Genomic DNA, 57,671 nt, shown 5'->3' with positions numbered 1-57,671 from the left:
CCAGCCAGCTGAGGATGACGTAGTAAATATAACGGCGGTATTGACTGATATAGTGCCAGCGCTTGCGATTCACATAAATAGTAGCGATGATACCTAAGATACAGAGAATCGCAGCCACAGTCCCATTGAAAATTTCCGCAATCAAGATCAACAATAGGTCTACGACAAAATAGCCCAGGAACATTTTGAGCAGATAAGCCAGAGCCCGCGTCTTATAGAGCAGGTAAATCATGATGACCAGAAGAGCCAGCGTGACCAGCGTATTGAGGCCGCTGAAAAAGGTCAGGACATCCATGGTCCGCCGTACCCCAGCAGGACCACCGAACAAGCCGATCATAGCCAGTCCCCGCAGGGCAATTTCAAATAAAACGCCCAGGACCGTCGTCACGACGCCAACATACATCATGGCGATAATAGCCGTGTACTTCTTATGCTCCGTCGGGAACCACTTGCCAAAATAGCCTAAAGAATCCATAGAAACACCTCCATAAAGATAAGGTAATTATAATTTTATGTTACACCTATTTGGCAAAAAGGAAAAGGACTTGTCGCATGTGCGACAAGCCCCTTTTCGAGTATTAAGTTTTCAGTTTGTAGTTTTTAGTTAAGGCTTTTAAATTTAAAACCATCTGCTAACGGCTAACAGCTAGCCGCTGACTGCTAAAAAAGGCGCTGTCTTCATGCGACAGTACCTTTTAGTGATTAATGGCTATTATATTTTGTCATGTCCAGTGTCCCCAGCTGTTTATCGATCATGATGGAGTTGGTGACGGAACCAGAAACGTTGACCATGGTCCGCATCATGTCGATGAGGGGATCGATGGCCAGTATCGGGCCGATGAGGCTGAACGACGAGGCCATGCCGACGCCGGACAGGCTGACTGAAGCGGCCATGGTCGCCGTACCGGGAATCCCGGCAATGCCCAGTGAGCCGATGGTGACGACGATGACGGTCATGACCAGCATGGTAATATCCAGCGGCGTCCCGGTCAGATGGCAGACGTAGACGATGAGCATAGCCGGGAAGACGCCGGCACAGCCCTGCATGCCGGCTGTCGTGCCAAAGCCGGCAACAAAGCTCGCCGTTCCCTGATTGACGCCGAGGCGGGTAACCAGGGTTTCAATGGTGACCGGCAGGCAGCCGGCGCTGGACCGGGACGTAAAGGCCAGGATGAGCAGGGCCACGCTTTTCTTCAAGTAGTGAATGGGATTGACACCATGCAGCATGACGGCCAGGATCTGAATGATGAACTGGACGATAAGGGCGACATACAGGGCGATGATGAAGATGCCCACGTCGAGGATGCTTGCCAGGCCTTTCTGGGCAATAGTGTTAGCCAGTAAGGCGATGACCGCCCAGGGCATGTAGTCCAAGATGAGCAGGGCCATGTTCATCATGGTCTTGTGCAGGCCATCGATGAGTTTATGCAAAAAGGCTTCCATATCGGGCTTATCTGCTTTGATCCACCAGATGGCCCGGCCAAAGACGGCACCGAAGATGACCATGCCGATGACGTTGTTCTTGACCATGGAATCGACGAGGTTTCCCGGAATGAGAGCCCGCAGGGTCGAAGCCACGCTGACGACATCCTTCGGTTTGGCCCTGGCAGCTTCACTGCTGATGGCACTGCCCGAACCGACATCGAAAAGGATACCGAAGACGATGCCGATGACGGCGGCAATAGCCGTCATGACCAAGGTCACCAGCAATGTCCGCTTGACCAGGCGGCTCATGGTCTTGCCAGAATCCATATTGATGACGACGTGGGCAATAGAAATGATGACCAGCGGAATGACGATCATCTTGATGAGGTCGATATAGCCATTGCCAAAGAGCTGGAACCAGTTCGTCGTTTCCTTGATGAAGACGACTTTCGTCGGATCATCAGGGAAGCCAGCCATCAGCTGCATGACCAGGCCCAATAAAGCGCCGGCCACCATGCCGACGCAGACGACGAGCGAGAAGCCCATCTTGCACTTATGATAGAGATAATGAATAAGTCCGAAGAGAACAGCCAGGACAGCTAAGAATAAGACTGTCCGCCAATCGCTGATCATCAGGAAGGACGTAAAAAATTGACTTTCCATACTGAATTCCCCCTAGTAATCAATAACCAATATACATTGATTTTCTTATTATACTAAATTGGTAGTCTTTTGCAAAGGACTTTTCTGCTGTTTTATTGATGAAAAAATAGGCTGTCGTATTAAGACAGCCTATTTTTTGAGTGTTAAGTTTGTAGTTTGCAGTGAATGGTTTTAAATTTAAAGCCATCTTCTACAAACTACAAACTCCGTACTACAAACGATAAAGAGAAAGGGACCATGCATGATGGCAGAAACATTCGTGCAACAGCTCCTACGAGCCACAAGCCACTAACCCTAATACCATTCGTTAATCCAGTTCTTTTCGGTCGGGAAGAGATCCTGCAGGGTTTGCAGAGCCTTTTCGTTTCCCTGGAGTTTTTCGTTGAAGGCCAGGTCGTTTACATCCATGACTCCGAAAGCCAGCAGGGCCAGGGTGCCGATGGGCATGGTGACGTCCGGTTGTTTATTTTCTTCTTGGGTTACTTTGGGTTTACCATTGTTTACAGTCAGGGTAAAGGTCCCGCAGTTCCAATCTGCCAGGGGATCTTCTGTATGGAAGGTGACGGTCCCGTCAGCTCGATAAGGCAGCTGTTCCAGCGCCCCTTTGACGTCGACGATACGGCCTGTCATGAAGGGCATCGTTTCATGGCCCTGTTTCCCGTCGGGATAGAAGCGGTAGGACTGGTCATGGATGCCTTCATTCCACTGAAAGGCGTCGCCCTGGGAACGGTGGTTGTACATGTAGCCTAAGAGGCCGCGCTTGCCTTTGCGGCAGGTGTAAACGAATTCACCGCTGATGATGGTCGGTTCTCCCAGCTGATAGAAGGCATAGCCAATGGGTTCATCGCCATCGAAGCAGACGGCGATATTGCCTTCGGCCAACTGGGCTTCGATATGGCTCCGCCAGCTCGCTTCATCGCGCAGGGCATAGCCTGACAGGCCTTTCGTATAACCTTCATAAATGGCAGCCAGGTAAGGCCACTGGTCCGGGCTGTTGACAAAGGCATAGCGCACGGTCCGGTCCGTCAGCGGCCGCAGGGCTTCCAGATTCATCGTCTCTTTCCACTGATGGCAGTAGAGTTCATAACCATAGGGCTGGTAAAAACCGGCCTTGCTGGGCATGAGGATGTGGATATAATGACCGCGGCGCTTCATTTCTTTTAGGGCTGCCGTCAGCAGTTTCCCACCGACGCCGCTGCGCCGAGCTGCCGGGTGCGTCGCCAAACCGACGATATACGACGTGTCTACGGCTTTGCCGCGCAGACAGAGGGTGTACGGGTTGAGATGGGTCAGGCAGGCCATATCGTCGCCCTCAAAGCCCATGAGGACGTTTTCAGGCTGATAGAAATGGTTGAAGTACCACTGGAAAAAAGGATCTTCCCGATGTTCAAAACAGTAGTCCCAAAGGCTTTCGACGAGGCCCCGGTCCGATTCAGCCGCTAAGCGGAAGTGCATAGAAAAGCCCCCTTATTTCTGACGCAGTGTGACGTCGTATTTTTCGACGAAGTGATCCGGATTGTACGATTCCTTGGAATGGCGCAGGCCGGGAATCCCCATATCTTCTTCACGGTTGATATACGTCGTATGCGGCCAGGCATGGACGACGAATTCATGATTGATGACCTGATAGAGGCCGCGGATCGTCGGATCGCTCTTTTCAAAGTGGATGATGGCCGTATCATCGTTGAGCATCTCACCGATAGAGAAAGCGACGATCTTATTGTACATGCGGATGGCACCGCCCGTCGGCTGGAGGACTTCCCAGTTATTGAAGACCGTTTCGATGGCATGGCGTTCGCCCAAGAGTTCATCATCTTCGTCACCGGCTTCGTGCTGGTCGTACCAGGATTTTTCCGCAGCCAGACATTCATCGAAGATGTCTTCCGTAATGGGGACGTATTCCCAGTTGCCGAAATACTGATTGCGGAAGTGATTGAGATTGTTTTTCTTCTGGCGGTATTTCTTGCCCGATAAGTTGATCAGGCTCTGGGTCAGATAGACGTATTCATAATTGTCCCGGTCCGGCGTGAAGTCATAACAGTCTTCACAGAGGGCCTTGATACGTTCGACAGCTTCTGGTGTAACGCCTTTCATCAAGAAAGGATAGCCATGTTCATCGAACCATTCGTGCATGCGCAGGACGCCTTTGACGAAACTGCCGTCTTTGCGGGCGAAGGGCGGGATCCAGAACTGTTTCTTGCCGCGGCCTGAGCGGATATAGAGGACATTGTCTTCTTCGGCCCACTGGATTTCATAGGGCTTCTGCCAGGCAAAGAGCGTCATGAAGGTAGCGTCGGCCTGTTCATATCTTTTCTGATGAAAATAGTCATCTATAAGTGGTTTATCTTCTAAGCGAAAGTCTCTGAATTCAATAATGGTAATCTCCCCCTAAAATATTTACACCTTAGATACATAAGGATTGTCTTGGATATAAAAACGCCAGGGAAAATATTTCCCATGTACGGCGTAATCAATATGGATACGCGGCGAAACGGCCACTGTAAACGGGACCTCTTCTTCGGGATGGGAAATATACAGGCAGGAAGACGTCAAATCTAAAGCGTTTTCCTCGCGCGTAATGGCCATGGCCTGACAGAGCTTGCCCGGTCCATTGGTCAGGTTCCTGCCGGCTTTCCTGGCCTTCCGCCGTGCGGCCATGAGGTCTGTCCCGCAGATGGGTTCGATGGCCCGTATGAGCACGGCCTGGCCTTCGCCTTCGGGACCGGCGACGACATTGAAGCAGCAGTACATGCCGTAAATCAAGTAAACATAGCTGATACCGCCGGCATGGAACATCGGTGCCGTCCGCTTGGTCAGGCCGCGGAAGCTGTGGGCCCCATCGTCGGGAAAGCCGTCATAAGAACCGCCATAGGCTTCGGTCTCGACGATACGGCCGCTGCAGATGCCCTGTGGCGTTTCATGGATGACATACTGGCCCAGCAGGCGTGGGGCCAGCAGGCTGGCATCGACACAAAACTCGTCAGCTCTCCATCTGCGGCCTATCATTCTTTCTTGCGGTAGCCTAAGGAATGGGAAATTTCATAGGCATACTGACTCATAGTAAACAACATCTTCTGGCGGATGGAATCATAAAAGCGCATAGACGGCCCGGCAATGGTCAACGAGGCGATGACCTGGCCTTCAAAATTGAAGATAGGCACAGACAGGGCGAACAGTCCATGCTCGCTTTCATCCTGGGTAATGGCATAGCCGTTATGACGGATCGTAGCAAACTCTTCTTCAGAAATATTGCCGTATTTTTCGATATAGCGCTGGCGTTCGTCATCGCTCGTCCAGGCCAGCAGCACCCGGCCGGCAGCACCCTTATAGAGGGGCAGCGATTCGCCGATGGGAATGACCCGGCGCAGGGAATGGGTACTTTCGACGTGGTCCAGGCAGATGCGGCAGTCGCCTTCGGCAATGTAAATACTGACCGTTTCGTTAAACAACTGCTGTAAACGCCGTAAATACGGCTTGGCCAGGGTGATGACGTTTTCCGTCCAATGAGACGAATAGCCCAGCGCCAGGGCCCGCGGCCCCAGGCGGTACTGCTTGGACGTATCGTTGCGGGTCAGATACTGGCGCCGTTCCAATGTGTTTACAATGCGGAAAGCCGTCGACGTATTCAGATGGGTATGCTCAGCGATTTCCTTCAAGGTCATGCCCGTATTACATTCGACGAAGAGGTCGAGGACGTCGAGGCTCTTTTCCAAGGATTTCAATAAACTGCTGTGATGCTCTTCTTTTACCAATGGCTCTCACCCTTCCTTGGAATTACGATTTAACTTTCATGCCGATTTCCAGCGAATCCGGCGGGTCAGCGACGACGATATCCCCCTCGTCGAGACCATCGAGGATGACGACGCGGCCGTCTTCTTCATCGCCAGTCAGGACAGAACGGGCATCAGCCAGGCCGCTGTCATTGACAATGTAAACGAAGTCACCGCTGTCCTTTGTGCGGACTGCCGTCTTGGGGACGGTAATCTGGGAGACTTCTTTCGGCGTGGCAATGCGGACGTGATAGAATTCACCGGGAACGAACAGGCTCTTGGCGTTATTGAATGTGACCTTGGCCATATAAGAGCCAGTGGACGGATCTTTTTCCGTTGCCAGATAGGTCAGTTCCCCCGTCTCGGTTTCGCCCGAAGCGGCGATGATGGATACTTGCAGGCTGCCGTCTTTTTTGGCATCCTGTAAAGCCTGGATATACATTTCAGGGATGGCAAAGGTAGCAACCAAAGGAGACATCTGCTGAATCGTAGCCAGGACATTGCCGGCAACGGCAACGGACGGATTATCGGCTACAGCCGTGACCCGGCCGTCAAGAGGCGAATAAATCGTCGTATTCCCCATCATATCGCGGGCAGCCTGGACGGCCTGCTGCAGCTGGGCGATCTTTTCGTGGTCCACAGCCGGAGCTTCCTGGACCTGGACGGTCTGCGTCGTTTCACCTTGAGAAGATCCAGAAGAACTGCCGGAATCAGCCATCATCTGGTTGTATTCAACTTTCGATAAGGCCCCCATATTATACCAGGCCTTCAATTCAGCACGGTGACCGCTGTTGTCGCCGCCACCACCGCCGCCACTGCTGGCAGCCGGTACGGTAACGGTCTTGTACGTCGGCGTCGATGCCGAAGAAGCAGCTACCAGTTCCGCTTCGGCCTGATTGACACTCTGCTGATACGGTGCCGAATCGACTTGGACGACGACTTCACCGGCTTTGACTTCCTGGCCTACGGCCAGCGGTGTCGATACGAGTTTCCCCGATAACTTCGGCACGATATTGGTCATATGTAAGGCCGTAATGTTGGCATCCAGGGTCAGGGCCACAGGGTGGTCCGACTTGGAAACCGTTTCAGTTTTGGTAGACACGCTGTTGCCGCAGCCCGAAAGGACTGATACAGCCAAGGCAGCCGTACAGGCCAGGACGGCCCATTTCTTTAATTTCACGATATCCCCTCTTCACGCAGGTTAAAAAAACGTGTAATACAAGGTAACCAGTATGACCCCGGGCAGGCCGAACAGGCCGATGATGAGGCCTGTACCGACCGTAATCGGAACGTGCTGGAAACCAAAAAGATAGCCAAAATGGTTGACGCCGTACAGGACGATGAGCCCGACGACGACGTTGACCACTAAATGGCGCATAGGCGCCAAGATGAGCTTATGCACTAAGAACAGGACGAAAATGCCTGCGGCTATCCATAAATATTCCATAATCCCCTCACATTTCCTGCCGATTGGCAACAGCACCAGCCAGGGTTGCTTCATCAGCATACTCAATGTCGCCGCCCATGGGAAGGCCGCGGGCAATGCGGGTCACTCGGATGCCGGCCGTCTTGATGAGGCGGGCCAGATATAAAGCCGTAGCTTCGCCTTCCACGTCGGGATCCGTCGCCAGGATGACTTCCTTGACCGTCGTATTGCCCAGGCGCTGCAGGAGCTCGCGGATGCGCAGGTCTTCGACATTGACGCCATCCAGGGGTGACAAGGCACCGTGCAGGACGTGGTACAGTCCATGATAATCGCCGCTGCGTTCAATGGCCTGGACATCCTGCGGCGTTTCGACGACGCAGATGGTCGAGCGGTCGCGGCTGATGTCACTGCAAATCGGGCACGGGTCCTGGGACGACAAGTTGAAGCAGACCGAGCAAAAATGCATATTCTGCTTGGCATCGCGGATGGCATCGACGAATTCATCGACACGGCTGTTGGGCTGTTGAACGATATAATAGGCCAGCTTGCGGGCCGTCTTGACGCCGATGCCGGGAAGGCGGCGGAACTGCTCGGTCAGCTTATCTAATGGCGTATCCATTAAAACATGCCCGGCAGGTGCATCCCGCCCGTGATTTTGCTCATTTCCTGAGCCATCATGTCGTCGACTTTCTTGTTGGCTTCATTGACGGCTGCGACCATGAGGTCTTCCAGCATTTCTGCATCTTCCGGGTCGATGATGCTCGGGTCGATGTGGACGCTTTCGACATTCTTTTCACCATTCATGACGATAGTCAGGACGCCGCCGCCGACGGTAGCTTCGACGGTGCGCTTCTTCAAATCATCCTGGAGTTTCTTCATTTCCTTCTGCATTTTCTGTACTTTCTTCATCATACCTTGCATATTTCCACCAAACATGTGCGTTTCCTCCTAATTTTCGTGTAAACTTATTTTTTATTTTCTATATATATATTACAGTCTCCTACGTTTTTAAGCAATGGTTCCAGGGCGGCTCTTTCCGCTTCATCCATATCGTCTAACGAAGCCGGCTGCCACGCCGTTTCATCGCCTGGCCCTCTGGCTTCCTGAGCCGGCGCAGGAGCTGGAATATCTTCGGTTTGTACTGGAGCTTTTTCTACGGCCTTTACGGGGGGCAATTCACTCTTTTTTTTTTCGTATCCCGAAAGTTCCGCATCACCTTCCAAAAAGCCCTGCATGTGGTACGTGCCGCCCAGTATCTGAGATAAAGCGGCATCGGTGAATTTGAAGTAATCTTCCCGATTGGCCCGTTTCACCATGAAGGCCGTCTTAAAGGCGACGATGACCTGGCCTTCGCCGATGTAAACGACGCGGCCATTGCGGATACAGGACAAGACGGCTTTCTTCTTTTCCTTGTCGAGAATGGCACACATCTTTTTCCAGACGTCCTGGTAGGCTGCCGACTCGACGGGGGGCCGTGCTGCCTGAACAGGCGGCGTTGCCGGCGCTTTGTTGTCGGCCGGAGCCGCGGTCTTTACGACAGGTGCCGCCGGGGCTGGAACTGCGGGCTCAACGGGGCGCACCGGCTGAGGGACTGGCGCTGCCGCTTCCCGGGCTGCCGGACGGACGGCCGGAGCCGGTTCGGGAGGGGTAAACTCATCTTCCGGGAAGGGGACCGCTTCTTCCGGACCATAAGCCCCGCTGTAATCGTCTTCTTCCGGTACGGGGATGACGTCCGGCTTTGTGGCAGCCGCCGTCTTGGCTTTTCTCCCCGAAGCCTGGGGAGCCACAGCCGATATACTGACGGCAGGCGGCTGGGTCAGCTGCCGCGCTGCCATGAGCAGGCCCATTTCCACGGCAATGCGCGGAACCGGCGACGTCTTGGCCGTCAATAAGGCCTGCTGCAAAATCGCCAGGACCTGAAAAACACTATCTGCCGTCCATTCGCCGGCCTGCCTGCGAAGTTCATCGAGGCAGTCATCATAAGCTGAAAGAGTATCCAACGAAGGCGCAGCCTGACAGAGCATGACAGCCCGCAGATGGGCCAGCAATTCCGTCAGGATGACCCGCGGCTCCTTGCCCATGTGGATGACGTCATCGACAGCCTTGATGATGACATCGCCTTTCCCATCGAAAATAGCCTGGGTCAGGGAAAACAGCCAGTCTTTGCCGATGAGGCCGAGTAAATCGCGGACGACGCCTTCGTCGATAGTGCCGCTCGTGTTGCTGACGCACTGGTCGAGCATACTCAGGGCATCGCGCATGCCGCCGTCGGCCTGGACGGCCAGGATATGAGCCGCACCCTTGGTCAGGTCGATCTGTTCCTGACCGGCCACGTATAGCAGGCGCTTGGCAATATCGTCGCTGGTAATGCGCCGGAACTCATAACGCTGACACCGCGACAGGATGGTCATGGGAATCCGTTCCGGTTCGGTCGTCGCCAGGATGAAGATGACATGGGCCGGCGGTTCTTCCAAGGTCTTCAGCAGGGCATTGAAAGCTTCGGTCGTCAGCATGTGCACTTCATCGATGATATAAATTTTCTTATGCCCTTCGGCAGGCATGAATTTAATCGTTTCCCGCAGGGTCCGGATATCCTCGATGCTGCGGTTGGAAGCGGCGTCGATTTCGACGACATCCAGGGATTCGCCGCTCATGATGTGGCGGCAGACTTCACATTCGTTGCACGGGTGGGACGTCGGCCCGTGGACACAGTTCATGGCCCGGGCAAAAATTTTAGCCGTGCTCGTCTTGCCCGTCCCGCGGGGGCCGGAGAATAAGTAAGCATGGGCTACTTTGTCCGTATCTATCGCTTTTTGCAGGGTTTCCGTAATGTGGGACTGGCCGACGACATCTTCAAAATTCCTGGGCCTCCACTTACGGTATAACGCAATATATGCCATGAGTCCTTTTCCTTCCGTATACGAAAAAAAGCAGCTAACCGCTGCTTTTACCAACTGAAAAGTACTCGTGTATGATAACCCGCCAGGTTTCCTCGTGGCACATGGAAATGTCTACTTATTGCTGCTTCCTCTCGGACCTGACAAGGTTCATAGATTCCCATTGCACAAGCCCCGGCGGATTACCACGCACCAGTACTCTTATTAAGTTAGCTATATTATTATAGCGTGAAAAACGAAGTTTGGCAAGGAAAATTTCCCTTTTTGAGAGAATTTAGTGGTTAGGGGCTAGGAGCTAGGGGGGTAGTGGTTAGTAGTTAGTGGTTAGTAGTTAGTGGTTCGTGGTTAGTGGCTTGTAGGGGGCTCCACGTGCGAACCCCTACAGAAAAAAAGGACCCCTCGCACGAAAGCTTCTACCATCATGCGAGGGGCTTTTTTGGTCAAAAACAACCTCTCAGACCGCCTTCGGCGGCCAGCTCCCCTATAAGGGGAGCCGCTAGCCACGAACAACTAGCCACGAGCCACTATCTTAGTGATTCTGCCAGATATCTACGCGGCGGTTGTCAGCGCGGCCCTGGTCGGTGTCGTTGGTGCTGACGGGATCTGTCTTGCCTTTGTAGTCGAGCTGCATCTGTGTTGCCGGGATGCCCTGGCTTTCAGCATAGGCTGCAACGTTGTCTACGCGGCGTTTCGAGAGGTCATCGTTGTAAGCATCGCTGCCTTTAGCATCGGTGTTGCCGACGAGTTTGAACGTATCGTTCGTGTTTGCTTTAGCAACCTGGACGAAGTGGTCCATCTTAGCGCGTTCGGAAGGAAGCGGCTGGTCTTCGTCGAAGCCGAAGTGAACGCTTTCAACGTAGTAGTCGTTCTTCTGGACCGGCGTTTCAACGACCGGTGCCGGAGTCGGTTCCGGCGTGTAAACCGGTTCCGGAGCCGGAGCTTCTTTGTGGCCGCCGCCGAAGCGATAGGAGAGGCCAGCGATGAAGCCTTTGTAGGAGATGTTAGCGTCGTCTTTCAATGCACCGAGGGTGTTGTCGCCTTCATCAGCCAATTTGGTGTTCAAGTAACGATAGCCAGCGCTGATGTCGAGGTCCGGTGTGATGCTGTAGCCGAGGCCAGCTTCCCACATGGTCGTCTTCTTGGTACCGACAGCGCCTTTAGCGTAGAAGTCGAGGTTCTTAGCCAGCGGAGCTTTGGCGATCAAGCCGATCTGAGCGACGTTGTTGGTGTCGTTAGCATCGCCACCGAGATCGTTTTTAATGCGGTTCCAGCCGGCGTAAGCGGCGAAGTTCTTGTTGATGGAGTAAACGAGGTTTACTTCGTGTTCATCGCCATCGGTCTTGTAAGACTTGTTGTTGTCGCTCTTCGTCTTCAAGCCGTAGTAGTTATACTGCAAAGCCCATTTGTCGGAAAGGCCGTAGCCGAGGCCGCCCTGGAAGTCCCATTTGGAATCAGTGTCTTCCTGACCACCTTTCCATTCGTCTTTGGCCCAGTTGCTGGAATCAACCGAAGCTTTCGGGTTCCAAGCGCCTAAATCGAGCTGCCACTGTCCCTGGTTCCACTGCGTCTGCGGCGTAGCGAAAGCAAAGGAAGTAGCGCAGGCTGCCATGACTGCAGCCAGTACTAAAGATTTCTTTTTCATCATAATCCCAGCTTCCTATTGATATTTAATAGTGCCACCTATGACATTATTATGTTCTAGTATACCATATCTTTGTCACAAGTGCGTCACACTATTTCATGATTTTTAGTCATATCAGGACTATTCCCCATACTTTTATGATTATTCCCGGCCGACGTAAGAAATGATGGCGTCCAGGATATGCGGCAATTTCCGGCTCACACTGTCGATATGGACGCGTTCCGTCCCTTCGTGCAGGTCCTTACCCCATGGGCCCAGGAGGAGGAAGGGAATCTGTAATTTTTTCAGACTGTCCAAGTCGAAGGGATAGGCCTTGCCCCAGAGGAGCAGGTTCTTTTCGACCATACTTTCATCGAAATCGGGGTCGACGCAGCAGTAGCTGCAATCGGAAACACCGTTGAAATAGCGGTCGAAGCGGACATCCATCAGAGTCGGGATTTTTTCCAGCAGGTCCGTAAAGGCCGGCGTCGGGAACGACAGGCTGTCAGCCGCCGGATAACAGGGCGGCGCAAAGGCGACGACGGCCATGGGCGCCGTCATGCCTGTGAAATCGAGGATCTGCTCCAAGAGATGTATCGTCTCTTCGACATAAGTACTGCTGCCTTCCTGCAAGGCGACGAAAGAAGCCTGTTTGGCCGCTTCATAGAAGACGTCGAAACCGGGATAAGCCGAAGCCTGCTGCAAGAGCTCATCGGCACTGCAGACGGAAACAGGCAAATCACTGCCCATGGTCTGCTGCAGGTCGTGGACAGCCCGCCGCGTTTCTTCCAGCAGGACGTACATGACGTCATCGGGCGTCTTGTCGTAAGTCAGCAGATTCAGGGCCGCTGCCACCCGCTGAGGCAGGGTCACGTCATAGCGTTCCTTGCGGTCCCGCAGATAGACCCAGGCAGGCGGCGGCGTCTGTTCGCCATCACAGCAGTCAGTCAGGTCCGGACTGCCTTCCGTCGCCGCGATGAGGTGGGCCAGGATGCCCACGGGATTGATGCCCTTATCATAGCAGCCGATGTGGACAGGCTTGCCCTGGACCAGGACGACAGGCTGTATCTTGCCGACCGAACCGGTATAGGCGACGAGCTTGCCCTGCTCCTTATGGTTCGGTTCGCTGTCGATGAGGATGTCATAGGTCAAATCATAAGAAGAACGCAGTTCATTGAGCAAGGTAATGGCCGTCCGCATGCCGGCCGAATACGTTTCTTCATCGGGCAGGGATAAGTAAATCAAGCTGGCCTGTCCCGGCTGGAAGGCATAGTCCTCAAAGACGGCTAGTTGCGCGGCCGCACCGCCCTTCATGTCACAGGCACCGCGGCCAAAGAGCCATTCGCCGCTTTCCCAGTCACGGCGCACTTCCTCACTGAGCGGCGCCCGTTCCAGCGCCTTGTAGAGCCCTTGCGGGTCAAAAGCCTGGTCCCGCAGATAGCCATAGGACTCGACATCGACGACATCGTGATGATTCATGAAAATGACCGTATGGGCCGTACTGCCGCGGACGAGGCCGTAGACGACAGACCGCTGGCAGTTATCGTCGGGCACATGGATGAGGCCGCTGACGACGCCGTCGAGGTGAGAGAAGAACTGCTGCAGATAGCCTTCCATCTGCCTTTCCTTGAGCGTGTTCGTTTCACTGTCAATATGAATCATATCCTGTAAAATTTCCATAATCCGCGCTGCTCGTGCCATAGAGACACCCCCTTATTTAAATATCCATTTTTTACGCGATACATAATTCCAAACGGTGACGATGGCACTAGCCATGATTTTCGACACCATCGGATTCAGGCCTAAAATAGCCGGCGATGTGAACAGCCACATGAGCAGGAGATTCCAGCCCAGGCCAATGGCACTGACCAGGAAGACCAGGGACACTTCCGTCCCGCGATGATAGCGGCTGCCGCTGTCGAAGACGAAGCGGTTGCAGAGGATGTAGTGATACAGCGTCGACGTGGCAAAGGCCAGGGTCGTCGCCGCCAGAACAGTCTGGGTCTGCATGGAAAAGACAGCACTGGCTGACAACAGCCTGAAGAAAATATAAAAGAGCGTCCATTCCAATAAAGCCGCTGAGCCGCCGACGAGGAGATACATGAAGATCTTCATGTACTCGTTGTTGGTATAATCAAAGCCAAAAATCTGCTTTCGTTTCATGGTGTTCCTTCCTTTTCTGTTTTCGTATCCATTATACGGCACTTGCCAGGGAATTACCACACACTGCCGCTTTTTCTTGCATTTTCTAAAAAGACAATAGATATATATACGAAAATATGATAAAATATATAGTAATTGGTAATACGAAATATTTTTAGAAGGAAGGCAGATATCCTGTGGATTACACGAGATGCATCAATTTTTTGCTAACCATTTCACAACACGAAGTCTTTTTGATTTTCTCCGAGAACTTGTCGGAATTCGGCATCACGCCCGGCCAGTACGGCGTCTTAGCCTGTCTCTGGAAACATGAAACACTGACGCCGAAGGAAATCGCCAACATCCTGCGCGTCGAAAACTCCACCATTTCCGGCGTCCTCGACCGCATGCAGAAACGCGGCCTCATCGACCGCATCCTCGACCCCAACAACCGCCGCAGCATCCGCGTCAAACCGACGGCTGCCGGCATGGCCATCAAAGAACCGGTCCAGAAACGCATCGAAGAACTGAATGACATGGTCTTCAAAGAATTCACACCCCAAGAACGGGAAGAAGTGTTGAACCTGCTCACCCGTATCGGCAAAGTCTGTGCCGATGATTTGAAAGAAGGGAAATGAAAAAGGGGCTGTCGCACGTGCGACAGCCCCTTTTGAGTTTTAAGTTTGTAGTTTGTAGTTTTTAGTGAAGGTTTTTAAATTTAAAGTCCCTATCTACAAACTCTATACTAAAAACTATAAAGCAAAAGGGACCGCGCATGATGACATATACCTTCATGCGCTAGTCCCACCAAATTATACAATACCAGTTAACATGTAGAAGAATACGCCGAAGAAGGCGACGACTACTTTCAAGAGGGTAATGGCGAACATATCCTTATAGGCTTCGCGATGAGTCAGGCCGCAGATAGCCAGGGTCGTGATGACAGCTCCGTTATGGGGCAGGCTGTCCATACCGCCGGAAGCCATGGCCGCGATACGGTGGACGACTTCAGCCGGGATGCCGACGGCAGCCGTTTCAGCCAGGAAGTGCTGGCCAAAGATATCGAGGGCGATACTCAGACCACCGGAAGCGGAACCGGTGATACCAGCCAGGATGTTGACCATCAAGGCGACGTTGAACAGCGGCATGCCCTGACCGATACCGAGGAGGGCATCAGCGACTTCCAGGAAGCCCGGCAAGGACGAAATGACGTTGCCGTAGCCAACTTCCGATGCCGTGTTCATGATAGCCAGCAGAGAACCTAAAGCGCCGGCATTGAGAGCGGCTTTGACGCTGGTGTTCTTGGACATGAACTTGCGGCCCGTTGCAGCGGCGATGATGATAGCCGCCAAGAGGCCGAGGACCAGGGCCCAGATAGCGACGACGTTGTGGACGCCTTTGGCCAGGAGAGGCACATTCATGGCGCGGAACGGTTCCAGTAAGGCATCATCCCACTGGAAAATCATGGAGAAGTAGAAGTTCAAGACCAGGACGACGATGAGCGGGATGATGGACAACTGCCAGGGCGGAAGAGAAGCTTCCGGATCGATGACCGTTTCATTGAGGGTATGGTTGCCATAGCCTTCGCCGGAACGGGCCATCTGTTTGCGGCGGAATTCAAGATAAATGAAGCAGAGGATAATCAGCAAGGTACCGCAAATCAAGCCTAAGATAGGAGCGGCAAAAGTCGTAGTTCCCAGATAAATCGTCGGGATGATGTTCTGGATCTGCGGCGAACCAGGATAGCAGTCCATGGTAGCCGTGAAGACACCGGCGACGAAGCAGGCCGGAATCAGGCGTTTAGGAATATCGGCTTCGCGGAACAGTGCAGCAGCGAAGGGATAGACGGCGAAAGCACAGACGAACATGGAAATACCACCATAACAGAGGATCATGCAGGCGAAGACGACGGCGAAGACAGCCTTATCTTTCCCGATGATCTTGATGGTTTCCATGGCAATACTGCGGGCCATGCCCGTTTCTTCCATGACCTTGCCGAAGACGGCACCGAGGAGGAAGACCGGGAAGAAGGACTTAATGTAGGTAACGGCCTTAGCCATGAACAGTTCCGTATACCCCGGTAAAATCGGCAGCCCCGAAAAGCTGGCGGCAAAGAGGGCGAAAATCGGTGCGAAGAGAATGACCGAGAATCCGCGATAAGCAAATGTTACGAGCAAAAATAAACTTAGGACGATTGCAACAATATCCATATACGTGTTCTCCTTTTCTTTTGGTTTCCGAATGACTCATTTCGTATCTTCATCATACGTGAGAACCAATGAGAATAAAAGACAACGCCCTAAGACAACCTTTGCGCTTTTTGCCCGTTTTGGAAATTCCATGAATGCAAAAGGACTTGCCGCACATGCGACAAGTCCCTTTTGAGTGGTTAGTGGCTAGTTGTTAGTGGCTAGCGGATGGTTAAAAATTTAAAAACTGGGATTATTTCAGTTTAGCAGCGACGTCTTTGGTGATGTCCTGGGACTGGCCGATGACGACGGAGCCCGAGAGGACGACGTAGTCCAGGCCTTTTTCTTTCTGGACGGCCTGGGTCTTAGCGAGGATATCCTTTTCCAAGGGCGAGAACAGGGCAATGCGCTGCTGGTTCAGTTTCGTATTGTATTTCTGTACCAGTGCCTGCTGCGCGTTTTTATCGCTGGTCTTTTTCAATTCTTTCTGGAAATCCTGCTGAGCCGATTTGACATCGGACTGCCAAGTAGCCATGGTCTTCGCGTACTGCGGATGCTGCTGCAAGAGGGCACCGGCATTGATCGTGCCCAGGCCCGATGCGAAAGAAGCGCCGGCAGCGCTGAAGGTCAGCATAGCTGCGGCTACGGTGGTCATCATCATTTTACGTAATTTCATAGTGGTTTTCCTCCTAATTATTCTTCTACGCCTGTCAGTTCCAGACATTCCTTGCGGACGCCGTCTTCACAAGAGCGCATGGCTAAAATCGTCTTTTCAAAGAGGTCGTTCAGGTCCCATCCCAGGGTTTCTGCCCCCTGCTTGATGACGTCCCGTGAACAGCCGGCAGCGAAGCGCTTGTCTTTGAATTTCTTCTTGAGACTCTTCACTTCCATGTCTTTCGTGCTCTTAGACGGACGCATTTTGGCAGCCGCCCAGATGAGCCCGGTCAATTCGTCGGCAGCATAGAGGACTTTTTCCATCAAGTGCTCCGGTGCGACATCGACACAGATGCCATAGCCATGGCAGACGACGGCATGGATAAAGGCATCGTCGGCGTCGATTTCAGCCAGTAATTCCGGTGCCTTTTTACAGTGCTGATCCGGATATTTTTCAAAATCCACATCGTGGAGCAGGCCGACGAGTCCCCAGAAATCGACGTCATCGCCATAGCCCAGTTCCTGGGCATACCAGCGCATGACGCCTTCGACGGTCAGGGCATGCATGATGTGAAAAGGCTCCTGATTATATTTCTGCAATAAAGCCAATGCTTGTGAGCGTTCCATGTCTTTATCTCCCCCTAGCAAATCTCGATTTACCCCATTATAGCATAAAAAACGGGCCTGACTAGTCTTTTTTCACGAAAGCGCCTGTATCGGTCATCAACGAGGCCAGGCGGTTCATGCGGAAGTCTTCGACGACCTGGATGAAAGGCCGGTAATGGATGGGATTTTCGGCAAACCCGAAGAGATGGGACGGGCAGTCGCAATCGGTACAGCCAAAGCCCTCGATATGCCAGTCTGCCACGACATCGACGGCCCGGGCCAGGTCGTGCTCCAGGTCATCCGCCGTCCGGACGGGCAGGGCGGCGACGACGTCGGCTTCCTGGCGCAGGTAGTCGATGTGCCAGTGCATCTTCTTGCGCTTGCGGCTGTGACGGGCCAGACGGGCAGCCAGGTTCTTCCGGGCCGACCCGGTATAGACGTAATAGCCGGCAGGAAAAGGGAACTCCCCTTTCGAACCGATGGCGATATCCTTCGCATCTGCCAGGTGAAGGATGAATAAATAATCACCGCTGTCATGGTTTTCCCGTTCCAGGATGGCCTGGGGATAGGTCAGGACGCCGGCTACGCCGGGCCTTGAAAACGAGCCATCCCAGTGCAGGGCTAGGGCCTTCCAGTCCAAGTGCGGCGCCGCTTCATAAAAGGCCTGGGCAAAGGCCGGATCCGTATGGTAGTCCGGCAGGAACCAGCGGGCCCGATTCCAGTGGACCAGGAACAAGACGCCCGTGTGGATGCCCTGGCGGCTCATGGCAGCTAATTCCAAGATATGTTTGCGGCCCCGTTCGGTGACGGCATCGGGAAACATGGCGCCGTCGCGGCTAAAGAGGGTACACGATTTGACTTCGACGAAAAAGCGCTCTTCGCCCCGGCCCAGGAGCAGGTCGAAACGGCTGTCGCCGACGGTGATTTCCCGGCGGATGAGGTCCCAGTCTTCCCAGCCCGGGATGAGGTGTTCCTGGACCAGCCAGGCTGCCGTATCATTATTGTACTGTGTATCGAGCAGGATAGGCACGCCATCGCGCTCGATACCGACGACATCGTAAGCCGTCCGGCGCTTGGGATTGGCTGCCGGCCGGACATAGACCGTCACGCCGGGAAAGAGCAGTTCCCACATGCGCCCGGGATTGGGCATATGACAAGTCACGACATCGCCATCGAGAGAAACATGGGCGATGAAGCGGTTCGGCCTGTCGACAAAGGCCCCTTTGCGAATAGAAAACATTTCCATAGGATACTCCTGTCTGTGAAAAAGGGCTTGTCGCACGGCGACAAGCCCTTTTTAGTGGTTAGGGTTTCGTATTTTACAGTGTAGGGGTCGCCACGTGGGCGCCCCGTCATGGAATCGGGATGATTCTCCACGTGCGAGCCCCTACGGGCGGCAAACGGCGGCCTGCGAATGCATGTATGACATTATCGCCATCATTCCGGGCGGGCCACCCCACGTGGGCGCCCCTACGCTTCCAGCCATTCGCCGGTGAAGGTGACGGCTGCCGGGCCGGTCATGTAGACGTTGCCGTCTTGTTCGTTGTATTCGATGTGCAGCGTGCCCAGGTAGAGCTGGACGTCGACGCTGCGGCCGGTGAAGCCGTTCAGGAAGGAGCCGACGGCGCAGGCGCAGGAGCCGGTACCGCAGGCCAGGGTGGCGCCGGCACCGCGTTCCCACGTGTGGACTTTGATGGTGTGGTCGTCGATGACCTGGACAAAGTTCATGTTGGTCTTGCGCGGGAAAGCCTTATAGGTTTCAAATTTCGGGCCTAATTCGTGGAGATCGACGGCGTCGACGTCTTTGACATAGGTCATGGTATGGGGGACGCCCATGAGCAGGCTGGTGATGTTATAGGTCTTACCGTCGATTTCGATGGGTTCATCGATGACCGGGCCGGACGGGCCTTCCATGGGGATCTGGGCGCGGTCCGTGAAGGGCTTGCCCATGTTGATGGTGACCAGGCTGACCTTGCCGTCGTCGCCGACCGTGACTTTCGGCTTCATGATGCCTGCCAGGGTTTCAACGGCGAATTCTTTCTTGTCGATGATGCCGTTGTCGTAGACGTATTTGGCAAAGCAGCGGATGCCGTTGCCGCACATTTCCGCTTCACTGCCATCGGCATTGATGATGCGCATGCGGACGTCGGCTTTATCGCTCGGCACGATGACGATGATGCCATCGGCACCGATGCCCGTATGGGGAGCGCACATCTTGACGGCCAGCTGGGAAAAATCCTTGTCCGCGCCGTTTTTATCTTCCAAAAAGACGAAGTCATTGCCTAAGCCGTGCATTTTTACGAATTTCATAGTTAAACCCTCCGTGAAAAAATATCTATACTACTATCATTGCTTACTTGAATCCTTACAGTTGTTATTATACAATAGCGGAAAGTGGCAAATATATGTAGATAATGCTCTTTATATTGCAAATCCTGCTATAAGATAAGGTGTGAGGTGACACAGGTATGGCGCAAAAGACGGGTTATTTAGCGGAAAAATTAAAACTCTTCCATCTATCGGATAAGCGGCAGTGGACCTGCCCCTATCATTACCACGACTTCGACAAGATCACCCTCTTTTTCCGGGGCCACGTATCGTATGACGTCGAAGGGACGGCCTATGACTTGCAGCCTTTCGACATCGTCGTCATCCCGGCCGGCCGCATCCACCGCCCTATCATCTATGGCGATGATGTCTACGAACGCATCATCGCTTATATTTCCCCGGCTTATCTGCAAGGCTATGAACGCCGCGGCTGCCCGGCCGGCCAGATATTCACGGCGCCCAAGGCTCCCGTCCTGCGCCAGCCCCAGGAAGCGGACAACTTGTACAATGTATCGTGCCGCCTGCGCCGGGCCTGGTCGGACACGGGACCGGAAAGCCCGCTCTTACAGGAAACGCTGTTTACGGAGTTCATGATCCACCTGACCCGGGCCCTGCAGAAAGACAAGCTCCGTATCGTCCAAAAGGGCCATCAGAACGAGAAGATACGCCGCATCCTGGCTTACATCGAAGCCAACCTGAGCGGCGACCTGTCCATTCCCAGCCTGGCCGCCGCCTTTTTCATGAGCCCGGACTACTTGATGCACCTCTTCAAGGCCGAAACGGGCATGACCGCCGCCCGCTACATTACGACGAAACGGCTGCAAAAAGCCCGCCACCTCATGCAGGAGGGGCGGGCTTTGACGGAAATCTGCTATGACTGCGGATTCACGACGTATTCAACATTCTACAGGGCCTGGAAAAACCACTATCACACGTCACCGAAAGAAGGCATCCGCGCCTTCCCCGATACTTTCGACGAATAATCAGCGGTTCCGGTTGTAATTGATGAGGCAGCCGGCTTTGACGATTTTCTTTTCATCGTCCGTCATGGGCGCGATATACAGCGACAATTCACGCAGGTCCTTGCCGACGACATAGGCCTTGATGGCTTTCATGTCGCCGTCGAGGGCTTTTTTGACGTCCGGCACGTAGATGTAATCACCGATTTCAAAGTCCGGTTGGCCTTCCATCTGGAAAGGCAGCATGCCCCAGTTGATGACATTGGAACGATAGCGCTTGGTCGCGTATTCCTGGCAGATATTGGCCAGGCCGCCGAGGACGCGCTGGCAGCTGGCAGCCTGTTCGCGGGCCGAGCCGTCGCCGGGCTTGATGCAGTAGATCATGCTGCCGATTTCCACGTCTTTCATGGAAACGTCGCCAAAGTGAGCGCGCAGGACGGCAAAGACGTCTTTCAGAGCCGGGTCGACGCCAGCCGGGCAGTCGCCGGCCAGGCGGGCCCGTTCGACTTTGTCTACGGCTTTGGCCCGGCCTACGTATTCCGGATCGCGGCGGGACAAGGTGAATTCAGCCAGGCCCAGGGGATTGGAGCGGTACGACGACGTTTCGCCAGACGGGATGAGTTCGTCTGTCGTCGTGACCGGGTCCATGATCTTCGAGCAGACCTTGAGCAAAACCGAATCGGCCAGAGGTTCCATATCCGGCCAATCCTTGATGTTCGGACCATAGACCAGGGAAGCGCCTTCGTCGGCCTGGCCGAAGCCCTGATAGACGCGGGTAGCGTAGGGCTGGTCGTCGTAATCATAGGGCGTTTCGACATAGTCGTCCATATAGCCTTCGGCCGACGTCAGGACGCCGCCGTTGGCTGCTGTCGCAGCGATGGAACGGGCATCCATGAGGGCTACCGAAGCGAACTGGCCATTGCCCGGCTTCGAGCCTTCGCGGTTCGGGAAGTTACGCGTCGTATGGCGGATGCTGAAGGCGTTGTTGGCCGGCGTGTCACCGGCACCGAAGCAGGGACCGCAGAAAGCCGTCTTGAAGATGGCGCCCGCTTCCAGGAGCGATGCCACGGCGCCCTTGCGGACCAGGTCGAGATAGACCGGCTGCGACGACGGATAGACGTCGAGGGTGAAGTTGCCGTTGCCGCAGGAAGCCTGCTTGAGTATATGGGCAGCGGCCATGACGTTGCCGTAGTTGCCGCCAGCACAGCCGGCGATGACGCCCTGCTGGACCTGGAGCTTGCCGTTTTTGATTTTATCGGTCAGGCTGTATTTCAAATCCTTGTTGCTCATGCGGCCGTTGATGGCTTCTTCCGTTTCATGGAGGATATCTTCCAGGTTGGCATTGAGTTCATCAATGGTAAAGGCGTTGCTGGGATGCATGGGCATGGCAATCATCGGCTTGATGGTGCTCAGGTCGATGTAGATTATGCCGTCGTAATAGGCCACATCGGCGGGATTCAATTCTTTATAAGCATCGCCGCGGCCATGCTGGGTCAAATAGGCCTTGGTGTCGTCATCGGTCCGCCATACCGACGACAGGCACGTCGTTTCCGTCGTCATGACGTCGACGCTGTTGCGGTAGTCCGTCGTCATGGAAGCGACGCCGGGGCCGACGAATTCCATGACCTTGTTCTTGACGTAGCCGTTCTTGAAGACGGCACCGACGATGGCGATGGCAATGTCATGCGGGCCGACGGCCGGACTCGGCTTGCCCGTCAGGTAGACGCCGACGACGCCGGGATAGGCGATATCATAAGTATCGCACAAGAGCTGTTTGACCAGTTCGCCGCCGCCTTCGCCGACGGCCATAGTCCCTAAGGCACCATAGCGGGTATGACTGTCAGAGCCGATGATCATGCGGCCGCAGCCGGCCATCTTTTCACGCATGTACTGATGGATGACGGCGACGTGGGGCGGTACGAAGATGCCGCCGTATTTCTTGGCTGCCGACAAGCCGAAGACGTGGTCGTCTTCATTGATGGTGCCGCCGACGGCGCAGAGCGAATTATGACAGTTCGTCAGCACGTAGGGAAGGGGGAATTTTTCCATTCCCGATGCCTTAGCCGTCTGGATGATGCCGACAAAGGTAATGTCATGGGAAGCCATGGCGTCGAACTTGATTTTCAAGTGTTCCATGGAACCCGACGTATTATGATTTTTTAAGATAGAATAGGCGATGGTCCCTTTCCGCCCTTCTTCCTTAGAAACGGTCCTGCCTGTGAGCTGTCTGAGTTTGGCCGCATCCTGTTCCGGCACGATGTCCGTCCCGTTGACGAGATATGCGCCTCCATCATATAACTGAATCATTCCAAGCCCTCCTTTGTCACCGCCAGCCTGGGCGATGGCTTTTCTCATCGTGAAAATATCGCAATTCAATTTCACAATATAAAATTTTAAGCATTTCAATAAATATTATATCATAATTAAAACGGCCGTGGCTACCCTTAAAACGTTTTACACTTTACGCGATTTTTATTTTACTTTCTCCATAATTATGCTATAATAACTTATACTTTGCAGGAATATACTAGAAATTATTCCCAAAATAAAATTTATGAATATTCGCGTATAACCGATACTTTATAAGTTATTCTCCCATATTCATACTTGCAGGAAAGAGAGGAATCACATTGGACAAAAATATTTACTTAGCCCAGTTTTACGGCAAGTCACAAAACTACACACAGATTCCCCGCGAATGGTTCTCCAAGTACGGCGTAAAGCGCGGCCTGCGCAATGAAGACCACACTGGCGTCCTCGTCGGCCTGACCCGCATTGCCGATGTCGTCGGCTACCAGCGTGACGAAAAAGGCCAAAAAGTCGATTGCGACGGCGTCTTGTACTATCGCGGCATCGACATTCGCGAGCTGGCCAAAGTCGAAAATTATCAAGGTTACTTATATGAAGAAGCCAGCTTTCTCCTCCTCTTCGGCTACTTGCCGACAGAAGATGAACTGAATGCCTTCTGCAAGGTCTTACAAAACGGCTACGATCTGCCCGATGATTTTCTGGAAATGAACCTCCTGCGTCTGCCCGGCAAGAACTTGATGAACAAATTGCAGCACGCCCTGCTGACGCTCTACAATTACGACCCCGACCCGGACAATACCGACGTCTACCAGACCCTGCGCAAGGGCCTGAACATCATGAGCAAGCTGCCGTCCATCGCCGTCTATGCCTATATGTCCAAGGTCCATTATTATAACCGTAAGAGCCTGGTCATCCACTATCCCCGCAAGGACTATTCGACGGCAGAGAATATCCTGTCCATGCTGCGGCCGGACAGCAAATTCACGCCCAAAGAAGCCCAGCTCCTGGACCTGCTCTTATTCCTCCATGCCGACCACGGCGGCGGCACGAACTCGACGTTCACCAATATCGTCGTCTCGTCGACGGATACGGACATCTATTCCAGCATGGCCAGCTCCGTCGGCGCCCTCAAGGGCCCGCGCCACGGCGGTGCCAATATCCGCGTATCCCTGATGATGGAACAGGTCATCGACGCCATCGGCATCAAGGCTACGGATGAACAGATTGTCGACGTCATCCACCAGATTCTCAACAAGAAATTCAAAGGCTGTCACGACGGCCTGGTCTATGGTTTCGGCCACGCCGTCTACACCCTGTCGGATCCGCGCGCTGAAATCATGCGCCACTACTGCGGTATCCTGGCCAAGGAAAAGGGCATGACCGACGTCTTCCGCTTCTACAACCGCTTTGAAAAGCTGGCCATGAAGACCTTGAAAGAAGAAAAGGGTGTCAACATGTGCAGCAACGTCGATTATTACAGCGGCTTCGCCTACAACATGCTGGGCATCCCGCGCGACCTCTACACGCCGCTCTTCGTCATCAGCCGTATGGTCGGCTGGCTGGCCCACAACATCGAACACAAACTGTACGACAACCGCATCGTCCGTCCGGCAGCCAAGTATGTCGGCGATTTGATGGACTATATTCCCAGAAAGGACAGATAGATCATGAAGACAATCACTGTATTCAAAGGCGATGGCATCGGCCCGGAAATCACCGACGCTGTCCTGCAGATTCTCGACGCTGCCAAAGCGCCCCTTTCCTATGAAATTTTCAACGTCGGCGCTGCCGAATATGAACGCCACGGCGCCCTCATCCCGGACGACGCATTCGCTTCTTTTGAAAAGACCCATCTCCTGCTGAAATCGCCGATCACTACGCCTATCGGCAAGGGCTTCCGGTCCCTCAACGTCACGTTGCGCAACAAATACGACCTCTATGCCAATATCCGTCCGGCCAAATCGAATACGGCCGTCAAGACGCCTTTCCCCAACGTCGATATCGTTACTTTCCGGGAAAACACAGAAGATTTGTACATCGGCGTCGAATACAAGATGAATGAAGATACGGTCCACGCCATCAAGCTCATCACCCGCAAGGCCAGTGAACGCATCATCCGGGCCGCTTTCGACTACGCCGTAGCCCATGGCCGCAAAAAAGTCACCTGCGTCCACAAAGCCAACATCCTCAAGATGAGCGACGGCTTGTTCCTAGATATTTTCCACACCATCGCCAAGGACTACCCGCAGATTGAAAGTGACGACAAAATCGTCGACAACACGTGCATGCAGATGGTCATGCGGCCGGAACAGTTCGACATCATCGTCACGCCCAACCTCTACGGCGACATCCTGTCCGACCTGACCAGTGGCCTCATCGGCGGCCTGGGCCTGCTGCCTTCCATGAATGTCGGCGACGACTACGCCATGTTCGAAGCCGTCCACGGCAGTGCTCCGGATATCGCCGGCAAACACATCGCTAACCCGACAGCCCTCTTGTGGTCAGCCTGCATGCTCCTGGAATACATCGGCGAAACGGCCATTGCCGCCAAGATCCGCAAAGCCGTCGATGAAGTCCTGGCTGAAAAGCATCACCTCACACCGGACCTGGGCGGCAGTGCCACGACGGAAGAATACCGCGACGCCGTCATTGCCAAGCTGTAAGATAAAAGGAGGCATTCCATGAAGATCACCGTCTTAGGCTGCGGCCGCTGGGGCAGTTTCCACGCCTGGTACGCCGACCACATCGGCCATGACGTCACCTTATGGGGCCGTCCCGGTTCCCAGCACTTGCAGGAACTTATGGACACCCGCCAGAATGAATACCTGCGCCTGCCCGATTCTGTGAACCTGACTTCGGACCTGACGGCAGCTCTGGCAGCAGCCGATATCTGCATCATCTCCATCAGCGCCCAACAGCTGCGCAGCTTCACGCATCAGCTGAAAGAAGCCGGCTTCGCCCCGTCCCTGCCCTTCGTCCTGGCCATGAAGGGTCTGGAAGAAGGAAGTGGCAAGCGATTGACGACGGTCATGGCAGAAGAACTGGGACCGTCCGTACGCACGGCCGTCTGGGTCGGGCCCGGCCACGTCCAGGATTTCATCAGCGGTATGCCGAACTGCATGGTCATCGCCTCGGCTGACGAAGACCTGACCCACTTCTTAGTCGATACCTTCACGAGTCCCCTCATCCGTTTCTACTACGGCCAGGACCTGTTGGGCATCGAAATCGGCGCGGCCGCCAAGAACGTCATGGGCATCGCTGCCGGTATGCTCGACGGCGCTCATCTGACCAGCCTGAAAGGAGCCCTCATGGCCCGCGGCGCCCACGAACTATCGGTCCTTGTCGCCGCCATGGGCGGACAGGCCATGACCGTCTACGGCCTGAGCCACCTCGGCGATTACGAAGCGACCCTCTTTTCCCTGCACAGCAATAACCGCCGCTTCGGCCAGGACTTCATCGAAGGAAAGCCCTTCAAAAAACTGGCCGAAGGCGTCAGCACGACAGAGGCACTCCTCGACCTGTCTGGAAAATACAGCGTAGAACTGCCCATTACCGCAGCCGTCCACGCCATCATAAAAGAAAAAAAGGACCCCCACGAGGTCCTGAAAAATCTATTTCTCCGTTCCACTAAATGTGAATGATAAACTTGACGTAATTTAGCGAAAAGGATACAATAGACATGAAAAAGGTGCTGTCCGTAACGGGTCAGCCCCAAATAGCACTAAAGAATAATCGCCTTACTGCTTGGAGATGCAAAGGCGATTATTTTTTATTTAAAACCGCAAATAAGACAATCAGAAGTAACAATGTAATATTCAGATTATCCATGGGCCTCACCCCATTTCTGGGGCTTAAGTAACCGCCTATTGTTCGTGACAACACCTGATGATATTATACGAAATAAAAAATAACCTGTCAAAAAATGCTAATGACAGGTTATTTTTTTATTTCCCTTGTTCAATCTGTTTGATTTCTTCCTGTGAGGCAGCCGTCAGGTCGCCCCGTTCGAACTGTTTATTATGGGGCATGTCGAGAATGAAGCGGTCGGCTTTGTTGAAAATGACACGGCCTTCTTCCAGGTCCAGGTCAAAGACGTGTCCGCCTTTTTTCCGGTCTGCCGAAATGAAGTGGGAATGCCAGCCCGACGTATTGACGCCGCTCAGATAGTCCGGGATGTAGATGCCGATGAGGCTGCCGTCGATATCTTCAAAAGTGAAGCGGCGTTCATCTTTTTCCAGGACCTTGGCAAAGGGCAGATAGGGCTCCTGCTGTTCCAGCTCGGTCCGGGCCGATACGCTGCGGAAATGGCCGTCGATGCGGACGATGTAGACATCATTGATGCCCAGTTCCCTGACCTGCTCGGTCAGGATATCCTTCAGGGCTTCAATCGACGGCTGGCGCTTCAATATGACGGGAACCTGTTCCCGCAGCCACGTCACCGTGGCAAAGGGCGTCGTATCGCTCGTGGCCGCTTCCACAGCCGATCCATCGCCTAAGACGCGGTAAGCATGGCCGTCGATGACGATGAGTTCACCGCCTACGGCGTGAAACGTCCCCAGCCCCGTGTCGCCATGGGTCAGCAGCGTTTCCATATCGGTACTGCCGTAATAATTGCCGCGGGCCAGGGCCTGCAGCGTAGACACCTGGTAAATTGCCTGGCGTTCTCCCATTTCCATACAAACTTCCTTTCTCAAAGACCTAATCATTTATCGGCACCTTTATCCGCTTTTTCATCGGCATCCGGTGTATCTCTGCGGGTCACCAGTATCTTATCGACCCGCAGGTTGTCCATATCCATGACTTCAAAAGTGAAATTTTCCCACTCGTACGTATCGGTTTCCCGCGGGATACGGCCGACACCATAGGTGATGAGGCCGCCCAGGGTCTTATACAAATCTTCGTCTTCGTCGGGCAAATCGTCTTCGATGTCGAAGAAATCCTTGAACTCTTCGATGGTCAGCAGGCCTTCCATGAGCCATTCATTAGGGCCGCGCTGAATGATGCGGTTCGCTTCTTCCTTCTTCTCTTCTTCACCGGCCGGCATGATACCGACCAGTTCTTCCAGGATATCATGCAGGGTCAGGATGCCGCTGAAATTGCCGTATTCATCGAGGACAGCGACTTCATGGACGCTATGTTCGCGGAAGACGTGGACGACTTTCATGATGTCCATCGATTCGGGAATATAAATCGGCTTGTGGACGCTTTCTTCGACGATGGCCGTCAAAGAAACATTCTTGCCCTGGTGGACAGCTGCATAGTATTTCTGAAAAACTTCACTGACAGAAATCATGCCGATGAAATCGTCCAGCGATCCCCGGCCGACGGGCAGGGTATTGTGGTTGAAGGCTACCAGTTCCTGCATCATCGTTTCTTCCGGGTCTTCAACGTCGATCCAGTCGACCTGGGTCCGGTTGGTCATGATATCGCCGACGTCCATATCGGCCAGGCGAAAGACGCGGTCTACCAGTTCCGGTTCTTCTTTTTCAAAAGCTCCCAGTTCGACGCCCTGTTCCAGGAGCAGCTTGATTTCATCTTCTGTAACGGGCAGGACTTCCGGTTTATTGACGCCCATGATTTTCGTAACCATCGCCGTCGACCAGGACAAAATCCATACGACCGGTGTACAGAGAATGGAAAAATAGAGCATCGGCCGGGCCAGGAGACAGGAGATTTTTTCCGGTTTGTCGATGGCGATGCGCTTGGGCACGATTTCACCGAGGATAATCGTCAAGTAGGTAATGAAGGCGACGATGCCCGTCAGGCTGATCGTATAGGCATAGGCTTCCAAGCCAGGAATTTGGGCTACATACTTCGACAAAGGGCTGGCCATGGTGGTCCCGCCGTAAACACCGGTGAGCAGGCTGACCAGGGTAATGCCGAACTGGACCATGGAAAACATCTTATTCGGATTTTCACGAAGTTTCAGGACAATAGCGGCTGACTTGCTGCCTTCATCGGCCAGGGCTTCCAGCCGGGATTGATGACAGCTGACGATGGCCATTTCCAAAAGGGAAAAGATGCCGTTGCCAAAAATCAGCAAAATGATGACGAGAAATTGTTTTCCTAGGGAAAACTCCACAATAGATACACACTCCTTTTAAATGGTTACCACCAAGGGCCGACGCCAATACCGATACCACCGCCGTGGTGGTGCCAGCCGCCGCCCCAGCCGATGCCGATGCCTACGCCGACACTAGGGCCACTATGGGACGGTTCACTCGTATGGCGGTCGGCTTCATCGACAATGGTAATCGACTTGGTCACAGTGCGCACAGTGTCACCGATCTTGATGTCGATGACCAAGTCGGTCTTGCCGGCTTGCATGGGATGAATATTCATTTTTTCCGTAATATCGGCGACTTTCGTATTCAAACTCGTCGCTTTGACGTCATAGGGTACCATCCCCGGTACATGGACGCGGATGATGCCGTAGCTGCCCAGGGGGATCTTCTTCGGATAGACGACGACTTCAACCTTATCCATCAGCTTTTCTGCATTGCCATAAATCAGGGCCGCATCGTCGCCGGCCTGCAGTTTCCAGGCGCAGCTTTCATCCTTGGCGACGAAATAATTGCCTATGAGGACGTGGGATACCGTATCATAGGCCTTGACGTGATAAAAGTAATCGCCGACGACATTCTTGTCGACGCGGAAATAGTAGCTGCCAACGAGGCCTGTCGTCTGAGACGGCAGATTTTGCAAAAGTCCCGTCACTTTATCATAGGCACTCCCTTTGAGGATATAAAAATCGTCCAGGTTCTTGACGTTGACCGTCGGGTCGGTCAGGACGATAGCCGCTGCCGGCTCCACCTTGGCGGGCTCATCGGCAGCAAAGGCTGTCAGACTCGATACGCTGATACAAAGGGCTCCTAAGAGAATCTGCCACTTTTTCATCAAAAATCCCTCCCCCTGGTTGCCATAGGCAACTTATTTTTTCAATAGAGAAATATTTTCGAGCCGTTCCATCGCCTTTTCCAAGGTTTCATCGCGGACGGCGAATTGCAGCCGCGCCAGGTGATGGACCGGTTCGATGAAGAACGTCGAAGCCGGCACTAAGGCGACGCCGACTTTTTCTGCCAGGTCCCGACAGAACGCTTCGTCGTCATCATAACCATAACCGCCGATATCGACGAGCATATAGAAGGCCCCTTGCGGCACATTATGGCCGATGCCGATGTCATCGAGGCGCTTCATGACGAAATCCCGCTTGCGCGTATACATGGCCCGCAGGTCATCATAATAGTCCCGGCCGAAGCGCAGACCCGTCACGGCCGCTTCCTGCAGCGGGCTGGGCGCACTGATGGTCAGGTAGACGTGGAGTTTCTTGATGGCATCCGTCAGAGCCGGCGAGGCGAAAATATAGCCCAGGCGCCAGCCCGTGATGGAATACGTCTTGGACAGGGAACCGCAGCAGAGCGTCCGTTCATACATGCCGGGCAGGGTAGAAAAATACGTATACTGCGTCGGTTCATAGATGATGTGTTCATAGACCTCATCGACGACGACGAAGGCGTCGTACTTTTCGACCAGCTTGGCAATGGTCATCAGCTCTTCCCGGGAAAATACCTTGCCGCACGGATTGGACGGATTGCAGAGGAAAATCGCTTTCGGATGCTGCTTGAAAGCCGCTTCCAATTCATCGGCATCAAAGGTATAGTCCGGTTCGCGGAGCGATACGTAGACAGGTTCTGCCCCGCAGAGCAGGGCGTCTGTACTGTAGGCTTCATAAAAAGGCGAAAAGAGGATGACTTTATCGCCAGGGTCGACGAGGGTCATCATGGCCGCCATGAGGGCTTCCGTCCCGCCGCAGGTGACGACGACTTCCCGTTCAGGGTCGATGGTCTGGCCCGTGAACATGCGGCGGCAGTCGGCCATGGCCTGGCGCAGATTGGCTGCGCCATTATCCATGCTGTATTGGTGCGGTCCGGCCTGAGCCACTTCGCTGAGGCGGTCGCGCATGGCCTGGGGCGGCGGAAAGTCCGGGAAGCCTTCGGCCAGATTGATGGCGCCGCAGGCTTCGGCCACTTTCGACATGCGGGCGATGACGGAATCAGTGAATAAGTCTATCTTTCGGGAAATGTCCGGCATAGGCCCTCCTCTTACAAGTCCAGATTGCGGACTTTCTTGGCATTTTCTTCAATGAATTTGCGACGCGGTTCGACTTTGTCGCCCATGAGGACCGAGAAAATGCGGTCCGCTTCGGCGGCGTCTTCCAATTCGACTTTGAGCATGGTCCGGTTTTCCGGGTCCATCGTCGTTTCCCAGAGCTGTTCCGGGTTCATTTCGCCCAGGCCTTTATAGCGCTGGACGACGACGTTGTTGCTGTCACGGCCCAGTTCATCGAGTTTGGCCTGCATCGATTCGTCGGTATAGAAGTACCAGACCTGTTTGCCCTTGCGCACCTGATAGAGCGGCGGCTGGGCGATATAGACGTGGCCGTCTGTGATGAGGGGCTTCATGAAGCGGTAGAAGAAGGTCAGGAGCAGCGTCCGGATATGGGCGCCGTCGACGTCGGCATCGGTCATGATGATGATCTTGTCATAGCGGCGTTTGCTCAAATCGAATTCCTGGCCGATGCCCGTGCCGAAGGCAGTGATCATGGAACGGATTTCATCATTGGCCAGGATCTTGTCGAGGCGGGCCTTTTCGACGTTGATGATCTTGCCGCGCAAGGGCAGGATAGCCTGGAAACGGCGGTCACGGCCCTGCTTGGCGCTGCCGCCTGCCGAATCCCCTTCGACCAGGTAGATTTCCGTCTGGTCCGGATTCTTTTCCGAGCAGTCCGCCAGTTTCCCAGGCAGGCTGCTGATTTCCAGGGCGTTCTTGCGGCGCGTCAGCTCGCGGGCGCGCCGGGCGGCCTGGCGGGCACGGGACGCAGAAATGGTCTTATTGATGATGGCCTTGGCTTCAGATGGATGTTCTTCAAAGAATTCTTTCAGCCCGTCGGAAACGATGTTGTCGACGATGCCCTTGACTTCGCTGTTGCCCAGTTTGGTCTTGGTCTGGCCTTCGAACTGCGGTTCCCGGACTTTGACGCTGATGACCGCCGTCAAGCCTTCGCGGACGTCTTCGCCGGACAAGTTGTCTTCGTTCTCTTTGATGATGCCGGCACTGCGGCCATAATCGTTGATCGTACGCGTCAGGCCGGAACGGAAGCCGCTCAGATGCGTGCCCCCTTCTTCAGTGAAGATATCGTTGACGAAAGTCAGGATATTTTCACTGTAGCCGTCGTTATACTGCATGGCAATGTCGACGATGACCTTGTTCTTTTCGCCGTCGACGTTGATGACCGTCGGATTGACGGCCTGATGGCTTTCGTTGAGGAATTCGACGAACGACGTCAAGCCGCCTTCATAACAGTAGACTTCGCTCTTGCCTTCACCGCGCTTATCGGTCAGGGTGATGTGCAGGCCTTTATTGAGGAAAGCCAGTTCGCGCAGGCGCGTCTTCAAGGTATTGAAGTCATAGACCGTGTCCGGGAAGATTTCATGGTCCGGTTTGAAAGAAACTTTCGTCCCCGTTTCTTCTCCCGCTTCCAGAGGGCGTACCTTCCGGAGCGGCTGATCGGTCACGCCGCGGGTAAAGGAGATGTCCCATAAATAACCATCCCGTTTGACCTGGACCTTCGTCCAGACGCTGAGGGCGTTGACGACGGAAATGCCGACGCCGTGGAGGCCGCCGGAAATGGGATAGCCGTCGCCGCCGAATTTCCCACCTGCATGGAGGACCGTCAGGACGACTTCGACAGCAGGCTTGCCGATCTTATGCATGGCTACAGGGATACCGCGGCCATTATCGACGACAGTGATGCTGTTGTCTTCCTGGATGGTTACTTCGATGTGCGTACAATAGCCGGCCAGAGCTTCATCGATACTGTTATCGACGACTTCGTAGACCAGATGATGAAGGCCCCGTGTCGATGTACTGCCGATGTACATCCCAGGCCGTTTGCGGACGGCTTCCAGTCCTTCCAATACTTGAATCTGTTCGGCACCATATCTAGCTTTGTCTTTCGACATAGAGATTCTCAACTCCTGTTTCTTGCAATTTTAATGATTCATTTAGGCAATCTAACACTTTATTATACCGTAAAATCAAACATTTTTGAATACATACCTTGCCGGGTGCAGGCACTTCTGATAGCGCCGGACCACAGTCTCTCCCGTGACCGGCAGGGCAAAGACCTGATTTCCTGTGACGACCAGGCAGCGCCAGGCCTTTTCCGGTATCCCGTCGACGGCGACGAGAGGCAGGCCGCAATGCTGGCAGACCGAGCGGCCCTGACGGCCTGTCAGGTTGACGATGGCTACGACATCGCCGGCATGGATGGAGAGATTACGGCTCAGATGGAGATACATGGTCGTCCTTCTTTCTGTATTTGGCAACGAGGTTCTCGATGAATTTCGGCGGGATATCGCCGGGGACGCGGCGGGTGATGAGCATGGCCAGGGTAAAATCATCGGCCGCTGTATCGTATTCGTAATATACCTTTTCAATATAGGTATAGATGAGATTGCGGCGGACTTCATTGTACGCCTGTTCTTCCGCAGCCGCCATCACGTCCGTCTTCAGATAGCCGGCCACGGCCTCCCACGACAGCCAGGGCATGTCGTCGAGGTAAGCGCGTATCTGCCGCTTCAAGGCCTGCCGGGCCTCGCTGCGGCAAAAGAGGCACTGCCTTTCGCCAGGCGCCATCCAGCGGCCGCAGCGGGGACAGGAAACGAAGCCTTCCAGCTGGTAAGCCTTCTTCCGCTTGGCCTGGGCGAAACGGAGCTGGACCACTTTTTCCCGCAGCCCTTCTGCCAGATGGGCCGTTTCCTGGCGGATACGGGCTACCGTATCGTCATCGAGGCGGACCTGGCTGATAGTCTCTTTAGGAAAGACATCTTCCCTTTCGCCCTGCAAGGTCTCATAGACCGGCCGGACCGGTTTTTTCCCCTTTTTGACAAAACGGACATCGGCAATGGCCCGATGCCCTACGTAAGAATTAATTTCCTCGATGATTTTATTTTTATACATAAACAGATAATTCATATATACCGGGTTCATGACGGCAATGATAACCTGTTTATCCTTAAAATCTAATATATATGAATATTTGGCAATCTGTTCGCCAGCAATCTGTTTCCAGTCCCGTTTGGCCTGGTATAAGTGATAAGGCAAAAGGAGCCGGTTTTTCTCCAATACTTTCGGTATGGCTAAACCGGCTTTTTTTAATTCAAGACTGCGTTCCTCCATGAGACAGGACCCTCCCTTGTTCAATGCAAATGGGATGACAGCCAGCCATGCCGGCAAAGATCCCCGGTTCCGTCGTCGTAATGAACGTCTGGATACGGTCGCGGACGAAATCGAGCAGGGCCTGTCGGCGGTCCGGGTCCAGCTCGCTCATGACATCGTCCAGGAGCAGGACCGGATATTCACCCGTCTCGGACTTGACGTATTCCAGCTCCGACAATTTCAAGGCCAGGACGGCCGTCCGCTGCTGCCCCTGGGAGCCGTATTTCCGCAGATCCGCCGGACCGACGGAAAAGACCAGGTCGTCCCGGTGCGGCCCGACCGATGTCGCCTGACGGCGCACATCTTCTTCGAGATGGCGCTGCAAGAGGGCATAGTACCATTCCGGATCGGTCTGATGGTCCCGGTCGCCGCCGCCATAGGGCTGAACATATGTTAGGTTCAGCATTTCCGTCCCCCGACTCAGGCGCTTGTGGAGGACGCCGGCTAAAAAGGATAACTTGTGCAGGGCTTCGAGCCTTTTCGCGACCAGCGAAGCTGCAAAGCCGGCAATCTGGCGGTCCCATTCATCGAGGGGATGGATGCCTTCATATTTCATCTTCTTCAGCAGGAGATTGCGCTGGGAAATGGCCCGGTTGTACTGCAGCAGTTCCCGGTAGTACGGCCGGCTGACCTGGGAAATTTCCATGTCGATGAAACGGCGCCGCAGCGACGGGCTGCCCTTGATGAGCTGCAGGTCGTCCGGCGAGAACAGGACTTCGTTGAGGGTCCCGACCAGTTCCTTTTGGGGAACCTTTGTTTCATTGACCCAGAGTTCTTTCTTGGCCGTCCGGGATAAGATGATTTTCAGCTGCTGCTTCGTATCACTGCGCTGAAACTGGATGATGATGCTGGCCTGGTCCTGGTTCCAGCTGATGAGGTCGGCATCGGCGATGCCCCGGTAGGACTTGCCGATGCCCCCCATATATAATGATTCCAATAGATTCGTCTTGCCCTGGCCATTCTTCCCATAGAGGAGGATGATGGCCTTGGGAAAGGTAATCATTTCATCATCATAATTCCGGAAACGGTGGAGCCGGACCGATTCAATCATCATAATTATTCACCTTTAATCAAATATGTACCGATACCTTTAATTTCAACTTTGTCTCCAGGATAGAGTTTTTTGCGTTTCGCAGTGCATAAAATTCCATTTACAAAAATCTTTTTTTCGTCCAGCAGAAAGCGGATTTCACCGCCGCTCTGTAAAATACTGGCCCATTTCAAGAATTGGTCGAGCTGGATCATCGGTGTCGTAATGTTTACTGTTTCCATTATTTTGTCCTCATAGGCGTTACAACAAATACACAGGAAGTATCTTCTTTATCCTGGACCAGCATGGGGCTGTTTTCCTTGGATTTCAAGATGACTTCCGAATCATGGCAATGCTTCAAGATGTCGAGGATGAATTTCCCATTAAAGGAAATATCCAGGCCCTGGCCTTCCAAATGGCAGGGGACGTAGTCTTCGACCGTACCGTAGTCAGGATGCTGGCTCATGAGTTTGATCTGGTCGTCGGCGACGATGAAGTTGATGACATTGTACTGGGCATCTTTGGCGACGATAGAAGCGCGTTCGACAGCGCCCGTGAATTCGGCCCGGTCCACCGTGACGATGCACTTGAAGTCATTGGGGATGACGCGCCGATAATTGGGGAATTCCCCTTCGATGAGCCGCGTCCGGATGTAGACATTGCCGAACTGTACGGCCAGGTAATTGCGGACTGCCGTGATTTCGACGGTTTCCGGGATATCTGTCGGCAGCTGGCGGGAAATTTCTGATAACAATCGGCTGGGGATAACGGCCTGTAAGGGATTATCCACAGGCGCATCGAGGGTAGCCGTCTTCAATGCCAGGCGGTGCGTGTCAGTGGCGACCATGGTCATCTGATCCCCCTGGACGTCCAGGAAGGTCCCCATGAAAATTGGGCGGGCCACATCAGTAGCGCAGGCATAGGACGTATTGTCGATGAGGTCCTTCATGACGACGCTCGTCGTCGTAAAGCTGGCATAGCCGTTTTCAACGATTTCGACTTCTGTGAAATCATCGGGATTCATGGTCAGACATTCAAACTTGAGTTTGCCGCCTTTGATGAGCAGCTGTGTATCGGCATCTTCCTTGATGATTTCGATTTCATCACTAGGCAGGCGGCGGGTCAATTCCATTAAATAAGGATTGGCAATAAAAGCTTCACCGCCTTCTTCAATGATACCGGGAACGGTGATCTTAATGCCCATATCGTAGTCATTGGCCTGGAACTCGATGATACCATGGAGGGCTTTGATAAGCAAGCCGTTTTCAGAAGATATATTGTTGCTTTTGTTCTGGGCGACTTTCTGCACAGCCTGCAGGCCTTTGTTCAGATCTTCTTTTTTCAGTTTTAGTCTCAATGGAGTATCCTCTTTTCTGCGCTGAATAAATTAATTAAATGTGAATTAAAAAATAGTAGTCTTAGTAATAGGGGCTGTGAATTTGTGGATAAGTGGAAAAAGACAGCGATTTTAAGCTGTCCACAGCTGTGGATAACGTGTGGACAAATCGTCATTTTTTATCCACATTTCCACTGTGGATTTCTTTTTTTGACTTATCCACAATGTATGTACAATTTTATCAGCCTAGTTATCCACACCGCGGATTTCATTCATCATCTTTTCCAGATGTTCTTTGAAATGGCTGTCTTTGTCTATTTTCTTCCGAATCTGCGAGCAGGCGTGCATGACTGTCGTATGATCGCGGCCGTTGAAGGCTGTCCCGATGTGAGGATACGTATTTCCTGTCAGTTCGCGGCACATATACATGGCAATCTGCCGCGGCAGGGCGATGTCTTTGGTCTTTTTCTTGCCCATGAGCTCTTTATAATTGATGTTATAGTGTTGACAGATGTACGTCGTGATTTCGTCAATGGTGATATATTTCTTTTCATCCTGGGCGTCGGTAATGTAATGGATGGCGTGTTTTACTAAAGGCAGGGTGACGTTGCTCTTGGACTGCGATGCTTCCAGGAGGACGCGGATGAAGGCGCCGTGCAGTTTTCGGATGTTTTCGCTGACATTGGCTGCGATGTAATTGAGGGCATCCAGGTCGCAGGTGATATTTTCTTTTTCTGCCCAGGCCCGGAGGATAGCCGTGCGCGTTTCTAAATCAGGCGGCTCGATTTGCGTGACCATGCCGTTTTCAAAGCGGGAACGCAGGCGTTCTTCCAGTTTCTTGATGTCCCGTGGCGGACGGTCGCTGGTGAAGACCATCTGTTTTTTGTCCTGATAGAGCTTGTTGAAGGTGTGGAAGAATTCTTCTTTTGAACTTTCTTTATCCCCACGGCCCAGGAACTGGATGTCGTCTACGAAGAGGACATCGACATTGCGGTAACGGCGGCGGAAACTTTCCGTGTTTTTGTCCTGGATACACTGGATGAATTCGTTGACGAAGTCTTCACTGGTGATGCACAACAGGCGCATGTTAGGGAAGTTCTTCAGCAATTCGTGGCCGATGGCGTGCATCAGGTGGGTCTTGCCCAAGCCGCTGCCGCCGTAGATGTAGAAGGGGTTCCATTTCTGGGCCGGTGCGGCTGCAATGGACTTGGCGACAGCTGTGGCGACGCGGTTGCTATTGCCGACGATGAAGTTATCAAAGGTATAATCTTTATTTAAATTATTATTATAAGGGATTTCATCAGGCGTGACGGGGACGGCTTCTTTGACGACGGGCATGGGGGCTGACGGACCGTCACTGATGGGCAATTCAGGCTGGACCCATTCTGTCTGTCCTGACGGGACGGACTGCGCGTCTCCGGCCGGGGCAGCGGCTGCCGGTACGGGAGGCGCTGCCGGCTTTTTCGGCAGGGTGATCGTTTCAGCGGCGGCTTCTGGCTGGCTTTCGGGAGCGGGCTTCTTTTCCTGGCTCGTAATCAGCTGGACCCTTGTCGGGCGGCCGATGGCGTCCTGGGCGACGGTTTCCAGGATATCCGTGTATTTTTTGCTGACGTAGTCGCGGAGAAAATTCGTCATTGTGTCTAATATGAGGAGATTTTCTTCTTCGGAATAGGAGTAGGGAATGATGTTGCCTTCAAACCAGTTGGTAAAAATCTCTTTCGGCAAGACTTGTTTCAGGTTAGCCAGCATTTTTTCCCATAAGCTGAGCAGGTCCATAATAATCCTTCCAATCTGTGCGTAAAATTGTGCGAGACATAGAGTGTACCATATAAAGTGTATATGTGTATAGCCTGAATTGTGGATAACGTGGACAAAGAGGACACAAAAAGGCGGAAAGACGATAATCATCGAATTTCCGGTTCTTTTCCACTTATCCACAAAATGTGGATAGATTGTTGACAACTTATTTATCTATCCACATTTTACAACAAAACCGAAATTAAGGGAAGAAAATTTTTACGGAATACTTATACATGAGGTATGCGCAAACAGTATAATACTTGGAAAATAGGGCTTGACAGCCGGGGCTTCGCTTACTATAATTAACCTGTTATGGTGTAAATTCATTTACTGTCAATGACGACAAAGGAGGTGTCTAGCTTGAAACAGACATATCAGCCGAATACATTGTGGAGAAAGAGGACTCACGGCTTCCGCGAAAGAATGAAGACGAAAGGCGGCCGCATGGTTTTGAAAAAACGCCGCATGAAAGGCAGAAAGAAACTTTCTGCTTAATTATTACGAGATAAACAGAAAAGTTCCGGTTGGCGGAATTTTTCTGTTTTTCTGGCATTTTTAGGACAATTTGCGTATGTATGAACTAACAAAAGAACAACGGCTGTGCAAAAACCGTGAGTACCAGCTCGTATACCGCCGCGGCAAGTCGTATGTCAACCGCCGCGTCGTCCTGTACGTCCTGCCGCGCTCACCGAAACAGCCGACCCGGATTGGTTTCGTAACGGGTAAGAAAATCGGCTGCGCCGTCGAACGCAACCGCTGCCGCCGCCTGATGAAAGAAGTCTATCGTCTGCACCAGTTCGACCTGCGCGACGGGTTCGACTTGGTCCTCATCGGCCGCAGCAGTTTAAAATACGCCGGATACAAAGAAGCAGAACAAAGCATCCTGCAATTATTCCGGCATGCCAGGGTATTGAAAAAGAAGTGATGACACATGAAACGGTGTTTCATAGCCCTTATCCGGTTTTACCAGTTGTTCATATCGCCCCTTCACCGGCCGTGCTGCCGGTTTTATCCGACTTGTTCTGCCTATGCCATCGAGGCTTTGCAGAAGTACGGTGCTGTCAAAGGGAGTTATTTGGCACTAAGGCGCATTTTAAAATGCCATCCCTTTCACAAAGGCGGATATGATCCGGTACCGTAGATCCCTATTTTTACAACTGAACAGGAGTTGAGAGTATTGGGCTTTTTCAGTGGAATAATGGATGTCCTCAGCGGCATTATGACGACATTCATGAATTACTGTTATGCATTTACCCAGAATGTAGGCTATCCGAGCTATGGCGCTGCCATTATCATGCTCACCTTGATTATTAAACTGGTTCTGGCTCCGCTTACGGCTAAACAGATCCGTTCCATGGAAGGCATGCAGACCCTGCAGCCTAAGATCAAAGAATTACAGAAGAAATATAAGGGCAATCAGAAAAAGATGCAGGAAGAAATGACCAAACTGTATCGGGAAATGGGCGTCAACCCCTTGTCGGGCTGTCTGCCGATCCTCATTCAGATGCCATTCCTCATCGCCATTTTCTATGCTCTTCGGGAATATCCCTACGACCCGGCCTTTGAAAGTTTCTTATGGCTTCCCAGCCTGGGCCAGCCGGACCCCACATATATCATGCCGGTGCTGTCGGCTGTTTCGACTTACTTCATCCAGAACCAGATGTCCGGTACGCAGGTAGCGGCTTCGGATGCACAGGCTAAACAGCAGAAAATCATGAAGATCGTCATGCCGTTATTCATCGGCTGGATCAGCTTGAATTTCCCCAGCGGCCTGGTCATTTACTGGGTTGTTTCTAACGTATTCCAGTGGGCACAGCAGTTCCTCATGACCCACCTCAAGAAAAAAGGAGCACGATCAGAAGCATGAGTACCATCGAAACTACAGGAAAAACGATCGAAGATGCCGTCCGCTCCGGTCTGGTCCGTCTCGGCAGAATGAAGGACGAAGTCGACATCGAAGTCTTGGAAGAACCGAAGAGCGGTTTCTTCGGATTCGGCAGCAAGCCGGCGAAAGTACGCATTACCGAAAAAGAAGGCGTACCGACGGTCCCGACCATGGAAAGCCAGCCGGCAGCCGTGGAAAAGCCCGTCGCACCGGCAGCGGCTGAACCGGCTGCCAACGCAGCTGGCGCAGCTGAAGAAGCGGTTCCCCAGGTAGAAACAGAACCGGCTGAAGCCGAAACAGGCGATGATTTTACGGCTGAAGAAGCCGCCGCCAAGGCGAAGGCCTTCCTTCAGGAAGTGCTCAAGAACATGGGCATCGACGTCGTCATCGAAAAGATGATCAAGTCCGATAAAGTCCTGCTCCACCTGCACGGCAAGAACTTGGGTATCCTCATCGGCAAGCATGGCCAGACCTTGGATGCCCTCCAGTACCTGACCAACTTGACGACGAATCAGGGCGAAAGGACGCGCCATTTCATCATGCTCGATGTCGAAAATTACCGCCATCGCCGGGAAGAAACGCTGAAACAGCTGGCTATCCGTCTGGCGAACCGCGTCAAGAAGAACGGCGACCGCGTCGTCCTGGAACCGATGAACGGTTATGAACGCAAAATCATCCATGTGACCTTGCAGAACGACCCGCAGGTCCGCACGGAAAGTGAAGGCCAGGACCCGTACCGCCACGTCGTCATTTACTATCAAGAATAATTTTTAGTTTGCCCTATGAAGCTTAACAAAGAGGCTGTCGCATTCAGACAGCCTCTTTCGAGTATTTTTCTACAAACTCTGTACTACAAACTATAAAGTAAAAGGAATCTTGCATGATGTCAGGAAACTTCATGCGAGCCCCTTGGCTATGAAAGGAGTATTGCCATATGTACGATACGACCGATACGATCGCGGCCATTGCCACCCCCCTGGGGGAAAGCGGCATCGGCGTCATCCGTATCAGCGGCAGCCATGCCTATGACGTAGGCGATGCCATTTTCCGCAGCCCTTCGGGAAAGCCCCTGGCCCAGCGCCGGGACCGTTCTATCCAGCATGGCCTCATCGTCGCCGATGACGGCCGTCCTGTCGATGAAGTGCTCATGCTCATCATGAAAGGGCCGCACTCCTATACGGCGGAAGACGTATTGGAAATCCAGTGCCACGGCGGCCGCAAGGCCTTGGAAGAAATTCTCGGCCTGGTCCTGGCCCACGGCGCCCGCATGGCCAATCCCGGAGAATTTACGCAGCGGGCCTTCGTCAATGGCCGCATCGATCTGGCCCAGGCCGAAGCCGTCATGGATGTCATCCAGGCCAAGAGCCGCCAGGGCCTGACCAGTGCCGTCAATCAGCTTGAAGGGCGGCTGTCTAAAGTCATCGGTGCCATGCGCCATGATTTGACGGACTTCATTACCCGCATGGAAGTCACCATCGATTATCCTGAAGAAGACCTGGAAGATATCACCGTCCCCGATGTAGCCGGATCTATCCGCAAACAGCTGACGGCCCTGGACGATATGCTGGAGGCTTCTCACGACGGCCGCATCATCCGCGACGGCGTCATGGCCGCCATTGCCGGTACGCCGAACGCCGGCAAATCGAGCCTGCTCAACCGCCTGCTCCAGGAAGACCGGGCCATCGTCACCGATGTGCCGGGGACGACGCGGGATGTCCTGGAAGAATGGATTTCCCTCAAAGGCGTCCCGGTCTGCCTCGTCGATACGGCGGGTATCCGGGAAACAGACGATACCGTCGAAAAGATAGGCGTCACCAAGGCCAAGGCCTATATGGACAAAGCCGATATTATCCTGGTCGTCATCGACCGGTCCCGGCCCTTGTCCGATGAAGATAAGGCCATCCTGGAAGACACGAAGGATAAGAATGTCCTGGTCGTCCTCAACAAGACCGATCTAATGCCAGTCGTTACGGAAAAAGATTTAGCAGGCTATGGTCATCCCGTCCTCTCCTTGTCGGCTGGTACGGGTGACGGCCTGGATTCCCTGAAAGATAAATTGTTGTCCCTAGCCCTGTCCCATGCCGATACGGCAGGCAGTGCCCTGCTCACCAATACGCGCCACATCGAACTGGTGCGCCAGAGCCGGCAAGCCCTGCAGCGGGCCCTCGATTCCATCGAAGCCGGCATGCCCGTCGACTGTGCCGTCGTCGACCTGCGCGAAGCCTGGGAGCTTTTGGGCTCGATCACGGGCGATACGGTCCACGACGATATGGTCGAAGAAATATTCAGCCGATTCTGTTTAGGTAAATAAAGGGGTGTAACCATGTTTGTAGTCGATACATACGATGTCATCGTCATCGGTGCCGGCCATGCCGGCTGTGAAGCGGCCCTGGCCAGTGCCCGTCTGGGCGCCAAGACCCTGATGGCGACGTTGAACTTAGATAATATTGCCCTCATGCCCTGTAATCCCGCTGTCGGCGGGCCTGGGAAGAGCCATCTCGTCCGGGAAATCGACGCCCTGGGCGGTGAAATGGGCATCAATACGGATAAGACGTGCCTCCAGATGCGCATGCTCAACACCGGCAAAGGACCGGCTGTCTATTCCCTCCGGGCCCAGTCCGATAAGAAGATGTACCAGATGGCCATGACCAAGACCCTGGAAAACCAGGACCACCTCGACGTCAAGCAGCTCATGATCACAGACCTTCTCGTCGAAGACGGCGCCGTCACCGGTGTCCGGACGGAACTGGATGAAGTCTATAAAGCCAAGTGCGTCATCCTGGCGACGGGGACTTACCTCAAAGGGAAGATCATCATTGGCACCTGTACCTATTCCGGCGGCCCTATCGGCCAGCGCTCGGCTGAAGATTTGTCGGGGTCGCTCCTCAAGGCCGGCCTCAAGCTCATGCGCTTCAAGACCGGTACGCCGGCCCGCGTCGACCGCCGTACCCTGCGGACCGATGAAATGGCCAAGCAGGAAGGCGACAAAGACGGTCATGCCTTTTCCTTCCTGTCGGAACGGAAAGACCGCAACAAAGAATGTTGCTGGCTGACCTTTACCAACGAAGAAACGCATAAGATCATCCGCGACAACCTCGACCGGGCACCCATGTGCAATGGCATCATCACCGGCATCGGGCCGCGCTACTGCCCGTCCATCGAATCGAAGATCGTCCGCTTTGCCGATAAGAAGCGGCATCAGCTCTTCATCGAACCGGAAGGGGAATCGACGGAAGAAATGTACGTCCAGGGCATGAGCACCAGTATGCCTGCCGACGTCCAGTACGCCTTCCTGCGCACCATCCCGGGCCTGGAAGACGTCAAAATCATGCGCCCGGGCTATGCCATCGAATATGACTGCCTGGACCCGACGCAGCTCACGCCGTGGCTGGAAACGAAGAAGATTTCCGGCCTCTTCTCGGCAGGCCAGGCCAACGGGACCAGCGGTTACGAAGAAGCCGCCGCCCAGGGCCTCATGGCCGGCATCAACGCGGCCTTGAAGGTCCAGGGCAGGGAACCGTTCATCCTGACCCGCTCCGAAGCCTATATCGGCGTCCTCATCGACGATTTGGTCACAAAGGGGACGAATGAACCGTACCGCATCATGACCAGCCGCAGCGAATACCGCCTCATCCTGCGTCAGGACAATGCCGACCTGCGCCTGACCCAGAAGGGCTATGACCTGGGCCTGGTCACGCAGGAACGGTATGACCGCTTCACGGCCAAGAAACAGGCCATCGAAGAAGGCATCGCCGCTCTCCGGGCCATTTCCGTCACGCCGTCCAAGGCCAATCTGGAAAAATTGGAACGCCTGGGCACGGCACCCATCCACACGGCCATCACGGCCTACGACCTCCTGCGCCGCAACGATGTCGACTACGAGGCCCTGCGGACGGTCTTCGACCTGCCGGAACTGGCTGCCGACGTGGAAGAAGAAATCGAAATCATGATCAAGTACGAAGGCTATATCAGCCGCCAGATGGAACAAGTCGAAAAGATGAACCGCCTGGAACAGAAGAAGATGCCCGCCGATATCGTCTATGCCGATATCGACACCCTGTCGGCCGAAGCCAGGCAGAAACTCGATGAAATCCGGCCCTTGTCCTTAGGCCAGGCCAGCCGTATTTCCGGTGTGTCCCCGGCGGATATCACGGCCTTGCTCATCGTACTGGAACAGCACAGCCGGGAGGAAAAAAATCATGTTTCGCAGTGAATTAGAACAGGCCCTGAAGGCCATGGGCCTTACCGTGACAGACGGGCAGCTTTCCCAGTTCTGCGCTTTTAATGAAAGACTGGTGGAAACGAATAAAGTCATGAACCTGACGGCCATTACCGACCCGAAAGGCGTCGCCATCAAGCACATGGCCGACAGCCTGTCCTGTTATGACCCGGCTTATTTCAAAGAAGGCGCTCGTGTCCTCGATTTGGGGACTGGCGCCGGATTCCCCGGCCTGCCCCTGCTCATCTACCGGCCGGACTTGAACGTGACGTTCTTCGATTCCCTGCAAAAGCGCCTGACCTTCCTGGAAAACACGGTCAGCGATATAGGACTGACGGCGTCGTTCCTCCACGGCCGGGCCGAAGAAATGGCCCATAAGCCGGAATACCGCAGCGCTTTCGATATCGTCACCAGCCGGGCCGTCGCCCGCCTGAACATATTGGCCGAATGGGCCCTGCCTTACGTGAAGACCGGAGGCTATTTCATTTCCCTCAAAGGGGCCCAGTATGAAGACGAACTGGCAGAAGGCGAAAAAGCCCTGCAGATCCTGGGCGGCAAAGTCGCCGAAGTCCGGCCTGTCCACCTGCCGGGACTCGATGACGTCCGCGCCGTCCTTTACATCGAGAAAGTGAAGGAAAGCCCCAAAAAGTATCCCCGCAAGCCCAAGATGGCTGCGAAAAATCCCTTATAGAGAAAGAAGTGTATGCTATGTCTTTGAAAAGAATCTTCTGTCTGGCTGCAGCCGCCTGCCTGACCGTGTCGGCCGCCGTCTTTGCCGATACGCCGCAGCCGCCTGAAATCAGCGCTCATGCCGCCTATGTCATGGATGCCGATACGGGTGACACGCTCTATGCGAAAAATGCCGACGACCGGGCCTATCCGGGCAGTACGACGAAAATCATGACCGGTATCCTCGGCGTCGAATTGGGCAAGGCCCAGGGCAAAATGGACCAGCCCCTCAATATCACCAATGACGTCTACAACATCGAAAGCGATGCGTCTGTTCTGGGCATCGATCCTGGCGACCAGATTACCCTGCGCCATGCCCTGACCGGCATGATGACCGTATCCGGCTGTGATGCAGCCGTTGCCGTAGCCGAAACGGTTACGCCGACCCAGGCCGATTTCGTCGCCAAGATGAATGAAAAAGCAGCCGCCCTGGGCTGCACGAATACCCATTTCGCCAATCCCCATGGCCTGCCGGACAGCGATCACTATTCGACGGCCCGCGATATGGCGACGATTGCCGCTTATGGCATGAAAATGCCGGAATTCCGCGACATGGTCAGCCACAGTGAATACGACATGCCCTATATCAACGGCGGGTCCAAGCACTGCACGACGACGAACTATTTCCTGACCAGCGGCTTCCCAGGTGCCAACGGCATCAAGACCGGTACGACCAATGCCGGCGGTCCCTGCCTGGTCGCTTCGGCTACCCAGGATGGCCGGACGGTCATTGCTTCCATCATGAACTCGGACGACCGCTTCGGCGATGCCCAGAAATTGATGGCCTATGGTTTTTCCGTCCTGAAACCGGTCGAACCGGCAGAAAACGTCTATATCCTGCGTCAGGCACCGGCAGGCCAGACCTTGTCGGATATCAAGGAAAAACAGGCCCAGGCTGCTGAACTGGCATCGCAGCAGAAGCAGGAAGCAGCTACGGCTGCCGCTTCCACGGCTGCGGCCAAAGCGCCTGTCAAGACAGCTACAAAGGTAAAGACCGCAACGGAAACAGCTGCTAAAACGGCAGCCAAGACGACTGCGAAAACCGCTGCCAAAGCTGATACGGTGAAGACCAGTAAGCCGGCTGTTTCCAGCCAGCCTTACGTTCCCTTCTCGCCGGCTGCCTAAAAATGGATATTGACAATCTCCATCCATATTCGTATAATAAGCACATCAGCAGATTCGTACAGGACTGACGGAATCGAGTGGAGTAACCACGTGAACTGTACGGAGCTTTTCATGCCGACCGTCTGGGCAAGAGTATGCTACATATTCTTGAGCCAGGCGGCCGGTATTTTTTTTCGCCAGCCTGGCTCCTCACAAGGAGTGTTGTCTAAATGAAACGAAATCGCTGGCTCATCGCCCTGTCTGCCATGGGGCTCCACCTCTGTATCGGCAGTGTCTACGCCTGGAGCGTCCTCACCAAGCCCATCATGGAATCTATGGGATTCACCCTCAAGGAAACGACGTGGACCTTTTCCCTGGCCATCCTCTTTCTCGGCCTGTCGGCCGGCTTTTTGGGCAGTTTCGTCCAGAAAATCGGCCCCCGTAAGTCCGGCCTCTTATCCATGACCTGTTTCGTCACGGCCATGTTCGGCACGGCAGCGGCTCTCTATGCCCACAGCCTGCCCATGCTCTACGCTTTTTACGGCGTCATCGGCGGCGTCGGCCTGGGGACGGGCTATATCACGCCCGTATCGACACTGGTCAAATGGTTCCCGGAAAGTCGGGGCTTCGCTACGGGCCTGGCTATCATGGGCTTCGGCTTTGCCAGCCTCATCGCCGGTCCGGCCATGCAGCTGCTGGTCCAGCATTTTGGCTTAGTCGCTAACTTCATCATCCTCGGCTGCGTCTATATGGTCGTCATGACGGCTTCGTCGCTCTACCTGGCTCCGCCGGCAGCCGGAGACGTTCCGGCCAAGGCCGAAAAAGAATCTTCCGTCGAATACGCCGACGCCCAGCCGCAGTTCACCGTCCGCCGGGCCATGAAGACCTGGCAGTTCTACGCCATCTGGTGGCTCTTCTTCACCAACATCACCTGCGGTATCGCCCTGCTGTCCGTCGCTTCGCCCATGGCACAGGATGTCGTCGGCATGTCGCCTATGGCAGCGGCTTCCATGGTCGGCTTCATCGGCCTCATGAACGGCGCCGGCCGCATTGCCTGGGCGACCATATCCGACTACATCGGCCGCTCGGCTACGTATGTCCTCTTCTTTATCATTGAAATCCTGGCCTTCTGGCAGCTGGCTGGCGTTACGGGCGCCTTCAGTTTCCAGGTCCTGGTCCTGCTCATCATTTCCTGCTATGGCGGCGGCTTCTCGTGCATGCCGGCCTACCTCAGCGACCTCTTCGGTACGAAATACCTCAGTGCCATCCACGGCCGCATCCTCACGGCCTGGGGCGCTGCCGGCGTTGCCGGCCCCCTGGTCCTGTCGCTCATCAAAGAAAATACCAATAGTTATGCCGTCACCTTGTACTTCTTCGTCGGCGCCTTCACCGTCGCCCTGGCCCTGATGCTCTTCCTCAAATACCGCACCCGCCACGGCATCGCCCGCGTCGCAGAAGCACGGGGATGATCGTTCATCGTAGGCCGTAGGTCGTTCGGGCGCCCCACGGGTCGCCCCTACAACGAAAAAAGCTGTCGCTCATGCGGCAGCTTTTTTTCGATGAACGACGAACGATGAACGATGAACGAATCGCAGTCAGGCGACAAATAATCCAAGGCCTGTGGCCTCGTGCGTAAGGGACGCTCTTTAACCTCTCAGACCGCCTTCAGCGGCCAGCTCCCCTATAAAGGGGAGCCTTGGGCGTCCCGTTGTGAACAATGGAAGATATACTTAACTGATATATGTGGCATGGTTTTGCGACCTGCGACCGACGGCCTGCGTTCTCTTGGACTCAGATGCCGCTGTGCGGCGACAGACTCAAACTGACAACGACGCTTCGGGAAGCCCTCCGCGCGTAGCGGGCCGCCTTTACAGGCCGGCCCCTACGGAATCGCAGTCAGGAGATGTTGTGGATTTACGACGAACGATGAACGCATCACCATAGGCGATGTTATGGCAGAACCGTTATGGATTAACGGCAAATCATTCACGGCCTATGGCCTTGTGCGTAGGGGACGCTCTTTAACCTCTCAGACCGCCTTCAGCGGCCAGCTCCCCTATAAAGGGAGCCTTGGGCGGCCTGCCGCGAACAATGGGAGATATACTCAACTGGTCTATGAGGAATGGTTTTGCGACCTGCGAATAATGATATCAGCAAATGGCATTTCACGGGATTCCCACAACGGGCCGCCCAGCCTCTGCTGTCCGTTCCAGCAACCGTCTTGCGCCTCCCATTGGTCGGCACCCGACGGGCTGGAAAGGCTTTGGACGGCCCCTACAGCGACATCTGTGATGTCGCGGCGGCCTGCGGCCTGCGGGGCTGTCTCACGAAGGTTTCTGCCATCATGTGCCGTCCTTTTTTTATGGTTTGTAGCACGGAGTTTGTAGTTTGCAGAGAGGATTTTAAATTTAAAGCCATCTGCTAACCACTAACTGCTAGCCACTAACCACTTAAAGAGGCTGTCGCACCTGCGACAGCCCCTTTGCGTATGTGAATAAAATCACTTAATGAGTTGGACGCATAAATGAACGAAAATGATTGCTTTTTGATTATAATGAATGAATTTGATTGAAAATGATTGAATATAACGGTATAATGAGGCCAAAGGAGGATAAAAAGGGAAGTGATACGATGTTGACAGAAGAAAGACATGAAAAGATCATGCGTCTTGTCAATACGAGTGGGGCCGTTTCGGTTCAGGACTTAGTGAGTTTTCTGAACATTTCTGAATCGACGGTCCGTCGGGATTTACTCACGCTGGACCGGGAAGGCCGCCTGCGCCGCGTCCATGGCGGCGCCACGACGCTGCGCGATGATTCTTCATATGAAGCGGATATGGAAAATCTGCAGGACAAGTATTCTATTCATATGAGCGATAAACGCCGCATCGCCCAGTATGCGGCCAGCCTGATCAAGAAGGATGATTTCGTCTATCTCGACGCCGGTTCGACGACGGAACAGATGGCCGATTTCCTGGCCGGATCTGAAGCGACCTTCGTGACCAACAGCATCCCGCTGGCCCAGAAATTGGGGCGCAGCGGCAGCCACGTCTACATCCTGCCCGGACGGGTCAAAGGCGATACGGAAGCCATCGTCGGCAGTGATATGCGGGATATGATCGGCCGCTATCATTTCACCAAGGGCTTCTTCGGAGCCAATGGGATTGCTCCCCATTCCGGCTGTACGACGCCGGATGATGAAGAAGCTGTCTGTAAGCGCGCTGCCGTAGGCCAGTGCCTGGACCGCTTCGTCCTGGCCGATTCCAGTAAATTCGGTTTATCTTCGCACATTACATTTGCAGACTTATCAATGGTTACGCTGATTACGGCCAAAGATGAAGAACACGTCGATTACCGGCCTTATCAGCAGATTACGGAGGTGCATATCCTGTGATTTATACAGTTACGTTCAATCCATCGTTAGACTATGTCGTCCACATGAAGACCTTCACGGCCGGTGACATCAACCGGGCCGAACAGGAAATGATCTATCCCGGCGGCAAAGGCATCAACGTGTCCCTCGTCCTGGGAAACCTTCATATTCCTTCTAAGATGCTCGGTTTCATCGCTGGTTTCACAGGCCGGGAAATTGAACGCCTGGCCAAAATCAACGGCGGCGATACGGATTTCATCACCCTCGACGAAGGCTGCTCGCGCATCAACCTCAAAGTCAGCGCCGATGATGAAACGGCTGTCAATGGCATGGGACCGCATATTCCCGAAGAAAAACTGCAAGCCCTGCTGGCCCAGATCGATACCCTCAAAGCCGGTGACACCCTGGTACTGGCCGGCAGCATCCCCAGCGATATTCCCGATGATATTTACGAACAGATCCTCAAACGCCTCCAGGACCGCGATATCCGCGTCGTCGTCGATGCCACAGGCGACCTTTTGAAGAATGTCATCAAATATAGACCGTTCCTCATCAAACCGAATAACTTTGAATTAGGCGAATTGTTCAGCGTCGACCTCCATACGGATGAAGAAATCATCGTCTGCGCCAAACAGCTCCAGGCCATGGGGGCCCGCAACGTCCTCGTATCTCTCGGCGGTGACGGCGCCCTGCTCCTCGGCGAAGACGGCCAGGTCTACCGCCGCCAGTCCCCGAAAGGCACGCTGGTCAACTCCGTCGGTGCCGGCGACAGCATGGTCGCTGGGTTCCTGGCCGGTTTCGAAGCATCCAAGGGCGACCTCCAGGAAGCCTTGAAAATGGGCATCAGCGCCGGCAGTGCATCGGCCTTCCATGAATGGCTGGCTACGGAAGACGATATCAAGGAAGTATACGCTACCTTATAAAGAAACGCGCATTTTTGTGTAGAGAGTTGAGAAGAGAAGGAGAGAAATAATGCGTATTGTAGATTTACTCAAGAAACAGAGCATCGACCTCAATGCGTCTGTAGCCGACAAGGCCGCTGCCATCGACCACCTGGTCGACCTCATGGCCGCCGGCGGCAACCTGAACGACAAAGAGCTGTACAAGCAGCGCGTCCTCGCCCGTGAACAAGAAGGCAGTACGGGTATCGGCGAAGGCATCGCCATTCCCCACGCCAAGACGGAAGCCGTCAACGAACCGGGCCTGGCTTCGATGATCGTCCGCGACGGCGTCGACTACGAAAGCCTCGACGACGAACCGGCTCACTTGTTCTTCCTCATCGCCGCTCCGGCTGGCGGTGCCAACGTCCATCTGGAAGTCTTGAGCCGTCTGAGCCGTATGCTCATGGACGACGATTTCCGCGACAACCTGATGAAGGCCCAGACGCCGGAAGAATACCTGGCTATCATCGACAAGGCCGAAGCCGAACAGGTCGCAGCTGAAGAAGCAGAAGTTGCCGCTGAAGCCGCTGCCGAAGAAGCACCGGCTGAAACGGAAACGGCCGCTCCGTCGGATCGTCCCTACGTCATCGGCGTCACGGCCTGCCCGACGGGCATTGCCCACACCTACATGGCAGCAGAAGCCCTGGAAAACAAAGCCGCTGCCATGGGCGTCGACATCAAAATCGAAACGAATGGTTCCGGCGGTGTCAAGAACCACCTGACCCAGGCCGATATCGACCGCGCTGTCGGCGTCATCGTCGCCTGCGATAAAGACGTGCCGGTCCAGCGTTTTGCCGGCAAACCGGTCATCTTCACGAAAGTCGCCAACGGCATCAAAATCCCGGAAGAACTCATCCAGACCGTCCTCGACGGCAAAGCACCCATTTATCAGGGCAATGAATCGTCGTCGGAAGCCGTCGATGTCGAAAGCGCTGAAAAAGAAAGCGTCGGCCGTCAGATTTATAAGCACTTGATGAACGGCGTATCCCATATGCTTCCCTTCGTCATTGGCGGCGGGATCCTCATCGCCCTGGCTTTCCTCTGCGACATGGATAACGCCGGTACGGCCAACTTCGGCAGCGGCACGCCGCTGGCTGCCTTCCTGAAAAATGTCGGCGGCCTGTCCTTCAGCATGATGATGCCTATCCTGGCAGGCTATATCGCCATGAGTATCGGTGAAAGGCCGGCTCTCATGCCCGGTATCGTCGGCGGTTTCCTGGCAACGACAGGCGGTTCCGGTTTCTTCGGCGCCCTCTTTGCCGGCTTCATCGCAGGCTATCTCATCATTTTCCTGAAAAAAGCCCTGGCCCATCTGCCGGAAGCGCTGGACGGCACGAAGTCCATCCTCTTCTATCCGGTCCTCGGCCTGGTCCTCATCGGCGTCATCATGACTTATATCATCAATCCGCCGACTTCTGTTTTCAATACGTGGCTCTTCGACGTCCTCAACAGCATGACCACATCGAGCCGTATCGTCCTCGGCTTCATCCTCGGCGGCATGATGTCCATCGACTTCGGCGGCCCGATCAACAAAGCCGCTTACGTTTTCGGTACGGCCTCGCTCATGAGTGCCAGCGGTCAGGCTGTCAGCTCGGGCATCATGGCTTCGGTCATGGTCGGCGGCATGGTTCCGCCTCTGGCTATCGCCCTGGCTATGCTCATCTTTAAAGGCAAATTCACACCGAAAGAACGCCAGTCGACGATTACCAACTTCATCATGGGCCTGTCCTTCATCACCGAAGGGGCCATTCCTTTCGCCGCATCGGACCCGGTCCACGTCATCCCGCCCTGCGCTATCGGTGCCGCTGTTGCCGGTGCCTTGTCGATGCTCTTCAACTGTGCCCTTCCGGCTCCTCACGGCGGTATCTTCGTCTTCGGTGTCATCACCAACTGGCCTATGTACATCGTCGCCTTAGTGGCCGGCGTCATCGTCGCAGCTATCCTGCTCGGTATTTTCCGCAAAAAACGTCCGCAAGACTGATTGCGTTATCGCTATAAATCGTATACACTATATTATGTAGCTTTATCTCATCTTCTATATTTCCTAAAAGGAGGAATTTGTCATGAAAGAATTTGAATTTGTTGTCACTGATCCCCAGGGTATCCACGCTCGTCCGGCAGGCCTTTTGGTCAAAGAAGCAAAAAAATTTGAATCCAATATCAGCGTATTCAAAGGCGCCCGCAAAGGCGATTTGAAGAAAATCTTCACCGTCATGGCTCTCGGCGTAAAACAGGGCGAAACGATTAAAGTACAAGTAGAAGGCGCAGACGAAGAACAGGCAGCTAGTACTGTAGAAGCCTTCTTGAAAGAAAACTTCTAATTTCTTTGAGGGGGAAAGTACATGCTGACGTTAAAAGGTAAAAGTGTCTTCTCCGGTATCAGCATCGGACCGCTGGCACTGTTCCATCGTAATACGATTTCTACGGCCGTACGGCCAATCGAAGACGTCGATGCCGAAATCGCGCGTTTCCAGAAAGCCCGCGAAGAAGCTATCGGCCAGCTCAAGGACTTGTATGTCAAGGCTGTAGACAAAGTCGGTGAAGAACAAGCCGCTGTCTTTGAAGTCCATCAGATGATGCTTGATGACGATGACTATATCGAAGGTATTGAAACCAAGATCCGCGATGAAAAAATGAATGCTGAAGCCGCTGTCGACCAGACGGCTCAGGAATTTGCTGAAATGTTCCGTTCCATGGAAGATGCTTATATGCAGGCCCGCGCAGCCGACGTCCTCGACATCTCCCGCCGTGTAGAACAGCAGCTCTGCGGCGGTCCGGGAATCGACTTCAGCAATTATGACCACGTCATCATCGCAGCCGATGACCTGGCTCCCAGCGAAACGTTACAGCTCGATACGGATAAGATTCTCGGCTTTGTTACGTCAGCAGGCAGCACGAACTCGCATACGGCCATCCTGGCCCGTACCCTGGGCATCGCTGCCGTCGTCAGCACGGGCACACAGCTCCACAATGACGTCGACAACATGACGGCCATCATCGATGGCACGACGGGCACGGTCTACATCAATCCGGATGAAGAAACCATGGCGGCCATGAAGCAGAAACAGAAGGAAGAAGAACTTCGCGTAGCCGCTCTGGAACAGGTACGCGGCGTCCCGACGGTTACCAAAGATGGCAAGAAAATCAACCTTTATGCCAATATCGGCAACCCTGGCAATCTGCCGCAGGTCCTGGCCAACGACGCCGAAGGCATCGGCCTCTTCCGCAGCGAATTCCTGTATCTCGAAAGCAGCGATTATCCGACGGAAGACCAGCAGTTCGAAGCCTATAAACAGGCTGCTGAAGCCCTGCAGGGCAAGACCGTCGTCATCCGTACCCTGGATATCGGCGCCGACAAGAAAGTCGACTACTTCCAGCTCGACCCGGAAGAAAACCCGGCCATGGGCATGCGTGCTATCCGCATCTGCCTGACCCGCGTCGACCTCTTCAAGACGCAGCTCCGCGCTCTCCTGCGCGCTTCGGCTTATGGCAAGATCGCCATCATGTTCCCGATGATCATTTCCGTCTGGGAAGTACAGCGGTGCAAAGAAATCCTTAACGAAGTCCGTCAGGAATTGGATGAAAAAGGCATTGCCTACGATAAAGATATGGAAATCGGCATCATGGTCGAAACACCGGCTGCTGCCGTCATGAGTGAAGAACTGGCTAAGGAAGTCGACTTCTTCAGCATCGGTTCCAACGACTTGACCCAGTATACCCTGGCCATCGACCGTCAGCAGACCCAGCTCGATGCCTTCTTCGATCCCCATCATCCGGCTGTCCTCAAACTCATCCAGATGACCATCGAAAATGGCCACAAAGCCGGCATCTGGGTCGGCATCTGCGGCGAACTCGGTGCAGACCTGACACTGACCGAAACGTTCCTGCGCATGGGCGTAGACGAACTCTCCGTCAGCCCACCGTCGGTCCTGCCGCTCCGTGAAAAAGTACGCTCTCTTGATTTGAGCAAGTAATAAAAAAGGTCTTGTCGCGATGCGACAGACCTTTTTAGCTGTTAGCCACCTGCCTCCCCTGTGAAGGGGAGCTTTTTGGCATTGTAGGGGTCGCCACGTGCGAGCCCCTACGACCTGATAACCATTACTTCAGCACTTCTTCCGAGCTGGTCGGGAGGTTAGGCATATCGGTGTTGAACCATTTTTTGTAGATTTTCTGGAATTCGCCCGATTCTTTCAGTTTGGCCATGGCGTCGTTGACTTGTTTCAACAATTCCTTGTTGTCCTTGTTGATGGCGAAGGCCAGGTATTCCGGTTTGGTATCGGGGATATTGATGACATCGAATTTATCTTTGCCGTCCTGGGTCAGGAAGTAATCGGCAACCGGTTTGTCGAGGATGGCTGCCGGCGAACCGCCGACCTGGAGTTCCATGATGGCTTCGGAGTTATTGTCGAACTGTTTGATCGTATAGCCCTGTTCTTCGGCATATTTAGCGCCAGTCGTACCGATCTGGACGGCAATCTGTTTGCCCTGCAGGTCGGCTACGGAATGGACGCCGCTGTTTTTCGGCGTCAAGATGACCAGTTTCGATTCGTAGAACGGAGCGGCAAAGGCGACTTTCTGGGCCCGTTCCTTGGTGACAGTCATGCCCGTAGCGGCGATATCCATGTCACCCTGCTGGATGATGGGGATGATACCGGAAAAAGCGATGTTGTTGAATTCGACATCACGGCCCATTTCTTTGGCTACGGCGCGGATCAGGTCCATTTCAAAGCCCTTATATTCCGTCGATTGGTCGTTATCCTTGAATTCAAAAGGAACAAACGTCGCATTGGTAGCGACGCGAAGCGGTTTCTTCGTATCGTTGGCAGCATCTTTCTTGTCACTGCCGCAGCCGGCCAGCATCGAAGCGGCTAATACGCCTGTAAGCAAAGCAGCACCTAATTTTTTCGTATCCATACAATCCCCTCCAGAAATTGAATAAAAATAAATTTATGTTTATTATTATACCATCTTGTGGGAAAAAGTAAAGGGCTTGTCGCTTGCGACAAGCCCTTTATCGTTGTTCGTGATTCGTGATTCGTAGGGGCGACCACGTGGGGCGCCCGCTCCTGGGGATGTACAAATCTTCCGGCTACGGCTAATCTGCTGGAGAAATCGTACATATCCCGAAGCGGGCCGCCACTAGCCACTAGCCACTAACCACTAACCACGATTAAACGGGATTCCCACAAGCGGGCCGCCCTTTGGGCGGCCCCTATAAGCTGCTTGTTGCTACTCCTTCAACTCCGGCATCTTGATAGGTGTCTTATCGATGAGGCGGACGACGAGGAGGGTGATGATGCAGATGATCCATTCAAAATAAATGACGTGGGGCAGGACGTGGATCTGCGGGCAGAGCTGCCAGGCAAAGAGGCCGATGATGCCGACCAGGGTCGTCCAGAAGGCCGTGTTCTTGCGGCACAGGGACGGGCAGAACATGGTGCAAAGGAAGACCAGCGTGAAGGCCGTCGTCAGGCTCAAACCGATGAGCATGACTTTGACGATGCCGACGGCGTTGAAGGCCAGCCACAACGTACCGGCGCCGATGATAAGGATGATTAGGCGGTTGGCCTTGACGTAGCTTGCTTCGGAAATATCCGGTTTGATAAAACGTTTAAAAATGTCCTGAGAGATGAGGGTACCGGCGCCGAGGAGAATCGTGCAGGCCGTCGATACATCGGCCGCCCAGAGGGCAGCCAGGGTCATCCCTGACGAGAACGGGTCGAGACTCATGATGATCTGCGGCAGAGCCATGGTCGGATTGATGCCCGGGAACTGGGCTTTGGCAGCCAGGCCGAGGATAGCCGACAAGAAGCCGACCGGGAAGATGAGCAGGCCGCCGAGGATGAAGCCCCTGCGGGCTGCCTTGGCGTTCTTGGCGCCGCAGGCAATCTGGACCGGCCCCTGAGCCGTGATGGCCTGGGTCGTCATGACGATGATCCAGCCCAGGAGTACGGCAAAGGACAGGCCGCCCATGGGCGAGAACCAGTTAAAATCCGCTGCCGGCAGGGCTGCGTTGATGCCGCTGATGCCGCCGTCGCGGAGAAGGATTCGGACGAGGGAATAGAGGATGCCGAGGTAAATGACGGTGACGCTGAGGATATTCGATAAACCGGAAGACCAGAGGCCGCCGATGGCCGTGATGCCGACGAAGACGACGGCACTGGTAATCATGCCGGCATGCATGGAGAAGATATCTGGCATGAGGGCGTGTAAAATCGAACCGCCGGCGACGTACTGCAGGGACGTGATGCAGATCATGATCAGGGACAGGCCGATGACGCTGATGATGCGGGCTTTTTTATCGTAACTCCGTTCAAAGAGTTCCGGAATGGTCGTACAGTTCAGGGAACGGTACTTGCCGGCAGCGACGAAACCCATGATGATGGCGCCGATAGCCCAGGCCGCATTGTACCAGCCGGCAGCCAGGCCGATTTTCGTCGCACTTTCAGCGACGCCGACGGTCGAAGCCGCGCCGACGGCCATACCCGTGATACTGACGGCGACCAGGCCCGTAGAAAACTGGCGCCCTGCAAATAAATACTCTGTCGGGTTCTGACTGGCCCGGCGTTTGACATAGAAAGAAATGGCAAATAATAAAATGATGTATAAGATGACAATACACAATTGAATCGACATTTTCTCTCCATCCTCCTTTGACTTATAAATTTAAAAATTTGCAACCTTAGTTCCGTCTGTGGGAACATAATATGCCAATAATTAACGTTATTATAGGCTAAAACGAAGAAAAATACAAGAAGAGAGAAAACGCAGGCCGCAGTTCGCAGGGGCCGTCCCCAAGGTCGGCCTGCGTTTTCGTAGGGGCTTGCACGTGGCAAGCCAGTTGGAAATTTGAATAATTCTCCTATCAGGAGCTGTAGGATTCCCCAATCGTCTTGCTAAGAAAGTCGTCCACACTCCTAACGGGTCGCCCACGGGCGCCCCCTACAGCGTAAAAAAGGGCTTGTCGCCGTGCGACAAGCCCTTT

53 protein-coding genes, 1 other RNA gene and 1 riboswitch (1 of these 55 running past the window's edge) are annotated in these 57,671 nt (G+C 54.0%); of the genes, 20 read left to right on the top strand and 34 right to left on the bottom strand.

Annotation, left to right across the window (positions count from 1 at the left end; all coding sequences use genetic code 11):
* From WMO23_RS01525 to WMO23_RS01455, 15 genes are all read right to left on the bottom strand, one after another.
* Positions 1 to 475 carry the start of a zinc-ribbon domain-containing protein gene (locus WMO23_RS01525; RefSeq protein ID WP_020311367.1) on the bottom strand. It extends 1,577 nt beyond the left edge of the window, so the window shows 475 of its 2,052 coding nt (coding positions 1-475); the start codon lies at positions 473 to 475; its stop codon lies off the left edge, out of view.
* A gap of 227 nt (positions 476 to 702) precedes the next feature.
* Positions 703 to 2,088, bottom strand: a complete 1,386-nt coding sequence (locus tag WMO23_RS01520) for a cation:dicarboxylate symporter family transporter (RefSeq protein WP_292281602.1) — start codon at positions 2,086 to 2,088, stop codon at positions 703 to 705.
* 294 nt (positions 2,089 to 2,382) lie between these two features.
* Complete coding sequence (locus WMO23_RS01515) at positions 2,383 to 3,543, bottom strand: GNAT family N-acetyltransferase (RefSeq protein WP_020311189.1); 1,161 nt, start codon at positions 3,541 to 3,543, stop codon at positions 2,383 to 2,385.
* Between the two features lie 12 nt (positions 3,544 to 3,555).
* A complete protein-coding gene (locus tag WMO23_RS01510) occupies positions 3,556 to 4,371 on the bottom strand; it encodes a DUF2156 domain-containing protein (protein ID WP_020311190.1) in 816 nt (271 codons plus the stop codon).
* Between the two features lie 114 nt (positions 4,372 to 4,485).
* Positions 4,486 to 5,094, bottom strand: a complete 609-nt coding sequence (locus WMO23_RS01505) for a DNA-3-methyladenine glycosylase (RefSeq protein WP_020311191.1) — start codon at positions 5,092 to 5,094, stop codon at positions 4,486 to 4,488.
* Positions 5,091 to 5,840: an IclR family transcriptional regulator gene (locus WMO23_RS01500; RefSeq protein WP_020311192.1), complete on the bottom strand. Its 750-nt coding sequence runs from the start codon at positions 5,838 to 5,840 to the stop codon at positions 5,091 to 5,093. The genes WMO23_RS01505 and WMO23_RS01500 overlap by 4 nt, the downstream gene beginning before the upstream one ends.
* A gap of 22 nt (positions 5,841 to 5,862) precedes the next feature.
* Positions 5,863 to 7,038: an efflux RND transporter periplasmic adaptor subunit gene (locus WMO23_RS01495; RefSeq protein WP_020311193.1), complete on the bottom strand. Its 1,176-nt coding sequence runs from the start codon at positions 7,036 to 7,038 to the stop codon at positions 5,863 to 5,865.
* A gap of 21 nt (positions 7,039 to 7,059) precedes the next feature.
* A complete protein-coding gene (locus WMO23_RS01490; RefSeq protein ID WP_020311194.1) occupies positions 7,060 to 7,305 on the bottom strand; it encodes a pro-sigmaK processing inhibitor BofA family protein in 246 nt (81 codons plus the stop codon).
* Positions 7,306 to 7,312: 7 nt separating this feature from the next.
* Positions 7,313 to 7,903: a recombination mediator RecR gene (gene recR / locus WMO23_RS01485; protein ID WP_020311195.1), complete on the bottom strand. Its 591-nt coding sequence runs from the start codon at positions 7,901 to 7,903 to the stop codon at positions 7,313 to 7,315.
* Positions 7,903 to 8,220, bottom strand: coding sequence for a YbaB/EbfC family nucleoid-associated protein (locus WMO23_RS01480; RefSeq protein WP_020311196.1), 318 nt, complete (start codon positions 8,218 to 8,220; stop codon positions 7,903 to 7,905). The genes recR and WMO23_RS01480 overlap by 1 nt, the downstream gene beginning before the upstream one ends.
* A gap of 29 nt (positions 8,221 to 8,249) precedes the next feature.
* Positions 8,250 to 10,184, bottom strand: coding sequence for a DNA polymerase III subunit gamma/tau (gene dnaX / locus WMO23_RS01475; protein WP_292281607.1), 1,935 nt, complete (start codon positions 10,182 to 10,184; stop codon positions 8,250 to 8,252).
* A 46-nt stretch (positions 10,185 to 10,230) separates the two neighbouring features.
* Positions 10,231 to 10,436: signal recognition particle sRNA large type (gene ffs / locus WMO23_RS01470), an RNA gene on the bottom strand.
* A gap of 274 nt (positions 10,437 to 10,710) precedes the next feature.
* Positions 10,711 to 11,826, bottom strand: a complete 1,116-nt coding sequence (locus WMO23_RS01465) for an OmpA family protein (RefSeq protein ID WP_349173097.1) — start codon at positions 11,824 to 11,826, stop codon at positions 10,711 to 10,713.
* Between the two features lie 138 nt (positions 11,827 to 11,964).
* The gene (locus WMO23_RS01460) at positions 11,965 to 13,503 is read right to left on the bottom strand and encodes a M20/M25/M40 family metallo-hydrolase (RefSeq protein ID WP_036200814.1); all 1,539 of its coding nucleotides are present in this window, start codon (positions 13,501 to 13,503) and stop codon (positions 11,965 to 11,967) included.
* A 12-nt stretch (positions 13,504 to 13,515) separates the two neighbouring features.
* Positions 13,516 to 13,965, bottom strand: coding sequence for a GtrA family protein (locus WMO23_RS01455; RefSeq protein WP_020309822.1), 450 nt, complete (start codon positions 13,963 to 13,965; stop codon positions 13,516 to 13,518).
* A 176-nt stretch (positions 13,966 to 14,141) separates the two neighbouring features.
* On the opposite strand from WMO23_RS01455, the gene WMO23_RS01450 reads away from it, so the two are divergent.
* Entirely contained in the window at positions 14,142 to 14,582 is a 441-nt protein-coding gene (locus WMO23_RS01450) for a MarR family winged helix-turn-helix transcriptional regulator (RefSeq protein WP_036200818.1), read from the top strand.
* 174 nt (positions 14,583 to 14,756) lie between these two features.
* Here WMO23_RS01450 and WMO23_RS01445 read toward each other — a convergent pair whose 3' ends face one another.
* The 5 genes from WMO23_RS01445 to dapF form a co-directional block, all read right to left on the bottom strand.
* Entirely contained in the window at positions 14,757 to 16,154 is a 1,398-nt protein-coding gene (locus WMO23_RS01445) for a GntP family permease (RefSeq protein WP_302755649.1), read from the bottom strand.
* A gap of 232 nt (positions 16,155 to 16,386) precedes the next feature.
* Positions 16,387 to 16,809, bottom strand: a complete 423-nt coding sequence (locus WMO23_RS01440) for an OmpH family outer membrane protein (protein WP_020309825.1) — start codon at positions 16,807 to 16,809, stop codon at positions 16,387 to 16,389.
* A 17-nt stretch (positions 16,810 to 16,826) separates the two neighbouring features.
* Entirely contained in the window at positions 16,827 to 17,414 is a 588-nt protein-coding gene (locus WMO23_RS01435) for a domain HDIG (protein ID WP_020309826.1), read from the bottom strand.
* A gap of 61 nt (positions 17,415 to 17,475) precedes the next feature.
* Positions 17,476 to 18,639: a DNA/RNA nuclease SfsA gene (sfsA, locus tag WMO23_RS01430; RefSeq protein ID WP_292281628.1), complete on the bottom strand. Its 1,164-nt coding sequence runs from the start codon at positions 18,637 to 18,639 to the stop codon at positions 17,476 to 17,478.
* A 224-nt stretch (positions 18,640 to 18,863) separates the two neighbouring features.
* Positions 18,864 to 19,703, bottom strand: a complete 840-nt coding sequence (gene dapF, locus WMO23_RS01425) for a diaminopimelate epimerase (protein ID WP_292108276.1) — start codon at positions 19,701 to 19,703, stop codon at positions 18,864 to 18,866.
* Positions 19,704 to 19,861: 158 nt separating this feature from the next.
* Between dapF and WMO23_RS01420 the strand changes: the two genes are divergently transcribed.
* A complete protein-coding gene (locus WMO23_RS01420; protein ID WP_292107926.1) occupies positions 19,862 to 20,704 on the top strand; it encodes an AraC family transcriptional regulator in 843 nt (280 codons plus the stop codon).
* Here WMO23_RS01420 and WMO23_RS01415 read toward each other — a convergent pair whose 3' ends face one another.
* Positions 20,705 to 22,987, bottom strand: coding sequence for a hydratase (locus tag WMO23_RS01415; protein WP_292281630.1), 2,283 nt, complete (start codon positions 22,985 to 22,987; stop codon positions 20,705 to 20,707). It lies immediately after the preceding gene.
* Positions 22,988 to 23,310: 323 nt separating this feature from the next.
* On the opposite strand from WMO23_RS01415, the gene WMO23_RS01410 reads away from it, so the two are divergent.
* The 3 genes from WMO23_RS01410 to WMO23_RS01400 are packed head-to-tail and all read left to right on the top strand — an operon-like array spanning position 23,311 to position 26,631.
* Positions 23,311 to 24,654 carry a citrate synthase gene (locus WMO23_RS01410; protein ID WP_020309831.1) on the top strand — a complete coding sequence of 448 codons (1,344 nt, stop codon included), beginning with the start codon at positions 23,311 to 23,313 and terminating at the stop codon, positions 24,652 to 24,654.
* Between the two features lie 3 nt (positions 24,655 to 24,657).
* On the top strand, positions 24,658 to 25,653 hold the full coding sequence (locus WMO23_RS01405) for an isocitrate/isopropylmalate dehydrogenase family protein (protein ID WP_292108405.1): 996 nt from the start codon (positions 24,658 to 24,660) through the stop codon (positions 25,651 to 25,653).
* 18 nt (positions 25,654 to 25,671) lie between these two features.
* The gene (locus tag WMO23_RS01400; protein ID WP_292108404.1) at positions 25,672 to 26,631 is read left to right on the top strand and encodes an NAD(P)H-dependent glycerol-3-phosphate dehydrogenase; all 960 of its coding nucleotides are present in this window, start codon (positions 25,672 to 25,674) and stop codon (positions 26,629 to 26,631) included.
* Between the two features lie 303 nt (positions 26,632 to 26,934).
* On the opposite strand, the gene budA is transcribed toward WMO23_RS01400, so the two are convergent.
* From budA to dnaA, 11 genes are all read right to left on the bottom strand, one after another.
* Positions 26,935 to 27,666 carry an acetolactate decarboxylase gene (budA, locus tag WMO23_RS01395; RefSeq protein ID WP_020310256.1) on the bottom strand — a complete coding sequence of 244 codons (732 nt, stop codon included), beginning with the start codon at positions 27,664 to 27,666 and terminating at the stop codon, positions 26,935 to 26,937.
* 26 nt (positions 27,667 to 27,692) lie between these two features.
* On the bottom strand, positions 27,693 to 29,072 hold the full coding sequence (locus WMO23_RS01390) for a hemolysin family protein (RefSeq protein ID WP_349173090.1): 1,380 nt from the start codon (positions 29,070 to 29,072) through the stop codon (positions 27,693 to 27,695).
* Between the two features lie 26 nt (positions 29,073 to 29,098).
* The gene (locus WMO23_RS01385; protein WP_349173088.1) at positions 29,099 to 29,887 is read right to left on the bottom strand and encodes a hypothetical protein; all 789 of its coding nucleotides are present in this window, start codon (positions 29,885 to 29,887) and stop codon (positions 29,099 to 29,101) included.
* Between the two features lie 33 nt (positions 29,888 to 29,920).
* Positions 29,921 to 31,081 carry a pyridoxal phosphate-dependent aminotransferase gene (locus WMO23_RS01380; RefSeq protein ID WP_349173086.1) on the bottom strand — a complete coding sequence of 387 codons (1,161 nt, stop codon included), beginning with the start codon at positions 31,079 to 31,081 and terminating at the stop codon, positions 29,921 to 29,923.
* Positions 31,082 to 31,092: 11 nt separating this feature from the next.
* Positions 31,093 to 33,012 (bottom strand): DNA topoisomerase (ATP-hydrolyzing) subunit B, encoded by a 1,920-nt coding sequence (gene gyrB / locus WMO23_RS01375; protein ID WP_292260550.1) that lies wholly within the window; start codon positions 33,010 to 33,012, stop codon positions 31,093 to 31,095.
* Between the two features lie 75 nt (positions 33,013 to 33,087).
* The gene (locus tag WMO23_RS01370; protein ID WP_349173084.1) at positions 33,088 to 33,351 is read right to left on the bottom strand and encodes a hypothetical protein; all 264 of its coding nucleotides are present in this window, start codon (positions 33,349 to 33,351) and stop codon (positions 33,088 to 33,090) included.
* Complete coding sequence (locus tag WMO23_RS01365; protein ID WP_349173082.1) at positions 33,329 to 34,231, bottom strand: DciA family protein; 903 nt, start codon at positions 34,229 to 34,231, stop codon at positions 33,329 to 33,331. The genes WMO23_RS01370 and WMO23_RS01365 overlap by 23 nt, the downstream gene beginning before the upstream one ends.
* On the bottom strand, positions 34,212 to 35,324 hold the full coding sequence (recF, locus tag WMO23_RS01360) for a DNA replication/repair protein RecF (protein ID WP_349173081.1): 1,113 nt from the start codon (positions 35,322 to 35,324) through the stop codon (positions 34,212 to 34,214). Before recF ends, WMO23_RS01365 begins: the two co-directional genes overlap by 20 nt.
* A gap of 2 nt (positions 35,325 to 35,326) precedes the next feature.
* Positions 35,327 to 35,542, bottom strand: a complete 216-nt coding sequence (locus tag WMO23_RS01355; protein WP_020310265.1) for an RNA-binding S4 domain-containing protein — start codon at positions 35,540 to 35,542, stop codon at positions 35,327 to 35,329.
* Positions 35,542 to 36,657, bottom strand: coding sequence for a DNA polymerase III subunit beta (dnaN, locus tag WMO23_RS01350; RefSeq protein ID WP_292106784.1), 1,116 nt, complete (start codon positions 36,655 to 36,657; stop codon positions 35,542 to 35,544). Before dnaN ends, WMO23_RS01355 begins: the two co-directional genes overlap by 1 nt.
* A 225-nt stretch (positions 36,658 to 36,882) precedes the next feature.
* Positions 36,883 to 38,412 (bottom strand): chromosomal replication initiator protein DnaA, encoded by a 1,530-nt coding sequence (dnaA, locus tag WMO23_RS01345; protein WP_349173078.1) that lies wholly within the window; start codon positions 38,410 to 38,412, stop codon positions 36,883 to 36,885.
* 384 nt (positions 38,413 to 38,796) lie between these two features.
* On the opposite strand from dnaA, the gene rpmH reads away from it, so the two are divergent.
* From rpmH to ptsP, 15 genes are all read left to right on the top strand, one after another.
* Positions 38,797 to 38,931, top strand: coding sequence for a 50S ribosomal protein L34 (gene rpmH / locus WMO23_RS01340; protein WP_020310268.1), 135 nt, complete (start codon positions 38,797 to 38,799; stop codon positions 38,929 to 38,931).
* Between the two features lie 76 nt (positions 38,932 to 39,007).
* Complete coding sequence (gene rnpA, locus WMO23_RS01335) at positions 39,008 to 39,361, top strand: ribonuclease P protein component (protein WP_020310269.1); 354 nt, start codon at positions 39,008 to 39,010, stop codon at positions 39,359 to 39,361.
* A gap of 6 nt (positions 39,362 to 39,367) precedes the next feature.
* A complete protein-coding gene (gene yidD, locus WMO23_RS01330) occupies positions 39,368 to 39,577 on the top strand; it encodes a membrane protein insertion efficiency factor YidD (RefSeq protein WP_020310270.1) in 210 nt (69 codons plus the stop codon).
* A 57-nt stretch (positions 39,578 to 39,634) separates the two neighbouring features.
* A complete protein-coding gene (locus WMO23_RS01325) occupies positions 39,635 to 40,303 on the top strand; it encodes a YidC/Oxa1 family membrane protein insertase (protein WP_036200823.1) in 669 nt (222 codons plus the stop codon).
* Positions 40,300 to 41,088, top strand: a complete 789-nt coding sequence (jag, locus tag WMO23_RS01320) for an RNA-binding cell elongation regulator Jag/EloR (RefSeq protein ID WP_020310272.1) — start codon at positions 40,300 to 40,302, stop codon at positions 41,086 to 41,088. The genes WMO23_RS01325 and jag overlap by 4 nt, the downstream gene beginning before the upstream one ends.
* 167 nt (positions 41,089 to 41,255) lie before the next feature.
* Positions 41,256 to 42,632: a tRNA uridine-5-carboxymethylaminomethyl(34) synthesis GTPase MnmE gene (gene mnmE, locus WMO23_RS01315; protein ID WP_349173074.1), complete on the top strand. Its 1,377-nt coding sequence runs from the start codon at positions 41,256 to 41,258 to the stop codon at positions 42,630 to 42,632.
* Between the two features lie 12 nt (positions 42,633 to 42,644).
* The gene (gene mnmG, locus WMO23_RS01310; protein WP_349173072.1) at positions 42,645 to 44,534 is read left to right on the top strand and encodes a tRNA uridine-5-carboxymethylaminomethyl(34) synthesis enzyme MnmG; all 1,890 of its coding nucleotides are present in this window, start codon (positions 42,645 to 42,647) and stop codon (positions 44,532 to 44,534) included.
* Complete coding sequence (gene rsmG, locus WMO23_RS01305; RefSeq protein WP_292298254.1) at positions 44,521 to 45,231, top strand: 16S rRNA (guanine(527)-N(7))-methyltransferase RsmG; 711 nt, start codon at positions 44,521 to 44,523, stop codon at positions 45,229 to 45,231. Before mnmG ends, rsmG begins: the two co-directional genes overlap by 14 nt.
* 17 nt (positions 45,232 to 45,248) lie before the next feature.
* A complete protein-coding gene (locus WMO23_RS01300) occupies positions 45,249 to 46,394 on the top strand; it encodes a D-alanyl-D-alanine carboxypeptidase family protein (protein ID WP_349173070.1) in 1,146 nt (381 codons plus the stop codon).
* Positions 46,395 to 46,444: 50 nt separating this feature from the next.
* Positions 46,445 to 46,529, top strand: a riboswitch (ZMP/ZTP riboswitch).
* 74 nt (positions 46,530 to 46,603) lie between these two features.
* A complete protein-coding gene (locus tag WMO23_RS01295) occupies positions 46,604 to 47,842 on the top strand; it encodes an L-lactate MFS transporter (protein WP_349173068.1) in 1,239 nt (412 codons plus the stop codon).
* 1,162 nt (positions 47,843 to 49,004) lie between these two features.
* Positions 49,005 to 49,766, top strand: coding sequence for a DeoR/GlpR family DNA-binding transcription regulator (locus WMO23_RS01290; protein WP_349173066.1), 762 nt, complete (start codon positions 49,005 to 49,007; stop codon positions 49,764 to 49,766).
* Complete coding sequence (gene pfkB / locus WMO23_RS01285) at positions 49,763 to 50,668, top strand: 1-phosphofructokinase (protein WP_292262084.1); 906 nt, start codon at positions 49,763 to 49,765, stop codon at positions 50,666 to 50,668. Before WMO23_RS01290 ends, pfkB begins: the two co-directional genes overlap by 4 nt.
* Before the next feature lie 49 nt (positions 50,669 to 50,717).
* Positions 50,718 to 52,667, top strand: coding sequence for a PTS fructose transporter subunit IIABC (locus WMO23_RS01280; protein WP_302511890.1), 1,950 nt, complete (start codon positions 50,718 to 50,720; stop codon positions 52,665 to 52,667).
* 82 nt (positions 52,668 to 52,749) lie between these two features.
* Positions 52,750 to 53,007 (top strand): HPr family phosphocarrier protein, encoded by a 258-nt coding sequence (locus tag WMO23_RS01275; RefSeq protein WP_292262081.1) that lies wholly within the window; start codon positions 52,750 to 52,752, stop codon positions 53,005 to 53,007.
* A 21-nt stretch (positions 53,008 to 53,028) separates the two neighbouring features.
* Positions 53,029 to 54,660, top strand: a complete 1,632-nt coding sequence (gene ptsP / locus WMO23_RS01270) for a phosphoenolpyruvate--protein phosphotransferase (RefSeq protein ID WP_292262080.1) — start codon at positions 53,029 to 53,031, stop codon at positions 54,658 to 54,660.
* A gap of 124 nt (positions 54,661 to 54,784) precedes the next feature.
* On the opposite strand, the gene WMO23_RS01265 is transcribed toward ptsP, so the two are convergent.
* Positions 54,785 to 55,600, bottom strand: a complete 816-nt coding sequence (locus tag WMO23_RS01265; protein ID WP_020310283.1) for a basic amino acid ABC transporter substrate-binding protein — start codon at positions 55,598 to 55,600, stop codon at positions 54,785 to 54,787.
* 315 nt (positions 55,601 to 55,915) lie between these two features.
* Entirely contained in the window at positions 55,916 to 57,322 is a 1,407-nt protein-coding gene (locus tag WMO23_RS01260; protein ID WP_349173063.1) for a sodium:solute symporter family protein, read from the bottom strand.
* Positions 57,323 to 57,671: the final 349 nt, after the last annotated feature.

This window comes from Megasphaera intestinihominis (assembly GCF_040096415.1).
GTDB lineage: Bacteria > Bacillota > Negativicutes > Veillonellales > Megasphaeraceae > Megasphaera > Megasphaera intestinihominis.
Note: the sequence above shows the minus strand (reverse complement) of the source record. Positions and strands in the feature narration are given on the sequence as shown.

What these genes read in the sequence shown, in the direction of transcription:
- WMO23_RS01280 (WP_302511890.1), top strand. Translation starts at nt 50,718, where the DNA reads ATGCGTATTGTAGATTTACTCAAGAAACAGAGCATCGACCTCAATGCG.
- ptsP (WP_292262080.1), top strand. Translation starts at nt 53,029, where the DNA reads ATGCTGACGTTAAAAGGTAAAAGTGTCTTCTCCGGTATCAGCATCGGA.
- WMO23_RS01490 (WP_020311194.1), bottom strand. Translation starts at nt 7,305, where the DNA reads ATGGAATATTTATGGATAGCCGCAGGCATTTTCGTCCTGTTCTTAGTG.
- jag (WP_020310272.1), top strand. Translation starts at nt 40,300, where the DNA reads ATGAGTACCATCGAAACTACAGGAAAAACGATCGAAGATGCCGTCCGC.
- WMO23_RS01380 (WP_349173086.1), bottom strand. Translation starts at nt 31,081, where the DNA reads ATGCCGGACATTTCCCGAAAGATAGACTTATTCACTGATTCCGTCATC.
- WMO23_RS01295 (WP_349173068.1), top strand. Translation starts at nt 46,604, where the DNA reads ATGAAACGAAATCGCTGGCTCATCGCCCTGTCTGCCATGGGGCTCCAC.
- WMO23_RS01325 (WP_036200823.1), top strand. Translation starts at nt 39,635, where the DNA reads ATGGATGTCCTCAGCGGCATTATGACGACATTCATGAATTACTGTTAT.
- yidD (WP_020310270.1), top strand. Translation starts at nt 39,368, where the DNA reads ATGAAACGGTGTTTCATAGCCCTTATCCGGTTTTACCAGTTGTTCATA.
- dnaX (WP_292281607.1), bottom strand. Translation starts at nt 10,184, where the DNA reads ATGGCATATATTGCGTTATACCGTAAGTGGAGGCCCAGGAATTTTGAA.
- recF (WP_349173081.1), bottom strand. Translation starts at nt 35,324, where the DNA reads ATGATGATTGAATCGGTCCGGCTCCACCGTTTCCGGAATTATGATGAT.
- WMO23_RS01265 (WP_020310283.1), bottom strand. Translation starts at nt 55,600, where the DNA reads ATGGATACGAAAAAATTAGGTGCTGCTTTGCTTACAGGCGTATTAGCC.
- mnmE (WP_349173074.1), top strand. Translation starts at nt 41,256, where the DNA reads ATGTACGATACGACCGATACGATCGCGGCCATTGCCACCCCCCTGGGG.
- sfsA (WP_292281628.1), bottom strand. Translation starts at nt 18,639, where the DNA reads ATGGAAATGTTTTCTATTCGCAAAGGGGCCTTTGTCGACAGGCCGAAC.
- dnaA (WP_349173078.1), bottom strand. Translation starts at nt 38,412, where the DNA reads ATGGACCTGCTCAGCTTATGGGAAAAAATGCTGGCTAACCTGAAACAA.
- WMO23_RS01515 (WP_020311189.1), bottom strand. Translation starts at nt 3,543, where the DNA reads ATGCACTTCCGCTTAGCGGCTGAATCGGACCGGGGCCTCGTCGAAAGC.
- WMO23_RS01385 (WP_349173088.1), bottom strand. Translation starts at nt 29,887, where the DNA reads ATGAAAAAGTGGCAGATTCTCTTAGGAGCCCTTTGTATCAGCGTATCG.
- WMO23_RS01300 (WP_349173070.1), top strand. Translation starts at nt 45,249, where the DNA reads ATGTCTTTGAAAAGAATCTTCTGTCTGGCTGCAGCCGCCTGCCTGACC.
- WMO23_RS01480 (WP_020311196.1), bottom strand. Translation starts at nt 8,220, where the DNA reads ATGTTTGGTGGAAATATGCAAGGTATGATGAAGAAAGTACAGAAAATG.
- budA (WP_020310256.1), bottom strand. Translation starts at nt 27,666, where the DNA reads ATGGAAATGGGAGAACGCCAGGCAATTTACCAGGTGTCTACGCTGCAG.
- WMO23_RS01440 (WP_020309825.1), bottom strand. Translation starts at nt 16,809, where the DNA reads ATGAAATTACGTAAAATGATGATGACCACCGTAGCCGCAGCTATGCTG.
- WMO23_RS01455 (WP_020309822.1), bottom strand. Translation starts at nt 13,965, where the DNA reads ATGAAACGAAAGCAGATTTTTGGCTTTGATTATACCAACAACGAGTAC.
- WMO23_RS01275 (WP_292262081.1), top strand. Translation starts at nt 52,750, where the DNA reads ATGAAAGAATTTGAATTTGTTGTCACTGATCCCCAGGGTATCCACGCT.
- WMO23_RS01520 (WP_292281602.1), bottom strand. Translation starts at nt 2,088, where the DNA reads ATGGAAAGTCAATTTTTTACGTCCTTCCTGATGATCAGCGATTGGCGG.
- WMO23_RS01465 (WP_349173097.1), bottom strand. Translation starts at nt 11,826, where the DNA reads ATGATGAAAAAGAAATCTTTAGTACTGGCTGCAGTCATGGCAGCCTGC.
- WMO23_RS01365 (WP_349173082.1), bottom strand. Translation starts at nt 34,231, where the DNA reads ATGGAGGAACGCAGTCTTGAATTAAAAAAAGCCGGTTTAGCCATACCG.
- recR (WP_020311195.1), bottom strand. Translation starts at nt 7,903, where the DNA reads ATGGATACGCCATTAGATAAGCTGACCGAGCAGTTCCGCCGCCTTCCC.
- WMO23_RS01400 (WP_292108404.1), top strand. Translation starts at nt 25,672, where the DNA reads ATGAAGATCACCGTCTTAGGCTGCGGCCGCTGGGGCAGTTTCCACGCC.
- WMO23_RS01505 (WP_020311191.1), bottom strand. Translation starts at nt 5,094, where the DNA reads ATGATAGGCCGCAGATGGAGAGCTGACGAGTTTTGTGTCGATGCCAGC.
- WMO23_RS01415 (WP_292281630.1), bottom strand. Translation starts at nt 22,987, where the DNA reads ATGATTCAGTTATATGATGGAGGCGCATATCTCGTCAACGGGACGGAC.
- rnpA (WP_020310269.1), top strand. Translation starts at nt 39,008, where the DNA reads ATGTATGAACTAACAAAAGAACAACGGCTGTGCAAAAACCGTGAGTAC.
- WMO23_RS01290 (WP_349173066.1), top strand. Translation starts at nt 49,005, where the DNA reads ATGTTGACAGAAGAAAGACATGAAAAGATCATGCGTCTTGTCAATACG.
- WMO23_RS01260 (WP_349173063.1), bottom strand. Translation starts at nt 57,322, where the DNA reads ATGTCGATTCAATTGTGTATTGTCATCTTATACATCATTTTATTATTT.
- gyrB (WP_292260550.1), bottom strand. Translation starts at nt 33,012, where the DNA reads ATGTCGAAAGACAAAGCTAGATATGGTGCCGAACAGATTCAAGTATTG.
- WMO23_RS01510 (WP_020311190.1), bottom strand. Translation starts at nt 4,371, where the DNA reads ATGACGCTCTTTGCCTGGCAGAAGCCCTATGAAATCCAGTGGGCCGAA.
- mnmG (WP_349173072.1), top strand. Translation starts at nt 42,645, where the DNA reads ATGTTTGTAGTCGATACATACGATGTCATCGTCATCGGTGCCGGCCAT.
- WMO23_RS01435 (WP_020309826.1), bottom strand. Translation starts at nt 17,414, where the DNA reads ATGGAACGCTCACAAGCATTGGCTTTATTGCAGAAATATAATCAGGAG.
- WMO23_RS01420 (WP_292107926.1), top strand. Translation starts at nt 19,862, where the DNA reads ATGGCGCAAAAGACGGGTTATTTAGCGGAAAAATTAAAACTCTTCCAT.
- WMO23_RS01355 (WP_020310265.1), bottom strand. Translation starts at nt 35,542, where the DNA reads ATGGAAACAGTAAACATTACGACACCGATGATCCAGCTCGACCAATTC.
- WMO23_RS01405 (WP_292108405.1), top strand. Translation starts at nt 24,658, where the DNA reads ATGAAGACAATCACTGTATTCAAAGGCGATGGCATCGGCCCGGAAATC.
- rsmG (WP_292298254.1), top strand. Translation starts at nt 44,521, where the DNA reads ATGTTTCGCAGTGAATTAGAACAGGCCCTGAAGGCCATGGGCCTTACC.
- dapF (WP_292108276.1), bottom strand. Translation starts at nt 19,703, where the DNA reads ATGAAATTCGTAAAAATGCACGGCTTAGGCAATGACTTCGTCTTTTTG.
- WMO23_RS01370 (WP_349173084.1), bottom strand. Translation starts at nt 33,351, where the DNA reads ATGTATCTCCATCTGAGCCGTAATCTCTCCATCCATGCCGGCGATGTC.
- WMO23_RS01445 (WP_302755649.1), bottom strand. Translation starts at nt 16,154, where the DNA reads ATGGATATTGTTGCAATCGTCCTAAGTTTATTTTTGCTCGTAACATTT.
- WMO23_RS01460 (WP_036200814.1), bottom strand. Translation starts at nt 13,503, where the DNA reads ATGGCACGAGCAGCGCGGATTATGGAAATTTTACAGGATATGATTCAT.